At 75.2% G+C, this 57,671-nt stretch carries 50 protein-coding genes and 1 riboswitch (2 of these 51 only partly in view); of the genes, 11 read left to right on the top strand and 39 right to left on the bottom strand.

Annotation, left to right across the window (positions count from 1 at the left end; all coding sequences use genetic code 11):
* The 3 genes from HL663_RS11415 to HL663_RS19150 form a co-directional block, all read left to right on the top strand.
* Positions 1-1,226: the 3' end of a glycosyltransferase gene (locus tag HL663_RS11415; RefSeq protein WP_173028496.1), read on the top strand. 1,702 nt of this gene lie to the left of the window's left edge; 1,226 of the gene's 2,928 nt are visible here — the last part of the coding sequence; the start codon falls outside the window, past its left edge; the stop codon is at positions 1,224-1,226.
* 58 nt (positions 1,227-1,284) lie between these two features.
* Positions 1,285-1,752 (top strand): hypothetical protein, encoded by a 468-nt coding sequence (locus HL663_RS11410; RefSeq protein WP_173028495.1) that lies wholly within the window; start codon positions 1,285-1,287, stop codon positions 1,750-1,752.
* Positions 1,753-1,963: 211 nt separating this feature from the next.
* Positions 1,964-3,133, top strand: coding sequence for a hypothetical protein (locus tag HL663_RS19150; protein ID WP_216842551.1), 1,170 nt, complete (start codon positions 1,964-1,966; stop codon positions 3,131-3,133).
* Here the strand turns inward: HL663_RS19150 and mobA are convergent, their stop codons facing one another.
* From mobA to HL663_RS11385, 4 genes are read right to left on the bottom strand one after another with little or no spacing between them, the layout of a single operon-like run.
* Positions 3,134-3,721 (bottom strand): molybdenum cofactor guanylyltransferase, encoded by a 588-nt coding sequence (gene mobA / locus HL663_RS11400; RefSeq protein WP_173028494.1) that lies wholly within the window; start codon positions 3,719-3,721, stop codon positions 3,134-3,136.
* Complete coding sequence (locus HL663_RS11395) at positions 3,718-4,614, bottom strand: cation diffusion facilitator family transporter (RefSeq protein ID WP_173028493.1); 897 nt, start codon at positions 4,612-4,614, stop codon at positions 3,718-3,720. Before HL663_RS11395 ends, mobA begins: the two co-directional genes overlap by 4 nt.
* Entirely contained in the window at positions 4,611-4,913 is a 303-nt protein-coding gene (locus tag HL663_RS11390; protein WP_353654099.1) for an ArsR/SmtB family transcription factor, read from the bottom strand. The genes HL663_RS11395 and HL663_RS11390 overlap by 4 nt, the downstream gene beginning before the upstream one ends.
* Before the next feature lie 60 nt (positions 4,914-4,973).
* Positions 4,974-5,744, bottom strand: a complete 771-nt coding sequence (locus HL663_RS11385; protein WP_173028492.1) for a thioesterase family protein — start codon at positions 5,742-5,744, stop codon at positions 4,974-4,976.
* A gap of 156 nt (positions 5,745-5,900) precedes the next feature.
* Here HL663_RS11385 and HL663_RS11380 point away from each other — a divergent pair, with 156 nt between their 5' ends.
* Positions 5,901-6,473, top strand: a complete 573-nt coding sequence (locus HL663_RS11380; RefSeq protein WP_173028491.1) for a dihydrofolate reductase family protein — start codon at positions 5,901-5,903, stop codon at positions 6,471-6,473.
* 36 nt (positions 6,474-6,509) lie between these two features.
* Positions 6,510-7,139 (top strand): class II aldolase/adducin family protein, encoded by a 630-nt coding sequence (locus HL663_RS11375; protein ID WP_173028490.1) that lies wholly within the window; start codon positions 6,510-6,512, stop codon positions 7,137-7,139.
* A gap of 33 nt (positions 7,140-7,172) precedes the next feature.
* Here the strand turns inward: HL663_RS11375 and HL663_RS11370 are convergent, their stop codons facing one another.
* The 3 genes from HL663_RS11370 to mtnA are packed head-to-tail and all read right to left on the bottom strand — an operon-like array spanning position 7,173 to position 9,726.
* Positions 7,173-7,946: a hypothetical protein gene (locus HL663_RS11370; protein ID WP_173028489.1), complete on the bottom strand. Its 774-nt coding sequence runs from the start codon at positions 7,944-7,946 to the stop codon at positions 7,173-7,175.
* The gene (locus tag HL663_RS11365; protein WP_173028488.1) at positions 7,943-8,632 is read right to left on the bottom strand and encodes a winged helix-turn-helix domain-containing protein; all 690 of its coding nucleotides are present in this window, start codon (positions 8,630-8,632) and stop codon (positions 7,943-7,945) included. The genes HL663_RS11370 and HL663_RS11365 overlap by 4 nt, the downstream gene beginning before the upstream one ends.
* 59 nt (positions 8,633-8,691) lie before the next feature.
* A complete protein-coding gene (mtnA, locus tag HL663_RS11360; RefSeq protein WP_173028487.1) occupies positions 8,692-9,726 on the bottom strand; it encodes an S-methyl-5-thioribose-1-phosphate isomerase in 1,035 nt (344 codons plus the stop codon).
* Between the two features lie 73 nt (positions 9,727-9,799).
* Between mtnA and HL663_RS11355 the strand changes: the two genes are divergently transcribed.
* Both HL663_RS11355 and HL663_RS11350 read left to right on the top strand, forming a co-directional pair.
* Positions 9,800-11,638 carry a Type 1 glutamine amidotransferase-like domain-containing protein gene (locus HL663_RS11355; protein WP_173028486.1) on the top strand — a complete coding sequence of 613 codons (1,839 nt, stop codon included), beginning with the start codon at positions 9,800-9,802 and terminating at the stop codon, positions 11,636-11,638.
* Positions 11,639-11,811: 173 nt separating this feature from the next.
* Entirely contained in the window at positions 11,812-12,672 is an 861-nt protein-coding gene (locus HL663_RS11350; RefSeq protein WP_173028485.1) for a universal stress protein, read from the top strand.
* On the opposite strand, the gene HL663_RS11345 is transcribed toward HL663_RS11350, so the two are convergent.
* The 24 genes from HL663_RS11345 to mraZ all read right to left on the bottom strand — a co-directional run bounded on the left by HL663_RS11345 (position 12,662) and on the right by mraZ (position 42,728).
* Entirely contained in the window at positions 12,662-14,785 is a 2,124-nt protein-coding gene (locus tag HL663_RS11345) for a S9 family peptidase (RefSeq protein WP_173028484.1), read from the bottom strand. The two genes, HL663_RS11350 and HL663_RS11345, sit on opposite strands and share 11 nt — an antisense overlap.
* A 73-nt stretch (positions 14,786-14,858) precedes the next feature.
* Entirely contained in the window at positions 14,859-16,667 is a 1,809-nt protein-coding gene (locus tag HL663_RS11340; protein WP_173028483.1) for a bifunctional metallophosphatase/5'-nucleotidase, read from the bottom strand.
* 157 nt (positions 16,668-16,824) lie between these two features.
* Positions 16,825-20,445, bottom strand: coding sequence for a DNA polymerase III subunit alpha (gene dnaE / locus HL663_RS11335; RefSeq protein WP_173028482.1), 3,621 nt, complete (start codon positions 20,443-20,445; stop codon positions 16,825-16,827).
* Positions 20,446-20,524: 79 nt separating this feature from the next.
* Positions 20,525-21,448, bottom strand: a complete 924-nt coding sequence (locus tag HL663_RS11330) for an RluA family pseudouridine synthase (protein WP_173028481.1) — start codon at positions 21,446-21,448, stop codon at positions 20,525-20,527.
* Positions 21,441-22,022 carry a signal peptidase II gene (lspA, locus tag HL663_RS11325; protein ID WP_173028480.1) on the bottom strand — a complete coding sequence of 194 codons (582 nt, stop codon included), beginning with the start codon at positions 22,020-22,022 and terminating at the stop codon, positions 21,441-21,443. Before lspA ends, HL663_RS11330 begins: the two co-directional genes overlap by 8 nt.
* Positions 21,995-22,849 carry a TraR/DksA family transcriptional regulator gene (locus tag HL663_RS11320; protein WP_173028479.1) on the bottom strand — a complete coding sequence of 285 codons (855 nt, stop codon included), beginning with the start codon at positions 22,847-22,849 and terminating at the stop codon, positions 21,995-21,997. Before HL663_RS11320 ends, lspA begins: the two co-directional genes overlap by 28 nt.
* Before the next feature lie 172 nt (positions 22,850-23,021).
* Entirely contained in the window at positions 23,022-24,548 is a 1,527-nt protein-coding gene (locus HL663_RS11315) for a DivIVA domain-containing protein (protein WP_173028478.1), read from the bottom strand.
* A 144-nt stretch (positions 24,549-24,692) separates the two neighbouring features.
* Positions 24,693-24,983, bottom strand: a complete 291-nt coding sequence (locus tag HL663_RS11310; protein WP_173028477.1) for a YggT family protein — start codon at positions 24,981-24,983, stop codon at positions 24,693-24,695.
* A 49-nt stretch (positions 24,984-25,032) separates the two neighbouring features.
* Positions 25,033-25,518: a cell division protein SepF gene (locus HL663_RS11305; protein ID WP_173028476.1), complete on the bottom strand. Its 486-nt coding sequence runs from the start codon at positions 25,516-25,518 to the stop codon at positions 25,033-25,035.
* A gap of 56 nt (positions 25,519-25,574) precedes the next feature.
* Positions 25,575-26,276, bottom strand: coding sequence for a YggS family pyridoxal phosphate-dependent enzyme (locus tag HL663_RS11300; protein WP_173028475.1), 702 nt, complete (start codon positions 26,274-26,276; stop codon positions 25,575-25,577).
* Positions 26,273-26,977 carry a purine nucleoside phosphorylase YfiH/LACC1 family protein gene (locus HL663_RS11295; protein ID WP_173030132.1) on the bottom strand — a complete coding sequence of 235 codons (705 nt, stop codon included), beginning with the start codon at positions 26,975-26,977 and terminating at the stop codon, positions 26,273-26,275. The genes HL663_RS11300 and HL663_RS11295 overlap by 4 nt, the downstream gene beginning before the upstream one ends.
* A 29-nt stretch (positions 26,978-27,006) precedes the next feature.
* Entirely contained in the window at positions 27,007-28,266 is a 1,260-nt protein-coding gene (gene ftsZ / locus HL663_RS11290; RefSeq protein WP_173028474.1) for a cell division protein FtsZ, read from the bottom strand.
* Positions 28,267-28,498: 232 nt separating this feature from the next.
* The gene (locus tag HL663_RS11285) at positions 28,499-29,254 is read right to left on the bottom strand and encodes a cell division protein FtsQ/DivIB (RefSeq protein WP_173028473.1); all 756 of its coding nucleotides are present in this window, start codon (positions 29,252-29,254) and stop codon (positions 28,499-28,501) included.
* Positions 29,251-30,708, bottom strand: coding sequence for a UDP-N-acetylmuramate--L-alanine ligase (gene murC, locus HL663_RS11280; RefSeq protein ID WP_173028472.1), 1,458 nt, complete (start codon positions 30,706-30,708; stop codon positions 29,251-29,253). The genes HL663_RS11285 and murC overlap by 4 nt, the downstream gene beginning before the upstream one ends.
* 2 nt (positions 30,709-30,710) lie before the next feature.
* Positions 30,711-31,802, bottom strand: a complete 1,092-nt coding sequence (gene murG, locus HL663_RS11275; RefSeq protein WP_173028471.1) for an undecaprenyldiphospho-muramoylpentapeptide beta-N-acetylglucosaminyltransferase — start codon at positions 31,800-31,802, stop codon at positions 30,711-30,713.
* Positions 31,799-33,061, bottom strand: a complete 1,263-nt coding sequence (ftsW, locus tag HL663_RS11270; RefSeq protein WP_173028470.1) for a putative lipid II flippase FtsW — start codon at positions 33,059-33,061, stop codon at positions 31,799-31,801. The genes murG and ftsW overlap by 4 nt, the downstream gene beginning before the upstream one ends.
* Positions 33,062-33,064: 3 nt before the next feature.
* A complete protein-coding gene (gene murD / locus HL663_RS11265; RefSeq protein WP_173028469.1) occupies positions 33,065-34,555 on the bottom strand; it encodes a UDP-N-acetylmuramoyl-L-alanine--D-glutamate ligase in 1,491 nt (496 codons plus the stop codon).
* A complete protein-coding gene (gene mraY / locus HL663_RS11260) occupies positions 34,552-35,634 on the bottom strand; it encodes a phospho-N-acetylmuramoyl-pentapeptide-transferase (RefSeq protein WP_173028468.1) in 1,083 nt (360 codons plus the stop codon). Before mraY ends, murD begins: the two co-directional genes overlap by 4 nt.
* Positions 35,631-37,034, bottom strand: coding sequence for a UDP-N-acetylmuramoyl-tripeptide--D-alanyl-D-alanine ligase (locus HL663_RS11255; RefSeq protein WP_173028467.1), 1,404 nt, complete (start codon positions 37,032-37,034; stop codon positions 35,631-35,633). The genes mraY and HL663_RS11255 overlap by 4 nt, the downstream gene beginning before the upstream one ends.
* A complete protein-coding gene (locus tag HL663_RS11250; protein WP_173028466.1) occupies positions 37,031-38,572 on the bottom strand; it encodes a UDP-N-acetylmuramoyl-L-alanyl-D-glutamate--2,6-diaminopimelate ligase in 1,542 nt (513 codons plus the stop codon). Before HL663_RS11250 ends, HL663_RS11255 begins: the two co-directional genes overlap by 4 nt.
* 10 nt (positions 38,573-38,582) lie before the next feature.
* Complete coding sequence (locus HL663_RS11245) at positions 38,583-40,388, bottom strand: peptidoglycan D,D-transpeptidase FtsI family protein (RefSeq protein ID WP_173028465.1); 1,806 nt, start codon at positions 40,386-40,388, stop codon at positions 38,583-38,585.
* A gap of 257 nt (positions 40,389-40,645) precedes the next feature.
* Positions 40,646-41,122, bottom strand: coding sequence for a cell division protein FtsL (gene ftsL / locus HL663_RS11240; RefSeq protein ID WP_173028464.1), 477 nt, complete (start codon positions 41,120-41,122; stop codon positions 40,646-40,648).
* The gene (gene rsmH, locus HL663_RS11235; protein WP_173028463.1) at positions 41,119-42,099 is read right to left on the bottom strand and encodes a 16S rRNA (cytosine(1402)-N(4))-methyltransferase RsmH; all 981 of its coding nucleotides are present in this window, start codon (positions 42,097-42,099) and stop codon (positions 41,119-41,121) included. The genes ftsL and rsmH overlap by 4 nt, the downstream gene beginning before the upstream one ends.
* Before the next feature lie 185 nt (positions 42,100-42,284).
* Entirely contained in the window at positions 42,285-42,728 is a 444-nt protein-coding gene (gene mraZ / locus HL663_RS11230) for a division/cell wall cluster transcriptional repressor MraZ (RefSeq protein ID WP_286175562.1), read from the bottom strand.
* A 418-nt stretch (positions 42,729-43,146) separates the two neighbouring features.
* Here mraZ and HL663_RS11225 point away from each other — a divergent pair, with 418 nt between their 5' ends.
* From HL663_RS11225 to HL663_RS11215, 3 genes are read left to right on the top strand one after another with little or no spacing between them, the layout of a single operon-like run.
* Entirely contained in the window at positions 43,147-44,151 is a 1,005-nt protein-coding gene (locus tag HL663_RS11225) for an AAA family ATPase (protein ID WP_286175560.1), read from the top strand.
* Between the two features lie 2 nt (positions 44,152-44,153).
* The gene (locus HL663_RS11220) at positions 44,154-45,413 is read left to right on the top strand and encodes a DUF58 domain-containing protein (protein ID WP_173028460.1); all 1,260 of its coding nucleotides are present in this window, start codon (positions 44,154-44,156) and stop codon (positions 45,411-45,413) included.
* Positions 45,410-47,731 carry a transglutaminase TgpA family protein gene (locus HL663_RS11215; RefSeq protein WP_173028459.1) on the top strand — a complete coding sequence of 774 codons (2,322 nt, stop codon included), beginning with the start codon at positions 45,410-45,412 and terminating at the stop codon, positions 47,729-47,731. Before HL663_RS11220 ends, HL663_RS11215 begins: the two co-directional genes overlap by 4 nt.
* Before the next feature lie 87 nt (positions 47,732-47,818).
* Here HL663_RS11215 and HL663_RS11210 read toward each other — a convergent pair whose 3' ends face one another.
* From HL663_RS11210 to HL663_RS11185, 6 genes are all read right to left on the bottom strand, one after another.
* Entirely contained in the window at positions 47,819-49,327 is a 1,509-nt protein-coding gene (locus tag HL663_RS11210; RefSeq protein WP_173028458.1) for an RNA polymerase sigma factor, read from the bottom strand.
* Positions 49,328-49,570: 243 nt separating this feature from the next.
* The gene (locus tag HL663_RS11205) at positions 49,571-49,960 is read right to left on the bottom strand and encodes a universal stress protein (RefSeq protein WP_173028457.1); all 390 of its coding nucleotides are present in this window, start codon (positions 49,958-49,960) and stop codon (positions 49,571-49,573) included.
* 29 nt (positions 49,961-49,989) lie between these two features.
* Positions 49,990-51,147 carry a homoserine O-acetyltransferase MetX gene (metX, locus tag HL663_RS11200; RefSeq protein WP_173028456.1) on the bottom strand — a complete coding sequence of 386 codons (1,158 nt, stop codon included), beginning with the start codon at positions 51,145-51,147 and terminating at the stop codon, positions 49,990-49,992.
* 16 nt (positions 51,148-51,163) lie between these two features.
* A riboswitch (SAM riboswitch) is annotated at positions 51,164-51,275 on the bottom strand.
* A 124-nt stretch (positions 51,276-51,399) separates the two neighbouring features.
* Positions 51,400-52,506 (bottom strand): DUF4192 domain-containing protein, encoded by a 1,107-nt coding sequence (locus tag HL663_RS11195; RefSeq protein WP_173028455.1) that lies wholly within the window; start codon positions 52,504-52,506, stop codon positions 51,400-51,402.
* A 127-nt stretch (positions 52,507-52,633) separates the two neighbouring features.
* The gene (locus tag HL663_RS11190) at positions 52,634-53,005 is read right to left on the bottom strand and encodes a YkvA family protein (RefSeq protein WP_173028454.1); all 372 of its coding nucleotides are present in this window, start codon (positions 53,003-53,005) and stop codon (positions 52,634-52,636) included.
* 28 nt (positions 53,006-53,033) lie between these two features.
* Positions 53,034-53,771: an EcsC family protein gene (locus tag HL663_RS11185; RefSeq protein ID WP_286175559.1), complete on the bottom strand. Its 738-nt coding sequence runs from the start codon at positions 53,769-53,771 to the stop codon at positions 53,034-53,036.
* A gap of 139 nt (positions 53,772-53,910) precedes the next feature.
* Here HL663_RS11185 and HL663_RS11180 point away from each other — a divergent pair, with 139 nt between their 5' ends.
* Positions 53,911-55,602, top strand: a complete 1,692-nt coding sequence (locus tag HL663_RS11180) for a DNA polymerase (RefSeq protein ID WP_173028453.1) — start codon at positions 53,911-53,913, stop codon at positions 55,600-55,602.
* Positions 55,603-55,621: 19 nt separating this feature from the next.
* Here the strand turns inward: HL663_RS11180 and HL663_RS11175 are convergent, their stop codons facing one another.
* Positions 55,622-56,548 carry a proteasome assembly chaperone family protein gene (locus HL663_RS11175; RefSeq protein ID WP_173030130.1) on the bottom strand — a complete coding sequence of 309 codons (927 nt, stop codon included), beginning with the start codon at positions 56,546-56,548 and terminating at the stop codon, positions 55,622-55,624.
* 85 nt (positions 56,549-56,633) lie between these two features.
* Positions 56,634-57,671, bottom strand: partial view of an ATP-dependent RNA helicase HrpA gene (gene hrpA / locus HL663_RS11170; protein WP_173028452.1) — the final stretch only. It continues 2,808 nt past the right edge of the window; 1,038 of the gene's 3,846 nt are visible here — the last part of the coding sequence; its start codon lies off the right edge, out of view; its stop codon occupies positions 56,634-56,636.

The following is a 57,671-nucleotide window of genomic DNA, read 5'->3' as shown; positions in this document are numbered from 1 at the left end:
TGCCGTCGCACCGCGACCTCCACCCGCGCCAGGTCGTCCGGACCACGCAGGAGCCCGGCGTCTGCCTCATCGACCTCGACGACGCGGCGCTGGCCCCCCGGGGCCTGGACGTGGGCAACATGGTCGCGCACCTGCGCCGCGAGGTCGTCGTCGGACGGCGCGCCGACCCCGTGGGCGAGGCGGCCGTCGACGCGTTCCTCGAGGGCTACGGTGACGTGCCGGCCGACCTGCTGTCGTGGGAGCGGCTGGCCCTCGCGCGCCTCGCCGGGCTCGCCGAGAGCCGGCACGGTGCGCCGCAGGAGCGCGACGCCCTCCTCCGCCTCCTCGCCGACCGCCCTCTGCCGCAGCGCACCCGGGCCGCCGGCGGCCTCGTCCCGACCGGCCACGCGGACCGTCCGGTCCGGATGGCCGTCGACGACCGCACCGGTCGTCCGGTCGTCGTCAAGACCTACCTCGGCACCGACGGCTCCCGCGTGCACGACGACATGCTCGCCCTGTGGGCATCGCCCTTCGGCGCCTCGTCACCGCCGCGGATGCCCGAGCCGCTCGCCTTCGACGCCGCGTCCGGGGACCTCGTGATGGCCCGCGTCCCCGGCGTCGCCCTCGCCGTGCGCGGGTCCGTCGGCGACTCCGTCCGGCGCGGGGCGGAGGCCGGCGCGCTGCTCGCCGCGCTGCACGGCAGCGGCGCGGGCCTGCACCGCGTGCGCGACCGGCGGGCCCTCGTGCGCTCGGCGCGGCGCAAGGCCGCGTCGCTCGGCCCGGGCGAGGGCGCCCGCGTCCGCGCGGCCTTCGACGTCGCCGTCGAGACGATCGAGCGGCGCTGGGTGGGCACCTCCACCGGCGACCTCGTGCCCAGCCACGGGGACTTCTCGCCGCGCAACGTCCACGCGACCGTCGGCCACCTCGCGCTCATCGACCTCGACCGGCTCCAGCTCGCCGAGCGCGAGCGGGACCTCGCGTACTGGTGCGCCTGGCTGTGGGTCACCGGCGGCGGGAGCGCGCCGCTCTTCGCCGGGCCGGCGCGCTCCTTCCTCGACGGCTACGTCGCCGGCGGCGGAGACACCCCGCGCCAGGACGCACTGGAGGTCCACGCGGCGCTCGCCCTCGTGCGGATCGCCCACGGCTGGACCTCGATGCGCGAGGACGACTCCGCTCGCGTCGACCTGCTCACGACCGCGACCGTCCTCGCCGGGAGCTGTCGGCCCACGAGCGCCGCCGGACGATGAGCGCTCCCGCCCGCCACCCGGCGAAGCTCCTCGGCGCACCGACGTCCTGTCGTCGACCGTGACGCCGCCCGGGGCCGTCGGCTTCGACTACTTCGCCGCCGCCGACGACCTCGCGGCGGCCGCCCTCGGCCTCTCGTGGGACCCCGCGCGCCGGCGGCGGCCGCCGCGCCCGGTCTTCGGCACGACCATCGACCCGGTGGTCCGCTGCGCCCAGCTCGAGGAGCTCCTGACCGGACGCCCCCACCGGGAGGTCGTCGCCGACCCCCGCAGCGCCCGGGCGCTGGACCCCGCGGGCGACCCGGCCGTCCTCGTCGTCACCGTGACCTGCGGGCTGCAGGCCGCGCTCGCCGTCGCCACGGCCCCGGACCTGCAGCACGCCGCCGCCGTGTGGGCGCGCACGACGGGCAGCGACGCGGACTCGGCAACCACGCGGAGGGACCGGACCTCCCTCCACGGGCTCGCCCGCCTCGCGCGCGCGTCCCTCGCCGACGAGCTCCTGCTCTACTGCCGCCCCCGTCCGCGCTGACGGTCCCATCCTGAGAAGGCGCGACGCGCTGAGCAGGCGCTCAGCGCGTGGACCCCGTCGCGCTCTCAGGTCGGTTTTGGCGGGCCCGGAACGGCCGGGCTAGGGTCTCGCCCCGTTGTGTCCGGTGCAGGGACCGGCACGACCGCGGGGGGAGACCGCACGACCGACGCTCGTCGCACGACGTGACGAGCCCCACCCCTGGAGCTCTGCCTTGCCCCACCGCACGACCTCGCTCACGCACGTCCTCGCCACGGCCGTCGCCGCGACGCTGGCCGCCGGCATCACCACCGCGGCCCCCGCCTCGGCCGCCCAGACCCCCTCGGTCGGCACCGCCGGCGGAGGAGCCACCAGCTCCCCGGCGGCCGCCCCCGCGGCACCCGCCGCCGCACCCGCACCGACCGCGGCGCCCGCCCCGGCCGCCGCCCGGGCCCCGAAGTCGAACTACGGCGGCCTCTACGGCTCCACCGCCGCCGACCGCACGCGGCGGGGCGTCGACCAGCAGTGGCTCAAGGTCCGCTGGGCCGACCTCGAGCCGCGCGAGGGCGTCTACGACCTCTCCCGCGTCACCCGGCTGCTGGCGTCCGACCCGCACCTCGTGGTGCGGCTCCACGTCCAGGGCGGGCAGTTCGCCCCCGAGTGGCTCAAGAAGGCCGCCGGCAGCGTGCGGGTCACCAACGCCAAGGACGCCGTCGGCGCCTCGGTGGGCCGGTACTGGACGCCCCGCTACCGCGCCGCCTACGCGCGGTTCGTCGCCGCCCTCGGGGCGCAGCTCGACAGCCACCCGCGCGTCGCCTCCGTCAACATGTTCGGCACCTCGCTCGTCTACGACGAGCCGTGGATCACCGGCGGCCCCGCCTCCGGTGCCGCGCTCCACCGCGCGGGGCTGGGCAGGGACGAGGTCGTCGCCAGCCAGGATGCCGGTCTCGCCGCGACGGTCAGGGCCTTCCCGCACACCGTCGTCGAGATGCCCCTGCACGGCCAGTTCACCTACCCGGTCGCGGGCGGCCAGAAGGGCAGCTGGGTGCAGGGCCGCAGCCTCGCCAACGCGTGGGACGCGCAGTACGGCGACCGCGTCGTCTTCACCGACTACGGCTGGGGCGCCGGCGACTGGACCGCCGCCGCGAGCAGCCTGAGCACCGCGCCGAACCTGTACTCCTGGATGCACCGGCGCGCCGACCTCGGACGCCCGATCGCCTTCCAGGCGACCCTCGCCCCCGGGACCCGGGCCGGCAGCACGCGGCCGACGGCGGCGGTCGCCCTGGCCGCCTCGCAGGAGGCCGCCCGCATGGGCGCCCGGTGGTTCGAGCACCACAGCTGGGGCTACCTGACGGTGGCCCAGGCCCGGACCGTCGACGCGGCGCTCACCGCGAACGTCGGGTGATCAGCCCTCGCTGACGTCGGCCTCCGCGCGGGCCAGGGCCTGCGGCGTGTCCACGTCGCGGGCCGCGCCCGCGCCGACCCGGACCACGACGTGCCCGGCGCCGAGCAGTGCCATCGCCCGGCCCCCGTGGCCCGTCCCGAGCTCGAGCCCCTCCAGCGCGGGTCTGCGGTAGGCCGCGAGCAGCGGAGTGACGCGTCCGCTGTCGTCCTCCGCAGCGGCCGCACCGACGGTGGCGTCGGCGTGCAACGCCGCGACGAGCGCCGGCAGGGCCGGTCCCCCGGCGGGCATGTCACCGGCCAGGACCGCGACGACCTCACCGGAGCACGCACGCAGCCCGGCGAGGACGGCGGCGAGCGGCCCTCCGCCGACCGGGTCCTCGCGCACCCAGGTCGCCCCCGTACGTCGGAGGGGACGGACGGGGCCGACGACGACCACCGGCCAGCCGGCCGGGATGCCGGCCACGGCGCGTTCGAGCACGCTGCTGCCGGCGAGCGGTGCGTCGAGCTTGTCCGTGCCGAAGCGCCGGGACAGGCCGCCCGCGAGAACCACCACCGGGACCGCGGCGGCCGGGTCCGTCCCGGGCGTCACCAGTCGGCCCCGTGGCAGCCGGCGGCGCCGGTGGACTCGACCTGCACCGTCGCGTGCGCGATCCCGAACCGCTCGCGCAGCACCGTCGCGGCCCGCTCGAGCACCGGCCCGCCGTCGGCGTCGCTCACGAGGTGCGCGGTGGCGACGTCCATCCCGGAGGTGAGGGTCCAGAGGTGGAGGTCGTGCACCTCGACGACACCGTCGACCTCCTCGAGCGCCACCCGGACGGCCTCGGGGTCGACCCCGGCCGGGGCGTGCTGGCCGAGCACGGCCAGCACCTCGCGGCCGAGGTGCACCGCCCGGACGAGGACGAAGACACCGATGGCGAGGGCGACCACCGTGTCCCACAGGGGGTTACCCGTGGCACCGACGACGAGCGCGGCGGCGATGACGCCCACCGACCCGGCGGCGTCGGCGAGCACCTCGAGGTAGGCGCCCCGGACGTTGAGGCTCTCGGCCGCCCCACCGCGCAGGAGGGCGAGCGAGACGAGGTTGACGAGCAGGCCGACCCCGCCGACGACGACCATCGTCCCGGAGGCGACCTCGGGCTCGGCCCCGAGCCGGCGCAGGGCCTCGACGACGACGTAGACGGACACCCCGACCATGACGAGCACCGCGAAGCCCGACGCGAAGACCTCGGCGCGGTACGAGCCGTAGGTGCGGCGCCCGGTCGTGTCCGGGCGGGTCGCGACGCGGGTGGCGACGAGCGCCGCGCCGAGCGTCACGACGTCGGCGGCCATGTGCCCGGCGTCCGACAGCAGGGCCAGCGACCCGGACGCGAGGCCGGCGAGGAGCTCGACGACGAAGAACACGGCGACGAGGCCGAACGCGACGGCCAGGCGCCAGCGGTGCCGGCCGCCGGCGTGCGCGCCGTGGCCGTGCGAGCCGCTCACCGCGACGCCGCCGTCGGGGCCCCGTGCCGGGCGTGGTCGCGCGCGACCCCGAGGAGGGTGCGCACGTGCTCGTCGGAGAGGGAGTAGTGGACGTGCCGGCCGTCCCGGCGGCCGACGACGACCCCCGAGGCGCGCAGCAGGCGCAGCGCCTGGCTGGCCGTCGACTCCGCCGTGCCGGTCGCCCCCGCGAGGTCGTGCACGCACAGCTCGCCCGCGTCGTGCAGGGCCAGCAGCAGCCGCACCCGGGTGGGGTCACCGAGCAGCCGGAAGGCCCGGGCCATCTCGTCGGTCTCGTCCACGTCGCTCCTGACACCTGATCATCTGCTCAGATGTCATGATGCCACGCCGCGGCGCGGCGGTCAGCGCGGGCGCACCGTCACGCACTGCGCCAGCGAGCCGAGCGGACCGGCCGCGTCGTGGAGCCGGCTGCTCGTCAGCCCGATGCCGTTGTCGCCGAACGTGATCGAGGCATCCACGCCGAGCCACTCCCCCACGGGCTCACGCAGCAGGTGGGCGGTGAGGTCGATGTTCGGGAAGTGCACCTCGCGCGGGTCGGCCCGCACCGTCATCCCGTTGGCGATGTCGAGCAGCCCGGCGACGCGCGCCGTGGGGCCGACCGCCTCGTCCTCGACGAGCGGGACCGGGGTCCGCACCCAGAACCAGCCGCGCCCCGGCTCCTCGAGGTGCCGGCGCACCTCGACCCCGCCGATGAAGCCGCCGGGCCAGGTCTGCCCCGGCGACCACGGCTCGAGCTCGTCGGGCCCCGGGATGGAGGGCAGGGCGGTGCCGGCGAACGCCGCGGTGTCGCGCGGCGCCATCAGCCAGGCCCGGAGCAGGGCGACCGGCCGGCCGGCGTGCGAGAGCGTCGCCTCGACGAGCTCGATGGTCCGCCCCGGCCGCACGACGCGGACCTCCGTCGTCACCTCGGCGACCGGCACGGTCCCGAGGATGTCGTAGCAGAGGCGGGCGAGGACGAGCCCGTCGTCGCGGCGGGCGTCCCGGTCGCGCTCGACGACGTGGGCGAGCAGGCCGAGGGCGGGCGCGATGTGCTGCTCGTCCTCGCGCCACGCGCCGCCGGTGTGCTCGCTCGCGCGGAAGGTGTGCTCGTCCAGCCGGTGGAAGTACGCCACGCCGTCGTCCTCTCGTCGTCGGGTCCCGACGACCCTACGCACCACCGGCGGCCACCGGGGCGCGCGCAACCCGGGTGCGCCGCACCGACGCCCTCGCGTACGGTCGACGGCGGCCGTCCCGGCCCCTCTCCTCCGCCCCCGACACCCAGGAGCACCGTGCGCCGCCTCGTCTACTACGTCGCGACCTCCCTCGACGGCTTCATCGCCGACCCCGCCGGTGACGCCTCGGCCTTCCCGGTCGAGCCCGACACCCTCGCCGCCCTCTTCGCGGAGTACCCCGAGACCTGCCCGACGCACGTGCGCGCCGCCCTGGGGGTCGACGCCCCGGCCCGGCACTTCGACACCGTCGTCATGGGTCGCACGACCCACCAGCCGGCGCTCGACGCCGGCCTGACGAGCGCCTACCCGCACCTGCGCCAGTACGTCGTCACCCGGCGCGAGGACCTGCCCGAGGACCCGACCGTCACAGTCGTCCACGACGACCCGGCGGGCCTCGTCCGCTCGCTCAAGGCGGAGGAGGGCGGGCTCGACGTCTGGCTGTGCGGCGGCGGCGACCTCGCCGGCCAGGTGATGGACGAGGTCGACGAGCTGCACCTCAAGGTCAACCCGGTCCTGCTCGGGGAGGGCGTCCCGCTCGTGCGGGGGGCGACCGACCCCGCGGCGTGGCGGCTCGCGAGCAGCACCCCGCTCCCCCACGGGGTCCTGCTCACCCGCTACGTGCGCGCCTGAGCCGGGCCGCCCGGCGGCGTGCGCGATGATCTCCCCGTGACCCCGACCCGCGAGGACCTCCTCGAGCAGCTCGTCGACACCGGACGCCACGTCGTGGAGCGCGGCCTGGTCCAGGCGTCGGGGGGCAACCTCTCGGCCCGGGTCCCGGGCACCGACGCCTTCCTCGTGACGGGCACCGGGACGTGGCTGGACCGGCTGCGCCCGGAGGACTTCGCGGAGCTCTCGCTCGCGGGCGAGCACCGGGGCGGCGCCGAGCGCCCGTCGGTCGAGTGGAAGCTGCACGCCCGCACCTACGCCGTGCGCGAGGACGTCGGTGCGATCGTCCACCTGCACCCGCAGCACGTCCTGCTCGTCGACCTGCTCGGGGCGCCGATCCGCTTCACGACGCTCGACCACCAGTACTACCTCGGCTCGAACGGCCGGGTGCCCTTCCTGCCCTCGGGCACCGAGGAGCTCGCGCAGGCGGCGGCCGAGGCGGCCCGCGACCACGACGCCGTCGTCCTCGCGCACCACGGCTGCTCGACGCTCGGCGACACCGTGCCGATGGCGCTGCGCCGCGCGCTCAACCTCGAGGAGGCGGCGGCGATGACCTACCGGCTGCTCGTCGCCGGCGACACCAGCGCCGACTTCCCGGCCGAGTACCGCGGCCGCATCATCGACGTCTGAGCCGCCCCGACCCGGCCTCGGCAAGGGGGGGCGTCAGCGGGCGAGGACGAGGGCGCCGAGGGCCAGCAGCCAGGAGACGAAGGACCCGACGAGGAAGTACTCGGTGACCTCGTCGATGCCGACGCCGTCGACGGACTCGCGCTCCGAGCGCTTGCTCTGCAGCTCGGGGAAGCGGATGAGCCCCTTGGCCGCGATGACGAGCCCGGCCGCGCCGAGCTGGCCGGCGAGGCCGAGGCCGACGATGAGGACGCGCTCCATCGGCCCGAGCAGGCGCCCGCCGCGCAGCTGCTCGGAGGCGTCCGGGCCGGAGAGCGGGACGGCGTGGTTGCTCGGCCGGGCCGCGCCGATCGCGACGAGGACGAGGCGCACGACGACGTTGCCGGTCGCGAGGTTGGCCAGCAGCAGGCCCGCGACGAGGAGGACCTGCCCGGGGCCGACCCCGTCGAGCACCCCGGGCAGCCGGGCCCAGCCGAGCCACGCGGCGAGCGGGCCACCCACCTCCCCGGCCCACCCCGAGAGGCCGACGAGCCACACCGCGCCGCCGGCCAGCGAGGCGAGGGCGGCGACGTGGCCCGTGCCGGTCGTCAGCGACTGCTGCGACCAGCGCAGCCAGAGCAGGAGCGCGACGAGGGAGGCCGCGAGGACGACGACGTCGAGCGGCGTCCACAGCCCGCCGAGCACCGCGGCGCCGACGACCCCCAGCACCCCGGCGAGCCGGGCGCGGACCTCGGCGGACGGGTGCGCCCCGCCACCGCGCACGAGGTCGGCCAGCCCGACCCCGACGAGCCAGACCCCCAGCCAGGTCATGGCAGCACCCGCAGGAGCTCGTGCGCGGCGAGGACGGCGCCGATCCCGTCGCCGCGGACCCGCTGCGAGACCGCGGACGCGCTGACGCCCTCGCGGGTCGCGAGCTCGGCCTGGGTCGTCTCGGGGTCCATCAGTCCTCGCAGCAGTCGTAGCGATCGGTCCGACAGGGAGCCAACCAGATGGTCCCGACACAGCAGCGCCGCCGTGACGGCCGCCTCGGGGCCGGTGGCGTCGAGGCCGGCGTCGCGGACCAGGCCGTCGGCCTCGGCGTCGACCGTCCGCACCCCCGTGCGCAGCCAGCGCGTCGCCGGCCGGGCGGCCATCTGCTCGACGGCCTCGACGGCGGCGCGGGCCGCCCACCAGCCGGGCCCGTCCTCGAGCCCCCGGGCGGGGTCGATGTCGGCCACCGGCCCCCGGCCGATCCCGACCCGGACGTCGGCCTCGGGCAGGAGGGCGAGCCGGACCCGCAGCGCGGCGTCGAGCGCCTCGCCGAGGGTCGCGTAGGTGCCCTGGAACTCGTCGCCGACGGTCGTGCGCAGCCCGGACACGGACGGGCGCCGCTCCTCGGTCGCCGCGAGCGCCGCCTCGAGGGTCGCCTGGAGCCGTCGCCGGTCCGCGGCCCCGCGCGAGGCGACGAGGTCCCCGATGAGGACGCAGGGTGAAGCCGTGGACTTCAGATCAACCATCTGAAGATCATACCTTCATCGAGCCGATCTGAAGCCCGGACCTTCACCCCGGGCGTCGGTCAGCCGTCGAGGCGCTCCCCCGCGGCCGGCTCGACGACGCCGCGCTCGGTCGCGACGGCCGAGACGAGCCGCGCGGGCGTCACGTCGAAGGCCGGGTTGAAGCCGGGCGTCCCCTCGGGGGCCACGCGCACGCCGGTGAACGTCGTGACCTCCTCACCGGGCCGCTCCTCGATCTCGATCGCCGAGCCGTCGTCCATCGAGAGGTCGACGGTCGACCACGGCGCCGCGACGAGCAGCGGGATGCCCGCCTCCCGGCAGGCCAGGGCGACGCCGAGGGTGCCGACCTTGTTCGCGACGTCGCCGTTCGCGGTGATCCGGTCGGCGCCCACGACGGCGCAGTCGACGAGACCGCGCACGATCGTCGACGCGGCGGCGCCGTCGGCCTGCACGGCGTGCGGGATGCCCTCGGCCGCGAGCTCCCACGCGGTGAGGCGGGCGCCCTGGAGGAGCGGGCGCGTCTCGTCGGCGTAGACGAACTCGACCAGGCCGCGCGCGTCGAGCTCGCGGACCACGCCGAGGGCGGTGCCCCACGCCGACGTCGCGAGGACCCCCGCGTTGCAGTGGGTGAGGACCCGCAGCCGCTCCTTGCCGGTGCGCTCGAGCAGCCAGTCGGCGCCGAGGCGCGACAGCTCGCGGTTGGCCGCCTCGTCCTCGGTCGCCACCCGCAGCGCCGCCTCGAGCACGGCGGCGCGGCCCTGCGCCATGAGCGGCCGCACGGTGTCGACCCCCCAGGCGAGGTTGACCGCCGTCGGGCGCGCGTCGCGGACCCGGTCGACCTCGTGCTGCAGCCGCTCCTCGTCCCAGCCCAGGTCGGCGGCGGCGTCCATCGCGACGACGACCCCGAGCGCGCCGGTCACCCCGAGCGCGGGCGCACCGCGCACCGCGAGGCGGGAGATGGCGTCGACGAGGGTGTCGACGTCCTCGACGACCAGGTGCTCGGTGACGGTCGGCAGGAGGGTCTGGTCGAGGAGGCGCAGGGCGCCGCGGCCGTCACGGCCGGCGGCGGCATCCCACTCGAGGGCGAGGAGGCTCATGCCCCGACCCTAGGCCCCGCTCCCGACGGTTCCCGAACCCCCGCTCGTCGGGCCCCGCCGCTAGCGTGCGCCCATGGCCAGCCACCGCGCCCGGCACGTCCTCGGCGCCGCCCTCGTGACCACCGCCCTCCTCGCCCCGCTCGGGGCCACGACCGCGAGCGCCCGGTCGGGGGCGCACCCACCGGCGGGCGCCGGCCGGGCCGCCGACGTGCTCGTCCCGATCGGCGGCGGCTACGAGACCGACACGCTCGAGGCCTTCGCGCGCACCGCCGCCGCCCGCGCCTCGGGGCCGACGGTCGACCTCGTCGTCGTGCCGTCCGCGTACGGCGACGCCCCGGAGGACCGCGCCGAGAACCTCGAGCTCGCCGGCGAGCGGGCCGAGCAGCTGCGCGCCGCGTGCGAGGACGCCGTGCCGTCGCGCTTCACCGGGTGCACCGCGCGCCTGGCCGTCCTCCTCACCCGCGCCGACGCGCTCGACCCCGCGAACGCCGCCGCGCTCGCCGACCCCGCGACCGACGGCATCTACGTCCTCGGCGGCGACCAGGGCCTCGCGATGCAGGTGCTCGCCGCGAGCCCGGCCGAGCGGGCCGTCAGCGCCGCGACCCGGCGGGGCGTCGTCCTCGGCGGCACGAGCGCCGGCGCGGCCGTCGAGTCGCGCTCGATGATCAACGGCTACGTCGGCGACCTCGGGCCGGCCGAGGGCCTGCGCCGGGGGTCGACCCTCGTGTGGTGGGGCGACGACGCCGACCTCGAGCGCGGGCTCGACACCGGCTCGACGCGGGCCATCTACGACCAGCACTTCCACCAGCGCGGCCGGCTCGGCCGGACCCTCTCGACGATCGCGACGGCCGACGAGCACTTCCGCGGCGCGAGCCCGGTCGGGGTCGGCGTCGACTACGGCACCGGGGTGCGCGCCACCGACGACCGGATGCTCTCCGGGGTCTTCGGGCAGGGCTCGGTCTCGGTCGTCGACCTCGAGACGCTCGGCACGACCCACACGTGGGGCGGCCCGCAGCACACGCTCTCGGCCCGGCGGGTCCTCACGCACCTGATGACCGAGGGGCAGACCTACGACCTGTCCACCCGCACCCTGACCCGCCTCGGCCACGTCGTCGCGCCGCCGCGCGCCACCCCGTGGCGGGCGCCCGCGGCTCCCGGGCGCGGCACCCTCGTCGTCGGTGGCGGGGTCCTCGGCTCCCCCGTCGTCGCCGACGTCGTCGAGCGGGCCCGCGCGGTCCGCTCCGACGACCGGGCGCGGCTCGTCGTCCTCGCCCTCGGCCCGGACGCCGCCGCCCTCGGGCAGCGCTACGCCGACGCCGCGCGCGACGCCGGCTGGACCGGCGCCGTGCGCGTCGTCACCCGCGCCACGCTGCGGGCCGACTCCCTGCGCGGCGCCACGGCCGCCTTCCTCGTCGGCGACGACCCGAGCACGCTCGGCGCCGACCTCTCCGGGCCGCGGGTCCGGGCCGCCGTCACCGACGCCGTGCGCCGGGCCCCGGTCGTCCTCACCGACGGCGCGGTCTCGGCCGCCGTCGGCGAGCGCTGGTCGCCCGTCGCCCGCCCGAGCGACGACGAGCTCGAGGACGCCGGCATCGCGGCCTTCCGCACCGGTGACGCGCGCTGGCGCACCGGGCTCGGCCTCGTGCGCGCGACGGTCGTGCCGCACCTCGCCGCCGACAACCGCTGGGGCCGCCTGTACGGGTCGGTCGCGGTCGACCGGGGCGCCCCCGTGCTCGGCGTCCTCGACGGGTCCGCGGTCGTCCTCGAGCGCGGGTCGGCCTCCGTCAGCGGCGAGTCCGTCGTCGTCGCGGACGGTGACGAGGCCCGCACGTGGACCTCGGCCAACGGGTCGATCGGGGCGGCGAACGTCGTCCTCGACGTCTTCTCCGACGGGCAGCGGCTGCGTCGCTGACCCCGGCACCCACCCGGCCGCGGCCCGGCGCGCGAGGACGTGACATCCGTCCTTGTGCCCGGGCCGCGCCGGTGGGACCGTCGGAGGTGGAGGCCCACCGCCTCCCTCGACGACGGACCCTCCGACCGGTCGCAGCCCGCCGCCGGGTGTGCTGCACGGGAAGGACGAAGTCGATGAACCAGGCCCGGGTCGTCGTCGGGATCGACGGGTCTCCGCTCGCGGAGGCCGCGGTTGTCCAGGCCGCCCACTTCGCGAGCACGCGCGGGATGACCCTGCACGTGCTCCACGCCTTCGCCCCCGACCTGCCGATGCTCGGCTTCGGGGCCCTCGCGGACCGCTCGGTCGTCACCGACCACGGCCGCCGCCTCCTCGACGTGGCCGTGGCCCGCGCGCACGCCGCGCACCCCGACCTCACCGTCACCTCCGCCCTGCACGACGGCTACGCGAGCACCTCGCTCGTCGCGTCGTCGCAGACCGCCGCGCTCGTCGTCGTGGGCGTCGCCGGCAACGGGCTGCTCAGCCGCGCCGGCCTCGGCGCCGTCTCGATGCAGGTGCTGACGCACGCCCGCTGTCCCGTGCTCGTCGTCGGCCACCCGACGTCGACCGCGCCGGTCCCGGGCGGCCGCGTCGTCGTCGGGTTCGACGGCTCCGAGGCCGCGTGCGGCGCCCTGCGCACGGGCGTGCGCGAGGCGGGCGTCCTCGGCGGCACCGTCGACGCGGTCCACGCCTGGCAGGCGCGCGGCGCCGGTGACCCGACCCTCGCCGACGCCTCGAGCTGGGAGGACTACGTCGCCGGGGTCGAGCAGATGGTCGAGCGCGAGACCGAGGCCCTGCGCCCGGAGCACCCCGACGCGAAGGTCGAGGTGCACGTCGTGCGCGACGAGCCCGTCCACGCCCTCGCCGCGAGCAGCGAGGGCGCGAGCCTCGTCGTCGTCGGCGCCCGGGGACGCGGCGGCTTCGAGGGCCTGCGCGTCGGGTCGACGGCGATGCGCCTGGTGTCGCGCAGCGAGTGCCCGGTGCTGGTCAGTCGCTGAGGCGCTCGGTGGCCCCGAGGCGGTCGAGGACGAACGCCCACTCCCACGCGATCTGCTCCCACGCGGCGTAGCGGCCCGAGCGGCCGCCGTGCCCCGCCGAGAGCTCGGTCCGCAGCAGGACCGGGTGCGTGGTGGGGTCGTTGGTCACGGTCTCGCGCAGCCGCGCCACCCACTTGGCCGGCTCGGTGACGTAGACCCGCGTGTCGTGCAGGCTCGTCGTCGCGAGGATCGCCGGGTAGGCCTCCGGGCGGATGTTCTCGTACGGCGTGTACGCCCGCATCACCGCGTACACCTCGGGGTCCTCGAGCGGGTTGCCCCACTCCTCCCACTCCCCCACCGTCAGGGGCAGCTCGGGCTGGAGGATGGTGGTCAGCGCGTCGACGAAGGGCACCGCCGCGTGGGCGACGCGGAAGCGTCCGGGCGCGGCGTTGACGACGGCGCCGACGAGCAGCCCGCCCGCGGACCCGCCCTCGAGCCCCAGCCGGTCCGGCGCCACCCAGCCCGACGAGACGAGGTGCTCGGCGGCGGCGACGGTGTCGGAGAAGGTGTTCGGCTTGGCCAGCAGCTTGCCCTCGTCGTACCAGCGGCGGCCCATCTCGCCGCCGCCGCGCACGTGGGCGACGGCGAAGACGACGCCTCGGTCGAGCAGCCCGAGCCGCGCGACGGAGAAGTACGGGTCGGACGAGATCTCGTAGGCGCCGTAGGCCCCGAGCAGCCCGGGGTTGGTGCCGTCGGCGACCACGCCACGGCGGCGCACGACCGAGACGGGCACCTGCGTGCCGTCCGGCGCGCTCGCCCACTCGCGCGACTCCTCGTAGTCGGCCGCGTCGAAGCCGCCGAGCACGGGCTGGCGCTTGAGCTCGGTGCGCTCCCCGGTCGCGAGGTCGACGTCGAGGACGGTGCGCGGGGTGGTCCACGACTCGACGACGACCTGCACGGAGGTCTGGTCGGCCTCCGGGTTGTCGCCGAGGCCGATCGAGTGCACGGCGGTGCCGACCTCGACGTCCCACGGCGTCCCGTGGCCGGAGACCGACGTGACGTCGCGCGGCAGGACGCGCACCGCGGTCAGCCCGCCGGTGCGCAGCGACAGCACGGTCGCGGCGTCGAAGGCGTCCACCCCGACGAACCGCTCGCCGTCGCCGGAGGACAGCAGCGGCACCCACTGCTCGTGGCTCGTCGCGTCGAGCGGCGCCCACGCGAGGTCGGAGTCCGGGTCGTCGGCGTTGTGGACGACGAGCAGCCGGTCGTCGGCCGGCTCGACGTCGTACTCGACCCCGTCGCGCCGCGGCGCGACGACGCGCCACTCGCCCTCGGGGTCGTCCGAGGGCAGCATCCACACCTCGGAGGTGGTCTTGGAGCCCAGGCCGAGGAGCAGCCAGCGCTCGTCGCGGCTGCTGCTGACGCCCATCCAGAAGCGCTCGTCGCCCTCCTCGTGGACGAGGACGTCGTCGGCGGGGTCGGAGCCGACCCGGTGGCGCCACAGCTGGTGCGGGCGCCAGGCGTCGTCGACGCGCGTGTAGAAGACGAACGACCCGTCGCGGCTCAGCTCGACCCCGTACCCGATGCCGGTCAGGGCGTCGTCGAGGACGCGGCCGGAGGCGACCTCGCGGACCACGAGGTCGAAGCGCTCGTCGCCGGCGGTGTCGGTGGCGAAGGCGAGCAGCCGGTGGTCGGCGCTGACGGTCAGGGCGCCGAGCGAGAAGAACTCCGAGTCACCGGCCTCGACGTTGCCGTCGAGCACGACCTCCTCGCCGGGCAGGGCGGCGCCCTCGGGGTCGGGGCGCGGGTCGCCGTCCGCGCGCGGCACCCGCACGTGGATGGCGTACTGCTTGCCCTCCGCGGTGCGCGAGAAGTACCACCAGGGCCCGCTCGCGACGGGCACCGACAGGTCGTCCTCCTTGACCCGGCCGCGGATCTCCTCGAAGAGCGTCGTGCGCAGCGGCGCGAGGTGCTCGGTCATCGCCTCGGCGTAGGCGTTCTCGGCCTCGAGGTGGGTGCGCAGCTCGGGGTCCTCGAGGTCGCGCATCCACCAGTACGGGTCGGCCACCCGGTCCCCGTGGTGCTCGCGGACGTGCTCGCGGCGCGGGGCGGTGGGCGGGGTGGGGCTCGGCATGGCGTCACCCTAGCCACGGACGCGGCGAGGGCCGCACCCCGGTGGGGATGCGGCCCTCGTCGGTGCCTCGCGGTCAGAGACCGGAGACGCGGTCCGCCGGGGCGGTGAGGTTCGGGGTGGCCCCGAGGTAGTCGACGAGGTTGGCCAGGTCCTCCTTGCCGCCGAGGACGTTCTTCCCCGCGGAGAACGCGGTGAAGGAGTCACCCCCGTTGGCGAGGAAGTTGATGGTCGCGACGCGGTAGGTGGCGTTCATGTCCATCGGGGTGCCGTTGAGGGTCATCGACCCCGGCACGACCCGGCTGCCGGCCGGCTGGGTGGCGTCCCACGCGTAGGAGAACCCGTCCGAGACGCCGAGCCCGAGCGCGTCACGACCACCGGGGCGGCCGGGGACGTACTGCTGCTCGAGGACGGCCTCCAGCTCGGCCCCGGTGAGGTCGAGCGTCGTGAGGATGTTGCCGAACGGCGCGACGTCGTAGGCCTCGGCGTAGGTGATCTGGCCGGTGCCCTCGGCGTACTTCGGCGCGAGGAGGAAGCTGGCGCGCACGCCGCCGACGTTCATCAGCGCGAGCTGCGCGCCGCCGTTGGCCGGGGCCTTGGTGCCGAAGAGGATCGCGTCGGCGACGACGTCGGCCATCGGGGTCTCGATGCCGCGGTTGCCGCTGGAGTCACCCGTGATGTCCTGGGCGTTGCTGCCGACGACCTGCGCGGCGAGCGGGCCCGAGAGGGCCTTCCACTTGTCGATGATCGCCGTCTGCGTGGCGTCCTTCGCGAACGCGGTGCGGCTCACGAGGTGGTTGACCGAGGTCGACTTCTTGCGGTCGACCTCGCCGGTGCGGCGGTCGATGACGAGGTTGGTCTCGGAGACGACCTGGCCGTAGGACGCGGCGCTGGTGACCAGGCGCGGGTTGCCCTTCGGGTCCGGGATCGAGCAGGTGTAGGGCTGGTGGGTGTGCCCGGTGATGATGGCGTCGACGTCGGCCGTCATCGTCTTCGCGATCGTCGCGATCGGGTCGGAGATGCCGACGCACTGCTGGTAGGTGCCGGTCTGGACGCCGCCCTCGTGCAGCAGGACGACGATCGAGTTGACGCCCTTCTTGCGCAGCTCACGGGCCTGCTTGTTCGCGGTCTCGACCTCGTCCTTGAAGTCGACGTTCGCGACGCCGGCCGGGTCGACGAGGCTCGGGGTGCCCTCGAGGGTCATGCCGATGAAGCCGACCTTGACGCCGTTGACCTTCTTGACGGACGTCGCCGGCAGGAGCGTGCGCTCCTTCTCGTGGTGGTGGTGGCCCTTGCCCTTCGCGGCGGCCTGCTGCTTGAGGACGACGTTGGCGGCCAGCCACTGGAAGTCGGCGCCCGCGTAGGGCTGCTGCGGGAAGTAGCAGCCGTCCGTCGGGTGGCAGCCGCCCTTCTGCATGCGCAGGAGCTCGGTCGTGCCCTCGTCGAACTCGTGGTTGCCGACGCTGCTCACGTCGAGCTTCATCGCGTTGAGCGACTCGACCGACGGCTCGTCGTGGAAGAGCCCGGAGAGGAAGGTCGAGCCACCGATGAGGTCACCCGCGGCGACGGTCAGGGAGCTGCCCTTCGGGGCCTTGGCACGCAGGGTGGAGAGCGCGCTCGAGAGGTACTCGGCGCCGCCGACGGGGGTCTGGCTCGGGTCGAGGGTCTTGCTCAGCGGCGGGTCGGTCGCCTCGAGGTGACCGTGGTAGTCGTTGAACGAGAGCAGCTGCACCGTCGTCGTCGCCGGGGGCTTCGGGTGGTGGTGGCCGCGGCCGGGGTGGTCGTCGTGGCCGCCGGCCTGCGCCACCGGGGCGCCGGCAGCGAGCGTCGCGAGGGCCGCGGCGGCGACACCCGCACCGAGGACACGTCGTCGGGTCGATCTCATCGTGGGGGTTCTCCTGGGTTCTCCTGGCGGGCCACCCCCTGTCCGGGCGGCCGCACGGGGTAGACCCTAGGAGAAACTTCGCCGTCCGGCACCCCCTGGCGGGCATCGGATCCACGGTGTCGCCGACCGTTCACCGCACGGTCGACGGCGCCGGCCCTCAGGAGAGGCAGCGCGGCCCGAGGAGGACCTTGAGGTCGCCGAAGAGGGCGCCGTCGGCCGAGACCCGGTAGGCCGGGTCGAGCCGGATCTCGACGGTGCGCCCGGGCTTGACGAGCTTGAGGTGGACCTCGGTCGTGCCCGGGTGGTTGGTGAGGACCCCCTTGAGCTCCTCGATCCGCTGCGGGGTCGCCCGGACGGTCTCCATCGTCACGACGACCGGGCCGCGTGGGCCCTCGCTCACGTCGGGCAGGGTGAGCTCCTGGGCGTAGATCGAGACCGAGTCGTCGCGCTTGTTGAGCTTGCCGCGCACGACGGCGATCTGGTCCTGCTGGAGCATCCCCGCCACCGTCATGTAGGCGCTCGGGAAGAAGAGGCACTCGATCGAGCCGGCGAGGTCCTCGAGGGTCGCGATGGCCCAGAGGTCGCCCTTCTTGGTCCGCTTGATCTGCAGGCCGGTGATGAGGCCGGCGATCGTCACCATCGCGCCCTCGGGCCGGCCCGCGTCGTCGCCGGTCAGGGCGGCGATCTGGGTGTCGGCGTGGGCCGAGAGGACGTGCTCGACCCCGAAGAGCGGGTGGTCGGAGACGTAGAGGCCGAGCATCTCGCGCTCGAAGGAGAGCAGCGTCTGCTTGTCCCACTCGACCCCGGGCACCGGCGCGAGGCCCATCATGTCGCCGCCGCCCCCGCCGGAGCCCGCGTCGTCGGCGAAGGCCCCGAAGAGGCTGTCCTGGCCGATGGCCTCCTGGCGCTTGACCGCGACGAACGCGTCGACGTACTCCTCGTGGATGCGCAGCAGGCCCATCCGGGTCTCGGCCAGGCCGTCGAACGCGCCGCCCTTGATGAGCGACTCGATGGTGCGCTTGTTGCAGACGACCGCCGGCACCTTGGACATGAAGTCGCGGAAGGAGGTGAAGCGGCCCTTCTCCTCGCGGGCGGTGATGATCGCCTCGACGACGTTGTGGCCGACGTTGCGGATGGCGTGCAGGCCAAAGCGGATGTCGGTGCCGACCGCGGCGAACGGCCCGACGGAGTCGTTGACGTCCGGCGGCAGGACCTTGATGCCCATCCGGCGGCACTCGCCGAGGTAGAGGGCCGACTTGTCCTTGTCGTCGCCGACGCTCGTGAGCAGCGCGGCCATGTACTCGGCCGGGTAGTTGGCCTTGAGGTAGGCCGTCCAGTACGAGACGAGGCCGTAGGCGGCGGTGTGCGCCTTGTTGAACGCGTAGTCGGAGAAGGGGACGAGGACGCCCCACAGGGCCGCGACCGAGGCCTCGGTGAAGCCCTTGGCCTTCATGCCCTCGGAGAAGGGCACGTACTCCTTGTCGAGGACCTCCTTCTTCTTCTTGCCCATCGCGCGCCGGAGGAGGTCGGCGGTGCCGAGGGTGTACCCGGCGAGCTGCTGGGCGATCTCCATGACCTGCTCCTGGTAGATCACCAGGCCGTAGGTCGTGCCGAGGATGGGCTCGAGCGCCGCGACCATCTCGGGCTGCAGCTTGCCCTTGAGCTGCGGGTCGAGCGGGATGAGCTCCTGCTTGCCGTTCTTGCGCAGCGCGAAGTTGGTGTGCGCGTTGACGCCCATCGGGCCCGGCCGATAGAGCGCGAGCGCCGCCGAGATGTCCTCGAAGTTGTCCGGCTGCATGAGCTTGAGCAGCGTGCGCATGCCGCCGCCGTCGAGCTGGAAGACCCCGAGGGTGTCGCCGCGACCGAGGAGGTCGTAGGTCGCCTTGTCGGTCATGTCCTTGGACAGCGCGTCGAGGTCGATCTCCTCGCCGCGGTTGGCGCGCACGTTGATGATCGCGTCGTCGAGGATCGTCAGGTTGCGCAGCCCGAGGAAGTCCATCTTGACCAGGCCGAGCGACTCGCAGCTCGGGTAGTCGAACTGGGTGATGACCTGCCCGTCCTGCAGGCGCCGCATGATCGGGATGACGTCGATGAGCGGCTCGCTGCTCATGATGACGCCGGCCGCGTGGACGCCCCACTGCCGCTTGAGCCCCTCGAGGCCCTTCGCGGTCTCGACGACCTCCTGGAGGTGCTGCTCCTGGGCGACGAGGTCGCGGAACTCCTTGCCCTCGCCGTAGCGCGGGTGGCTCGGGTCGTAGATGCCCGAGAGCGGCACGCCCTTGCCCATGACGTCCGGCGGCATCGCCTTGGTCAGCTGCTCGCCGACGGCGAACGGGTGGCCCATGACGCGGGCGGAGTCCTTGACCGCCTGCTTGGCCTTGATCGTGCCGTAGGTGACGATCTGCGCGACGCGCTCGGCGCCGTACTTCTCGGTGACGTAGCGGATGACCTCGCCGCGCCGGCGCTCGTCGAAGTCGACGTCGAAGTCGGGCATCGACGCGCGCTCGGGGTTGAGGAAGCGCTCGAAGATCAGGCCGTGCGGGACGGGGTCGAGGTCGGTGATCTTCATCGCGTAGGCGCACATCGAGCCGGCACCGGAGCCACGGCCGGGGCCGACCCGGATCCCGTTCTCCTTGGCCCAGGTGATGAAGTCGGCGACGACGAGGAAGTAGCCCGGGTAGCCCTTGGAGACGATGACCTCGGCCTCGTAGTCCGCCTGCTTCTGGGCGTACTCGGGGATGCCGCCGGGGAAGCGCTCGTGCAGGCCCTTCTGGACCTCCTTGACGAACCAGCTCGTCTCGTTCTCGCCGGGCGGGCAGGGGAAGCGCGGCATGAACCGGCCCTCGCCCTCGGTGAACGAGATGTCGCACATCTCGGCGATGAGGAGGGTGTTGTCGCAGGCCTCGGGCAGCTCGCGCCAGGTGTGGCGCATCTCGGCCGGGCTCTTGAGGTAGAAGTCGTCGGCGTCGAACTTGAAGCGGCCCGGGTCCATCATCGTCGAGCCGGACTGCACGCACAGGAGGGCGCCGTGGGCCTTGGCGTCCTCGGGGCTCGTGTAGTGCAGGTCGTTGGTGGCGACGAGGGGCAGGTCGAGCTCGCGCGCGATGCGCAGGAGGTCCTGCTGGACGCGGCGCTCGATGTCGAGGCCGTGGTCCATCAGCTCGCAGAAGTAGTTCTCGCGGCCGAAGATGTCGCGGAAGTCGGCGGCCGCCTGCTTCGCGAGGTCGTACTGGCCCAGGCGGATGCGGGTCTGGATCTCGCCGGAGGGGCACCCCGTCGTCGCGATGAGGCCCTGGCCGTACTGGTCGAGCAGCTCGCGGTCGACCCGCGGCCACTTCGCGTAGACCTGGTCGAGGGAGGCCTGGCTGTCCATCCGGAAGAGGTTGTGCAGGCCGGTGTTGTCGCGGGCCAGCAGCGTCATGTGCGTGTAGGCGCCGGAGCCGGAGACGTCGTCGCCGGGGCGGGTGCGCTCGTCGCCCCACTTGACGCGCGTCTTGTCGGTGCGGTGCGTGCCCGGGGTGACGTAGGCCTCGACGCCGATGATCGGCTTGACCCCCGTGCCCTGGGCCTTCTTCCAGAACTCGTAGGCGCCGAAGACGTAGCCGTGGTCGGTCGTCGCGAGGGCCGGCATCCCCATCTCGGCGGCCCGGGTGAACAGGTCGCCGATGCGGGCCGCCCCGTCGAGCATCGAGTACTCGGTGTGCACGTGCAGGTGCACGAACGAGTCGCCCTTCGAGGACGACGTGGGGCTGGAGGTCGGGGCGGCGGGGATGGACATCGCGGACCATCCTAGGTCGCCCCGGGGACACCCCCGGCGTGTCGGGGTCCGTGTCGGCCGAGACCGGCCCGGACGCCGCTCAGAGCCGGTCCAGCGCCTCCTGGAGGTCGGCCGGGTAGCCGCTCTCGAAGGTGACCCACTCCCCCGACCCGGGGTGCTCGAAGCCGAGCCCGACCGCGTGCAGCCACTGCCGCTCCAGGCCCAGGCGGCGCGCGAGGGTGGGGTCGGCGCCGTACGTCGGGTCCCCGACGCAGGGGTGGCGCACCGCGGCCATGTGGACGCGGATCTGGTGGGTGCGCCCGGTCTCGAGGTGGACCTCGACCAGGCTCGCGTGGCGGAAGGCCTCGAGCAGCTCGTAGTGGGTGACGGCCGGCTTGCCGTTCTCCATGACCGCGAACTTGTACTCGCCGCCGGGGTGCCGGCCGATCGGGGCGTCGATGGTGCCGACGAGCGGGTCCGGGAGGCCCTGGACGAGGGCGTGGTAGGTCTTCTCGACCCGCCGCTCCTTGAACGCCCGCTTGAGGACGCTGTAGCCCCGCTCGCTCTTGCAGACGACCATGAGGCCGCTCGTGCCGACGTCGAGGCGCGAGACGATGCCCTGGCGCTCGCTCGCCCCGCTCGTCGAGATGCGGTAGCCGGCGGCCTTGAGGCCCGCGAGGACGTTGGGGCCGGTCCAGCCGACGCTCGGGTGCGCGGCGACGCCGACGGGCTTGTCGACGACGACGATGTCGTCGTCGTCGTGGACGACCCGCATCCCCGGGACCGGCTCGGCGACGACCTCGAGGGTCGGGCTCACCGGGCCGCTGGGGATCGAGACCTCGAGCATGTCGCCGGCGCTCACCCGGTGGCTCTTGCCGACCGTGCTGGCGTTGACCGCGACGTCGCCGGCCGCCGCGAGGTCGGCGGCCCGGGTGCGGGAGAGGCCGAAGAGGCGGGCGATGGCGGCGTCGACGCGCTCGCCCTCCAGCCCGTCGGGGACGAGGACCGTGCGCTGGTCAGTCATGGGAGGCCTCCGCCGCGTGCTGGCCGACCGGGCCGAGCGGGGTCCCCCGGTAGGCGAGGACCATGACGAGCCCGGCCGCGACGACGATCGCGATGTCCGCGACGTTGCCGACGAACCACCCGAAGTAGTCGATGAAGTCGACGACGTGGCCGCGGCCCGGTCCCGGCTCGCGCACGAGCCGGTCGACGAGGTTGCCGACGGCGCCGCCGAGCAGGAGCCCGAGGGCCACCGCCCACGGCCGGTTGCCGACCCGGCGCACGCCGACGAGCACGAAGCCGAGGATGACGAGCGAGAGGAGCGTGAGCATCCACGTCTTCGTGTCACCGAGCGAGAAGGCCGCCCCGGGGTTGCGGATGAGGTTGAGCCGGATCGCGTCGCCGAGGAGCGCGACCGGCTGCCCCGGGGTGAGGGCCGCGAGGGCCCACACCTTCGTGGCCTGGTCGAGCACGAGGACGACCACCGCGATGGTCAGCAGGAGGGCGCGCAGCCTGCTGCGTCGCTCGCTCCGGGGCTCGGAGGGATGGGTCGGGGTGGCGTCGGCCGCCGTCAGCGGCGCTCCTGCTTCGTCTTGCATGGCATGCACAGGGTCGCACGAGGAGCGGCCTGGAGCCGCATCTTGCCGATCGGGTTGCCGCAGGACTCGCACGTCCCGTAGGTGCCGTCGGCGAGGCGCTCGAGGGCGTGCTCGGTCTGCTCGAGCATCTCGCGGGCGTTGTTGGCCAGCGAGATCTCCTGCTCGCGCTCGTAGGTCTTGGCGCCGGCGTCGGCCTGGTCGTCGCCCGCACCGTCGCCCGAGTCGCGCATGAGGTGGACGAGGTCGGAGGCGGCGTGCGCGATCTCGGTGCGCAGCTGCTCGGCGTCGTGCTCGAGCTCGCGGCGCACCTCCCGCAGCTCGGCGGCGGTCCACGGGCTCTCGTCGCCGCGGACGGGCAGCGAGGCCGCGGTGGTGGCCTTCTTGGCGACCTTCCTGGCGGGCGCGGCCTGCGTGGCGGGAGCCTTCTTCGCCGGCGTGGCCTTCTTCGCCGACGCAGCCTTGGTCGCCGCAGCCTTCTTGGCGGGCGCGGCCTTCGTCGCCGGAGCCTTCTTCGCCGCAGCCTTCTTCGCGGGAGCCTTATTGTCGGGCGCGGCCTTCGTCGCCGGAGCCTTCTTCGCCGGGGCCTTGGTCGCGGGCGCCTTCTTGGCCGGCGCCGCCTTCTTCACGCCCGCCGCCTTCTTCGCGGGCGCGGCCTTCTTCGCGGGTGCGGCCTTCTTCGCGGGTGCGGCCTTCTTCGTGGTCTTCGTCGCCGTCTTCTCCGCCGGCGCGGCGGCTCCTCCCGCCCCGCGCGTCACCGCCTTGCGAGCGGCTCCGGCCGCCCTCGAGGTCGTCTGCTTCGCGGCGGACAGGGCCCGCTTCACCACCATGGGCACAGCCTTTTCGGGGACGGGGTGGGCCCTGGCGGCCCGCCCGGTGCGAGGAGGATACGGGCTGCGGCCGCGCGGCGGGGGGCCGAAACGCCGGGGCGGGCCGTGCGTTCCCCGGACGCGGCGAGGGGCCCGGGATCGCTCCCGGGCCCCTCGTGCGCTGACGGCTGCGTCAGGCCTGCTGCTCCTGCGGCTGCTCTGCCGGTGCCTCGTCGTCGTCGGTGGCGACGTTCTTGAGGTCGGCGAGCTGCCCCTGGATGTAGTCGTGCAGACGGGCGCGGTAGTCGCGCTCGAAGCTGCGCAGCGACTCGATCTTGCGCTCGAGGAGGTTCCGCTCGCGACCGAGCTCCTCGAGGATCGAGGCCTTCTTCTGCTGCGCCTCGGCGACCATGCCCGTCGAGCGCTCGCGCGCCTCGGTGAGCATCTCGTCACGCTGGGTCGTCGCGGTGCCGATCATCTCGTCACGCTGCGCCGTGGCCGTCGACACGAGCTCGTCGTGCTGCGCCTGGCCGGTCGAGACCAGCTCGTCGTGCTGCGCCTGGCCGCTCGACACGAGCTCGTCGTGGCGGGCCTGCCCGGTCGTGACGAGCTCCTCGTTGCGGGCCTGGCCCGTCGAGATGAGCTCGTCGTGCTGGCGCTGTGCGGAGCCGACCAGCTCGTCGTGCTGGCGCTGACCCTCCGACACCAGCTCGTCGCGCTTGGACTCACCGGCCGCGACGTGCTCGTCGTGCAGGCGCTGCGCGAGGGCGATGACGCCCGCGGCGCTGGCACCGCCACCGGCGCCGGCGAGGGCGGCGGCACCGACCCCGGCGTCACCCTGCGGCTGGGCGGGCTGCTCGCTCGCCCGCTGCTCGGCGGCCTCGGCGCGCTCGGCGGCCTGCTGGGCCTGCTGCTCGGCCTCGGCGGCGCGTCGCTCGGCCTCCGCGAGGCGCTCCTCGAGGGCGGCGGCGCGCTCGTCGGCCTCGCGGCGGGACTCCTCGAGGCGGGTCGTGAGGACCGACACCTGCTCGTCGACGGCGTCGCCCTGCTCCTGGCGGGTCGCGGCGAGGGCGGCGGCGTGGTCGTCGCGCTCGGCGGTGACCCCGCTCAGCTGGCCCTCGAGCTCCTGGACGCGCTCCTCGAGGGAGGCGGCGTGGCGCTCGGTCTGTGCGGCCTGGTTCTGGAACTCGCCGGCGCGGCGCTCGGCGTCGGCGACGCGGGCGTCGACGTCGCCGCTCTCGCCGCGCAGGGCCTCGATCTCGGCGTCGCGCTGCGCGAGGAGCTGCTCGAGCTCCGCGGTGCGCTCGGACATCTGCTTGAGCTGGCCGCGCAGGTCCTCGAGCTGGCCCTGGGCCTCGGCGAGGCGGGAGTCGCCGTCGCCGGCGTTCGCGTGCAGCTCCTCGAGCTGGGTGGCGAGGTCGCTGCGGGCGCCCTCGAGCTCGGAGACGCGGGCGGCGAGGGTCGCGTTCTTGGAGCGCAGCTCCTCGGTCTCGCGGGAGGAGTCGGCGTCCGGGCGCGCCAGCGCGGCGGTGGGGGCCATCCCCCGGCCCTCGCGGCTCGCGGAGAGCTCGCCGCGCAGGTCCTCGGACTCCTTGGACATCCGACGCATCTCGGCGACGATGTCGTCGAGGAAGTCGTCGACCTCGCGCTCGTCGTAGCCCCGACGGAACTGGGTCTGGGTGAACGTCTTGTTGAGGACGTCCTCGGGCGTGAGAGCCATGCACAACTCCTGGTGGCCGGGTGGGGGACACGGTCCGGGCGCACGGGAGCACGACGTGCTGGGCTCCGGGCGTCCGCAGGCCAGCCTAGACGATCACGGGACGCACGAGACCTGCGCGGCCTGCGGGGCGCGGGCCCCGGGGACTCAGGCCGCGAGGCCCTCGAGGATGCGCTGGAGGATGATGACGCCGATGAAGAGCACCATGAACGAGAGGTCGACCGACACCGCGCCCAGGCGCAGCGGGGGGATGACCTTGCGCAGCGCCCGCAGCGGCGGCTCGGTCAGCGTGTAGACCGGCTCGGCCACGAGGAGGACCGGCCCCCGGGGCCGCCACTCGCGCGCGAGGATGCGGATCCAGTCGAAGACCACCCGCCCGATGAGCACGACGAGGTAGAGGAACACCACGAAGGCGAGGACGGCGAAGACGGCACCCATGGCTCGAGTGTGACCGATGGACCTGAGCGTCCCGCGCGGGGGTCGCTCGTCAGCTCTGGTTGAAGACCGTGCGGCCGGCGAGCGCCTGCCCGTCCTCCGCGAGGACCTCGACGGTCTCGGGCGAGAGGAGGAACACCTTCGAGGTGACGCGCTCGATCGAGCCGTGCAGGCCGAAGACGAGGCCGGCGGCGAAGTCGACGAGGCGCTTGGCGTCCGCGTCGCCCATGTCGGTGAGGTTCATGATGACGGGGACGCCGTCACGGAAGCTCTCGCCGATCGTCTTGGCCTCGTTGTAGGTACGCGGGTGGATCGTCGTGATCCGCGAGACGCTGGCGGCCTCGTGCGTGCGCACGACCTCGGCCACGGGACGGCGGGTGGGGAGAGGGGTCACCTCGGCTCCTCGGTGCTCGGCGCGGTCGTGACCGTGGTCGTCGGCCTCCGGCTCGTCGTAGCCGTCGTAGAGGTCGTCGTCGTAGCGGCCCTGGTCCTCGGCGAGGCCCAGGTAGACCATCGTCTTGCGCAGCGCGCCAGCCATCCAGTGCTCCTCGGTCGTCGGTCCTGCGGGTCAGGGCCGTTGCGTCGTCCCCGAAGTTACCGGTGGGACTGGCGAGAACCGAGGATTGCCGAGCCGACACGCAGGAGTGTCGCGCCCTCGGCGACCGCGTCCTCGAGGTCGCCGCTCATCCCCGCCGAGAGCCACGTCGCGTCGGGATGGTCCGCGCGGACCTGCTCGGCGAGCGAGCGCAGCCGGGCGAACGCCGGACGGGGCGCCTGCCCGAGCGGCGCCACGGCCATGAGGCCGCGCAGCCGCAGGTGCTCGAGGCCGCCGACGACGTCGGCCAGCTCCCGCACCTGCTCCGGGGCCGCTCCCCCGCGCTCCCCGGCGGCGTCGAGCCCGACCTGGACGAGGACGTCGAGGACGCGGCCCTCGCGCGCGGCCGCCCGGTCGAGGGCGCCGGCGAGCCTCGCCCGGTCGAGGGAGTGCACGACGTCGGCGTAGCGCGCGACCGACCCCGCCTTGTTGGACTGCAGCTGCCCGACGAAGTGGACGGTGAGGCGGTCGCGGTGGGCGAGCTCCCCGACCTTGGCCGAGGCCTCCTGGTCGCGGTTCTCGCCGATGTGGCGCACCCCGAGGTCGGTCAGCACGTCGACGTCCGAGGCGGGGAAGAACTTCGTCACCGCGACGAGGGTGACGGGGTCGGTGCGGCCTGCCGCGGCGAGGGCGGCGTCGACGCGCGCCCGGACGGCGGCCAGGCGCGCGGCGAGCTCCTCGCGCCGCTGCGGCGTGCTCATCGCGACCTCGCGACGACGCCGGCGAAGCGCCCGGTCGTGCCCGACCCGCGGTAGGAGTAGAGGTCCTCCCGCTCGCGGGTGCAGCCGGGCACCCACGTGACGGGGACGCCGAGGTCGCCCAGCTGGGCGACGACGCCGGCGGCGACGTCGAGCGCCGGGGTGCCCGTCCACGACACGGTCGCGCTGACGGGGACGACGCGGGCGGCGTCCTCGCGCATCGCGGCGGGGACCTCGTAGCAGCGGCCGCAGACCGAGGGCCCGACGACGGCGTCGAGGGAGACGGCCCCGAGGTCGCGCATCGCGGCGACGGCGGCGGGCACGACCCCGGCGAGCATCCCGGGGCGACCGGCGTGGACCGCGGCGACGACGCCCTCGGGGCTCGCGAGGAGGACGGGGACGCAGTCGGCGACGAGGACGGCGAGGGCGAGGTCGGGCGAGGTCGTGACGAGCGCGTCGCAGCGGGGGGCGACGTCGGGCACCGACTCGACGACCGCGACCTCGGCGCCGTGGCACTGGTCCATCCAGGCGAGCGGCCGACCGACCGCGCCGGCGAGCCGGCGCCGGTTCTCGCGGACGTCGGGCTCGGCGTCGCCGACGTGCAGCCCGAGGTTGAGGCCGGACCACGGTCCACGGCTCACCCCGCCCGGGCGGCCGGTCAGGGCGCGCCACGCCGCGGGGGCGGAGTCCTCCCAGAGGAGCACCCCGCCCCCGTCGGGCGTCGACGTCGTCACTACTTGAGGAAGTCCGGGACGTCGAGGTCGTCGTTCTCGTCGAACGTCACGGTGCGCGGCGGCTGCTGGCGCACCGGCTCGGCCGGGGTCGACTCGCGCTCGGTGCGGACCGGGGACTCGTCCTGCGCCGGCTGGGCGGGCGCGGGCGGCGCGACCGGCGCCGGCTGGTGCTGGACGGGGGCCGCGACCGGCGGGACGTGGACCGGCGCAGGCGGGGCCTGGACGGGAGCGGCCGCGGGCGCCGGTGCCGGTGCCGCCGCGGGGCGGCCCTGGATGGTCCCGAGCGCGCGGTCGTCGGCGCGGCGCACCGGGGCGCCGCCGTCGAACCCGGCGGCGATGACGGTGACCCGCACCTCGTCGCCGAGGGCGTCGTCGATGACCGCACCGAAGATGATGTTCGCCTCGGGGTGCGCGGCCTCCTGGACCAGGCGCGCGGCCTCGTTGATCTCGAAGAGGCCGAGGTCGCTGCCGCCCTGGATCGACAGGAGCACCCCGTGCGCGCCGTCGATGCTCGCCTCGAGCAGCGGGCTGGAGATCGCGAGCTCGGCGGCCTGGACGGCACGGTCCTCGCCGCGGGCCGAGCCGATGCCCATGAGCGCGGAGCCCGCCCCCTGCATGACCGACTTGACGTCGGCGAAGTCGAGGTTGATCAGGCCCGGCGTCGTGATGAGGTCGGTGATGCCCTGGACACCCGAGAGGAGCACCTGGTCGGCGCTGCGGAACGCGTCGAGCATCGAGACGCCGCGGTCGCTGATCGAGAGCAGGCGGTCGTTCGGGATGACGATGAGGGTGTCGACCTCCTCGCGCAGCGCGGCGATGCCGTTCTCGGCCTGGTTCGCCCGACGGCGACCCTCGAAGGTGAACGGGCGCGTCACGACACCGATCGTCAGGGCGCCGAGGCCCCGGGCGATCCGGGCGACGACGGGGGCGCCACCGGTGCCGGTGCCACCACCCTCGCCGGCGGTGACGAAGACCATGTCGGCCCCCTTGAGGACCTCCTCGATCTCCTCGGCGTGGTCCTCGGCGGCCTTCTTGCCGACCTCGGGATCGGCGCCGGCGCCGAGGCCCCGGGTCAGCTCGCGGCCGACGTCGAGCTTGACGTCGGCGTCGGACATCAGCAGGGCCTGCGCATCGGTGTTGACGGCGATGAACTCGACACCCTTGAGGCCGACCTCGATCATCCGGTTGATGGCGTTGACACCGCCTCCGCCGATGCCGACGACCTTGATGACGGCGAGGTAGTTCTGGGGTGCTGCCACGGGAATCGGCCTTCCACTTCAGGTCACAGGCGTGTGTGCGACCGGTCAAACCCTCGATCTGAGGTAGAGGGTTACAGTTCGGTCACGTTGTCGATGGGGGTGACGCTACGTCGCGCCGCCGGGGTCCTGCACCCTCCCGGTGGGCGTGTCGCGACATCGCGTCGGGCAAATCCTGTCACGCCTCTCAGACGCCGCCCCACCCGCCCCACCCGTCCCTGTGGACGCAGTGGCCTCAGCGGGTGACGGGGGTGTCCGGCGCGCTGACGTCGACCGTCCGCGCCGAGGTCGTGAGCAGCGCCCGCAGGACGCGGATCTTCAGCTCGGCCCCGTCCTCGCCGCCCCACACGACGGTCTTGCCGCGCAGCGTGAAGGTCACGAGGTCGGCGCTGCTCACGGTCACCGACCGCACGTCGTCGGCGAGGTCCTCCGGCAGGTCGCGCAGGAGGGCGAGCGCCGCCTGGAGGGCCTCGGGGGTCATCGCGCGCGACCCGGTGGCGGTGACGACGGGGACGCCCTTCGGGGCCTTGGACACCCGACCGAAGGTCACCCCCGTGGCGTCCACGACCTCCAGTCGACCTTGAGGGTTCTTGACGACGATGGAGGGCACCCGCGGCACGACGTCGACGACGAGGGTGCGCGGCCAGGACCGCCGCACCGAGACCTCGGCCACGGTGACCCGCTCGCGCACGGCCGTCTCGACGGCCGCGGTGTCGACGCGCACGAGCGGGGTGCCGGGGGCCACCCGGACGAGGTCCGAGACGGCCTGCGCCTCCTCCCCCGTCACGCCGACGACCTCGACGTCGTGGACGCCGAGCACGCCGGTCCAGCCGACGACCCAGCCGGTGCCGCCGACGAGGGCCAGCGCGAGCAGGAGCGAGAGGCCGCGCAGCCACGGGCGACGACGGCGGGCGAGCGCACGCTCGCGGAAGCGGGAGGCGGACGACTCGAGGCCGCGGGGCCCCGGACGACGGGTCGCGGTGTGGCTCATGCCTGCTCCTCCGTGCCGGCGCGCAGGGCGGCGAGCAGCGGGTCGCCGAGACGGGTGACGTCGCCGGCGCCCACCGTGAGGACGAGGTCGCCCGGCCCGGCGGCCGCGGCGAGCAGGGCCACCGCGCGCTCGGGCCCGACGCCGACGTCGACGCGGCGCACGCCCGGCAGGTCGACGAGGGGGTCGCCGATCAGGGCCGACGTGACCCCGGGCAGGGGGGCCTCGCGGGCGCCGTAGACGTCGAGGAGCACGACGTGGTCGGCGGGCGCGAGGGCCTGCGCGAACTCCCGGGCGAAGTCGCGGGTGCGGCTGTAGAGGTGGGGCTGGAAGACGACGAGCACCCGGCCGCGCCCGGCCCGGGCGACCACGCCGGCCGCCGTCCCGACGACGGCGGCGACCTTGGCCGGGTTGTGCGCGTAGTCGTCGACGACGGTCACTCCCCCGACCTCGCCGCGCACCTCGAACCGGCGCCGGGCCCCGGTGAAGCCCGCGAGCCCCTCGACGACGGCGTCGGCGTCGGCGCCGAGCCCGTCGACCGCGGCGGTGAGGGCGGCGACGGCGTCGAGGACGTTGTGCAGCCCGGGGACGCTCAGCGCGAGGGTCAGCTCGCGGCCGGCGTGCCGCACGAGCGACGTGGTCCCGAGCCCGTCGGCGGCCACCGAGAGCACGCGGACGTCGGCGTCGGCGTGCTCGCCGTAGGTGAGGACGCGGTGCCCCTGCCCCCGGTGCGCCAGCGCGAGCGCGAGGGCGCCGGGGTCGTCGTGGCAGGTCAGGAGCAGCCCGCCGTCGCGGACCGTCCCCGCGAAGACGCCGTAGGCCTCGGTGACGGCCTCGGCGGTGCCGTAGAAGTCGAGGTGGTCGGGCTGGACGCTCGTGACGACCGCGACCTCGGGGCGGTAGACGACGAAGCTGCCGTCGCTCTCGTCGGCCTCGACGACGAACGCGTCGCCGGCTCCGACCGCCGCGTTGGTGCCGAGCTGGGCGATCTCGCCGCCGCTGGCGTACGAGGGGTCGGCCCCGGCGTGCACGAGCGCGGCGGTGAGCATCGAGGTCGTCGTCGTCTTGCCGTTGGCGCCGGCGACCGCGACGACCCGGGTCCCGGCGGTGACGGCGGCCAGCGCCTGCGACCGGTGGAGCACCCGCAGGCCGCGCGCCCGTGCGGCGGCGAGCTCGGGGTTGTCCTCGCGGATCGCCGAGGAGACGACGACGGTGTCGACACCGTCGAGGTGCGCCGGGTCGTGGCCGACCCAGACGGTGGCCCCGGCCGCACGCAGGGCGTCGAGCACCGGCGAGTCCGCGGCGTCGGAGCCGCTGACCGTGACGCCCCGCTGGAGCAGCAGGCGCGCGACGGCCGACATCCCCGCGCCGCCGATGGCGACCAGGTGGACGACGCCGAGGTCGCCCCAGGCCGGGACGGCGGCCCCGAGGTCGAAGCGCTCGTTGGTGACGGGCACGCTCAGCGCCTCCCGGCGGCGCGGACGACGAGGTCGGCGAGCAGCTCGTCGCCGCCGCGCTCCCCCACCGACGCCGCGGCCGCGGCCATGGCGGCCACGCGGCCGGCGTCGGTGACGAGCGGGACGACGGTGGAGCGCACCCACGCCGGGTCGACGGCGGCGTCCTCGACGACGACGCCGCCCCCGGCCTCGACGACGTGCGCGGCGTTGAGCCGCTGCTCGCCGTTGCCGACCGGCAGCGGGACGTAGAGCGCGGGCAGCCCGACGGCGGTCAGCTCGCAGACGGTGTTGGCCCCCGCCCGGGCGACGACGAGGTCGGCCGCGGCGTAGGCGAGGTCCATCCGGTCGCAGTACGGCAGGACGACGTAGGGGGCGCCGGGGACGGGCCCGGGGTCGAACTCCTTGCCGGTGCCGGTGACGTGCAGCACCTGGACCCCGGCGGCGGACAGCTCGTGCACCGCGCCGGCGAAGGCGGCGTTGAGGCGCGCGGCGCCGAGGGAGCCACCGGTGACGAGGAGGGTCGGTGCGTCGGTGAGCCCGAACCGCTCCCGGGCCTCGGCGCGGTGGGCGGCGCGGTCGAGCGTCGCGATCTCGTGCCGCAGCGGCATCCCGGTGACGGTCGCCCCGGGCAGGGCCGTGCCGGGGAAGGTGACGCCCACCTCCGCGGCGATGCGCGCGCCGAGGCGGTTGGCCAGCCCCGGGCGCGCGTTCTGCTCGTGGACGACGACCGGCACCCGGCGGCGGCGGGCGGCGAGGTAGGCCGGCGAGGCCACGAAGCCCCCGAAGCCGACGACGACCTCGGCACCGGTCGACTCGATGGCCGCCTCGGCCGCGGCGACCGCGCGGCGCAGGTTGCCGGGCAGGCGAAGGACGGCCGCGCTCGGCCGCCGCGGGAACGGCACGCGCGGCACCTCGAGCATCGGGTAGCCGCGCTCGGGGACCAGCCGCGCCTCGAGGCCCTGCGCGGTGCCGAGGGCGGTGACCCGGACGTCGGGGTCGCGTCGGCGCAGGCAGTCGGCCAGGGCGAGGAGCGGGGAGACGTGGCCGGCCGTGCCGCCACCGGCGAGGAGGACCGAGCCGGGGACGCCGCTCACGAGCCGCTCCGGCGCCCGCGCACCGCGCCGGACACGACGGCCAGCGAGCGGCGCAGCGACGACGGCCGCGCCGAGAGCGCCTCGCGGCAGCCCGGCTCGTGGCGGGCGAAGGACAGGAGGATGCCGAGCGCCCCCATCGTCGTGATGAGCGAGGAGCCACCGGAGGAGACGAGCGGCAGCGGCACGCCGATGACCGGCAGGAGGCCGATGACGGCGCCGATGTTGACGAGCGCCTGGACGATGATCCACGTCATGACGCCGGCGGTGACGACGCGGACGAAGAAGTCCTCGGAGCGGCTGACGAGCCGGTAGCAGGCGAAGGCGAAGCCCGCGAAGAGCAGGAGCACCGCGAGGGTGCCGGGCAGGCCGAGCTCCTCGCCGATGATCGCGAAGATGAAGTCGTTGTGGGCCTCCGACAGCAGGCCCCACTTCTCTCGGCTCTGGCCGAGCCCGAGGCCGAGCCAGCCGCCGTCGGCGAGGGCGTAGCGGCCGTGGATGGACTGGCGCGCGACACCCCACTCGTCGGTGTCGCGGCCGAGCCAGACGTCGAAGCGGCCGAGCCGGTTGGGGCTCGTGAGGACGAACGCGACGACGGCCCCGAGGAACGGGACGCCGGCGATGACGAACCACTTGACCGGGATCCCCGCGGCGAAGAGCACGCCGGCGACGACGGCGCCGAGGATGAGGACGGTGCCGAGGTCGTGCCCGAGGGCGACCGTGCCGACGCCGAGCGCGGCGAGCGGGACGAGATAGGGCACGAGGACGTGCCCGAGCTCGCGCAGGTGCCGGCGCTTCTTGGCCAGGACCGCGCCACCGGCGAGGGCCAGACCGACCTTGATGGCCTCGGAGGGCTGGATGCTGATCGGGCCGATGAACACCCAGTTGCGGTTGCCCTGGAAGCCACCGCGCCCGAGCGGGGTGAAGACGAGCAGCTGCAGGGCGATGGCCGCGAGCAGCACCGGGACGGCGAGCCGGCGCCAGGTGCGGGACGGGATGCGCGAGGCGAGCGCGAGGGCGACCACGCCGATCGTCGCGTAGACGGCCTGCGTGGCGAAGATCGCGTAGGCGGAGCCGTCGGTGTCGAGGGCGGTGATGGCGCTGGCCGACAGGACCATGATGAGCCCGAAGACGACGAGGGCGCCGGTGAGGAAGAGGAGCAGGTAGTACGTGGTGACCGGCGAGTCGAAGCGGTCGACCCAGGCCTGCACGCGCGAGGTGCCGCGCGCGGTCTGCCGGGCCGGTGCGGTGGCGGACGACACGGGCTACCCCTCGCCGGTGAGCCGCCGCACCGCCGCAGTGAAGGCGTCGCCGCGCGCACCGTAGTTCGCGAACATGTCCATCGACGCCGCGGCCGGTGCGAGCAGCACGACGTCGCCCGGGTGGGCGAGGTCGAGGGCGTGCTCCACCACGGTGTCCATGGCTCCAGTGTCGGTTTGCGCCACGTCGACGACGGGGACATCCGGGGCGTGTCGGGCGAGCGCCTCGGAAATGGCCGAACGGTCACGCCCGATGAGGACGACACCGCGCAGCCGGCCGGCGACGGCGGCGACGAGGCCGTCGACGTCGGCGCCCTTGAGCAGCCCGCCGGCGACCCAGACGACGTGCTCGAACGCGGCCAGGCTCGCCTGCGCCGCATGCGGGTTCGTGGCCTTGGAGTCGTCGACCCAGCGCACGTCGCGGACGACGCCGAGGTCGGCGATGCGGTGCGGCTCGGGCACGAAGTCGCGCAGCCCCTGGCGCACGGCCGACGGCGGCACGCCGTGGGCCCGGGCCAGCGCGGCGGCGGCGAGGGCGTTGGCGACGAGGTGCGGCGCCGGCATCGGCGCGTCCGGGCCGGCTCGCAGGTCCTCCAGCGTCCCGAGCTCGGCGGCCGAGGTGCGGCGCTCCGCGACGAACGCGCGGTCGGCGAGCACGTCCTCGACGAGGCCGAGCTCGGACAGGCCGGGCGTCCCGAGGCGGAAGCCGACGGCGCGGCAGCCCTCCTGGACGTCGGCGTCCTCGACGAGGTGCATCGTCCGCTCGTCGTCGGCGTTGTAGACGCACGCGACCTCGGTGTTGGCGTAGACCTTGCCCTTGGCGGCGGCGTACTCCTCGAGGGAGCCGTGCCAGTCGACGTGGTCGGGCGCGATGTTGAGGCAGACCGAGGCCTCGGGGGCGATGGAGTCCGACCAGTGCAGCTGGAAGCTCGAGAGCTCGACGGCGATGGCGTCGTAGGGCTGCGGGTCCATGACGGCCTCGAGGATCGGCGTGCCGACGTTGCCGGCGCTGCACGCGCGCAGACCGGCGGCGCGCAGCATCGCGGTGAGCATCTGCACGGTCGTCGTCTTGCCGTTCGTGCCGGTCACCGTGAGCCACGGCGCGGCGCCCTCGCGCGGGCGCATCCGCCAGGCGAGCTCGACCTCGCCCCACACCGGGAGCCCCGCGGCGGCCGCGGCGGCGAGCAGCGGCTGGTCGGGGCGCCAGCCCGGCGAGGTGACGACGAGGTCGAGCGGCTCGGCGGGCAGCGTGGTGACGGCGTCCTCGCCGTAGGCCAGGGACGCCCCGAGGATGTCGAGGATGCGCGCGCGCTCCGACATCGCCGAGCCGTCGTCGGGCGCGTGGCCGTCGACGACGAGGACCTGCGCCCCGCGCTCCAGCAGCGCGTCGGCGGCCGCGAAGCCCGACACCCCGAGGCCCGCGACGAGCACGCGCAGCCCGGCCCAGTCGGCCTCGCGGTGGGTCAGCGCGTCCGTGCGGGCGGACCCGGTGCTCATCCGGCCCCCACGACCCACTCGGCGTAGAACAGCCCGAGCCCGAGCGCGACGAACAGGCCCGCGACGATCCAGAACCGGATGACGATCGTGACCTCCTGCCAGCCGAGGAGCTCGAAGTGGTGCTGCAGGGGGGCCATCTTGAACACCCGTTTACCCGTCGTCTTGAACGAGGCGACCTGGATGATGACCGAGAGGGTGATGGTGACGAAGAGGCCGCCGAGGACGACGACGAGCAGCTCGGTGCGGGTGAGGATGGCCAGCCCCGCGAGGCCGCCGCCGAGGGCGAGGGAGCCGGTGTCGCCCATGAAGATCTTGGCGGGCGCGGCGTTCCACCAGAGGAAGCCGAAGCACGCGCCCATCCCGCAGGCGGCGACGATCGCGAGGTCGTGCGGGTCGCGGACCTCGTAGCACTTGGTGCCGGGGTTCCACTGGCAGTTCTGGTTGAACTGCCAGATGCCGATGAGGACGTAGGACGCGAAGACCATGACCGAGGCGCCCGTGGCGAGGCCGTCGAGGCCGTCGGTGAGGTTCACCCCGTTGGAGGTGCCCGCGACGATGACGTTGGCCCAGATGACGAAGAGGATGACGCCGAGCACCGTGCCGGCGAAGGCGAGGTTGACCGGGGTGTCACGGACGAACGAGATGGCCGTCGAGGCCGGGGTGCGGAAGGAGCTGTTGGGGAACTGCAGCGCGAGCACCGCGAAGACCACCGCGACGAGGGTCTGGCCGGCGAGCTTCTGTCCTGAGCGCAGGCCGAGGCTGCGCTGCTTGCTGATCTTGATGTAGTCGTCGAGGAAGCCGACGAGGCCCATCCCCGCCATGAGGAAGAGCACGAGCAGGCCGCTGACCGAGGGCACCTGGCCGGTGACGAGGTGCGCGACGGCGTAGGCCGCGAGCGAGGACAGGACGATGACCGCGCCGCCCATCGTCGGCGTGCCGCGCTTGGTGTGGTGCGAGGTGGGCCCGTCGTCGCGGATGAACTGCCCGTAGCCCTTCTTCACGAGGAAGCGGATGAAGGTCGGCGTCCCGAAGAGGGCCAGCACGAGGGAGACCACGGCGGCGATGAGGACGGCCTTCACGGGTGCTGCTCCTGGGGGGTCGCGAGCGAGTCTCCGAGCAACCGTAGCCCGGCGTCGCGGCTCGACTTGAACAGGGCCACGTCGCCCGCGCGCAGCTCGGCGCGCAGCAGCGCCTCGGCCTCGGCGGCGTCGGCGACGGTCCGCACGCGGGTGCTGCCGCCGGCCGCGGTGGCGCCCTCGGCGAGCGGCGCGGCGGCCGCCCCGACGACGAGCAGCTCGTCGACGTCGTGGGCGACGGCGTCGGCGCCGACCTCGGCGTGGAGGGCGTCGGACTCGGGACCGAGCTCGAGCATCGTGCCGAGCACGGCCCAGGTGCGCCGGCCCTCCCCCATCCGCCGCAGCGCCTCGAGGGCGGCGTGCATCGAGTCGGGGTTGGCGTTGTAGGCGTCGTTGACGAGGGTGACGCCGTCGGGGCGCTCGGTCACCTCCATCCTCCAGCGGCTGACCGGCCGGGCCGCGCCGAGGGCGGCGACGACGTCGGGCAGGGCGAGGCCGAGCTCGAGGGCGACGGCGAGGACGGACAGGGCGTTGCCGACGTGGTGGCGCCCGACGAGGCCGAGGGCGACCTCGGCGGTGCCGGCGGGGGTGTGCACGGTGAAGGACGGCCGGCCCCCGGCGTCGAGGACGACGTCGGTGGCGCGCACGTGCGCGTCGTCGGCCTCGCCGACGAGGACGACCCGGGCCCCGGTGACCGACGCCATGGCCCGCACGGCAGGGTCGTCGGCGTTGAGGACGGCCACGCCGTCGGCGGGCACGGCCGCGGGCAGCTCGGACTTGGCGCGCGCGATGGCCTCGCGGGAGCCGAACTCGCCGACGTGCGCGGTGCCGACGTTGAGGACGACGCCGATGCGCGGCGGGGCCATCCGGGCGAGGTAGGCGATGTGCCCGACCCCGCGGGCCCCCATCTCGACGACGAGGAAGCGGGTGTCGGGGGCGACGCGGCAGACGGTCAGCGGCACGCCGACCTCGGAGTTGTACGAGCCGACGGGCGCGACCGTCGGGCCGGCCGTCGCGAGGACGCTGCCGAGCAGGTCCTTGGTGCTCGTCTTGCCCGAGCTGCCCGTGATGCCGACGACGGCGAGGTGCGGGGAGCGGTCGACGACGGCGCGGGCCAGGGCGGCGAAGGCCTCCTGCGTGTCGTCGACGACGACGCACGGCAGGCCCTCGAGCGGCCGGGTGGTCAGCGCGGCGACGCAGCCGGCGGCGAGCGCGGCCGGCGCGAAGTCGTGGCCGTCGGCGTGCTCGCCGACCCGCGCGACGTACAGACCGCCGGGGGCGGCCTCGCGCGAGTCGGTGACGACCGGGCCGTCGACGAGGAGCGTCACCGCGTCGGCCTCGGTGACCCCGGCGAGCCGCCCGGTGGTCAGCGCGACGACCTCGGCGAGGGGGATCGGGATCACGGCGCCACCACCGGTGCGGCCAGGCGCAGCGCCTCGCGCAGCTCGTCGCGGTCGTCGAAGGGGTGGACCTCTCCCCCGACGTCCTGGCCGGTCTCGTGACCCTTGCCGACGACGGCCACGGTCGCGGCCCCGCCCTCGGCGGCGACGGCGGCGACGGCCTCGCGGATGGCCCGCCGGCGGTCCCCGACCTCGACGACGCGGACCTCGCGCCCCTGCCCGCGCACGGCCTCGACGCCCTCGAGCACCGCGGCGCGGATCGCCGCCGGGTCCTCCGAGCGCGGGTTGTCGTCGGTGACGACGACGAGGTCGGCGGCCTGCGCGGCGGCGGCGCCCATCGCGTGGCGCTTGTCGCGGTCGCGGTCGCCGCCGGCGCCGGTGACGCAGACGAGGGTCCCCGGGGTCGTCGGGCGCAGGGCCCGCAGCGCGGCGGCGATGGCGTCGGGGGTGTGGGCGTAGTCGACGACCGCGCGCGGCAGGTCGGCGGCGCCGTCGAGGGAGACGCGCTCCATCCGGCCGGGCACGTGGGGGTCGGCGAGGACGGCCTCGCCGGCGCGCTCGGGGGCCTCGCCCGCGAGGACGAGGGCGGCCGCGGCCATCGCCGTGTTGGTCACGTTGAAGTCGCCGGGCAGTGCGGAGCGCAGGGCGAGGTCGACGCCGTCGGGGCCGGTGAGCCGGAAGGACGCCGGGTCGCCCGCGTCGGGGTGGACGGTCCAGTCGGCGCCGGAGCCGGTCGCCAGCGACTGGGCGGGCACGCCCGCCTCGGCGAGCAGCCGTGCGCCCCAGGCGTCGTCGACGCAGACGAGCGCGCGACGCGAGCGCTCGGGGGTGAAAAGCGACGCCTTGGCGGCGAAGTAGTCGTCCATGTCGTGGTGGAAGTCGAGGTGGTCCTGGCTGAGGTTGGTGAAGAGCGCCACGTCGTAGACGACGCCGTCGACCCGGTGCTGGGCGAGGGCATGGCTGCTCACCTCCATGACGCAGGTGTCGAGGCCGCGCTCGGCCATCACCGCGAGGAGGGCGTGGAGGTCGGGCGCCTCCGGGGTGGTGCGGACGCTGCCGACCCGCTCGTCGCCGATGCGCGTCTCGACCGTGCCGATGAGCCCGACCTCGTGCCCGAGCGCGGTGAGCGCCGAGTGCACGAGGTACGCGGTCGTCGTCTTGCCGTTGGTGCCGGTGATGCCGACGAGGCGCAGCGCCAGGTCCTCGGTGCCGTAGGCCCGGGCCGCGAGGGTGCCGAGGACGGCGCGCGGCTCGGGCACGAGCACGACCGGGAGGTCGACGCCCGCCGCGGCCAGCCGCTCGCGCCCCGCGTCGTCGGTGAGGACGGCGACCGCGCCCGCCGCGGCGACCTGCGGGCCGAAGTCGGCGCCGTGGGCGCGCGAGCCGGGCAGGGCCGCGTAGAGGTCCCCCGGCCGCACGGCGCGCGAGTCGAGGGTGACCCCCGTGACGACGGGGTCGGAGGTGGGCGCCGGCGCACCGACGAGGGTGGCGAGCTCGTGGAGCGGGGTACGGCGCGGCGAGGACGGCCGGGGGGAAAGCATCCGGACGACCCTACCGCTTCGGCTGGGACTTGCCGTCACGCAGCACGTCGGGGTCCGACAGCGCCTCCTTCGGGTCCACCTCGAGGGTCAGGTGCTGCGCCTTGCGGCCCGTCGGGGGGATCTTCAGCTCCTGGAGGGCGTAGGTCATGACGTCCTTGAAGACCGGCCCCGCGACGTAGCCGCCGAAGAAGGGGTAGGTCGGCTTCTGGACGATGACGGCGACGACGACCTGCGGGTCGTCGGCCGGCGCGTAGCCGATGAAGCTCGCGGTCTTGCCGCGGTACTTGCCGACCTTGTCGTCGTAGAACTCGGCGGTGCCCGTCTTCCCGGCGATCCGGTAGCCCGGGATGGTCGCCTCCTCGGCGGTGCCGTCGGGGCTGACGACGCCCTCGAGCATCTTGCTCACGTCGTCCGCCGTCTTCTGCGAGACGACCCGCGTGCCCTTGGCGTCCGGCATCGTCGTCGTCGTGCCGTCCGCCTCGGTCACGCTGTCGACGAGGCGCGGCGCGACGCGCACCCCGCCGTTGGCGATGGTCTGGAACACCGACGCGGCCTGGATGGCGGTCACCGAGATGCCCTGGCCGAAGGCGACGGTCGCGCGCTGCGTGCCGCTCCACGTCGAGGACTTCGGCAGGAGGCCGGCGGACTCGCCGGGGTACCCGACGCCCGAGCGCGAGCCCAGGCCGAACTTGTGGAAGTAGCGCTCCAGCGTCGACGGCTTGAGCGTCTCGGACACGAGGATCGTCCCGATGTTGCTCGACTCCGCCAGGGTGCCCGCGACCGTCCGGTACTGCGTCGGGTGCTCGTGGGAGTCCTTGAAGCGCTGGTCGAAGCGGGGCAGACGGTTGGGGATGACGACCGGCGTCGACGGCGTGACCGTCTTCTCCTCGAGGGCCGCGGCCATCGTCATGATCTTCGCGGTCGAGCCGGGCTCGAAGACGTCCGAGAACGCCTTGTTGTCCAGCTGCGCGCCCTTCTTGCCCACGTCGGTGTCGGGGTCGAACGTCGGGTAGGACGCGACGCTCAGGAGGTCGCCGCTGCGCGCGTCCATGATGACGACGGTGCCGGCGGTGGCCTTGGTCTCCTTGATCCGCTGCGCGAGGGCGTTCTGCGCGTACCACTGGAGGGAGGAGTTGACGGTCAGGTGCACGTCGCGGCCGTCGACGGCCGGGGTGGTGCTCGACGCGGCGGCCGGGATGGCGGTGCCGTCGCGGCCCTGCTCGTAGGTCGTCTTGCCGGGGGTGCCCTCGAGGTCCTTGTCGACCATGAGCTCGACGCCACCGCCGGGGGTGCCGTCGTCGGTGACGTAGCCGACGAGCGCGGCGGTCGTCGTGCCCTGCGGGTAGGTGCGCTCGGAGCGGGTCTCGCGGCGGTCGCGCAGGATCCCGGGGATGCCGAGCTGGGAGATCTTGTTCCAGCTGAGCGGGCTGACGTCCTTGCTGAGGATGCGGTAGCGGCTCGTGCCGGTCAGCTGCGTCACGAGCTCGCTCACCGGCGTGCCGAGGAGCGGCGCGAGCTGCTCGGCCGCGCGCTGGACCGCCTCCCCCGCCGTCGCGGGGTCGCAGACGTTCTTCTTCGTGCCGTAGGTGCACACGACGGTCTGGTCGACGGTGACGACCTCCCGGACGACGCTCGAGGCGAGGACGGTGCCGTCGGAGGCGAGGATCTGCCCGCGCATCGCGGGGATGATCTGCGCGGTGACGCGCTTGCTCTCGGCCTCGGCCGCGACCGCGCGGGCGTCCAGGCCCTGGATGCGCACGAGCTGGGCGCCGAAGACCGACAGGACGAAGATCGTCGCGACCGTGAGGGCCCGCATCCGCCGGCGCGTGCTCGGGCCCGGGTCGGGCGTCGTGCGGCGGGTCGGGGGACGTCGCCCTCCCCCGCCGGAGACGCCGGAGGGACGGCGGGGCGCCGGTCGGGGCTTCTCACCCTGGCGGGGCGCGGGTCGCGCGCCCTGGCGCGGCGCGGGGCGGGAGCCCTGGCGGGCCGCCGGCCGGGCGGGCGCGCGGCGGGGCCGGGCGGCGGGCGGAGGGGTCTTCGGCGGAGTCACGAGAGGCGGGTCCTCGCGGGTCGTCAGCGGCTGGTGGGGGTCGAGGACGCCGAGGGCCGGGCGCCCGAGGACGACTCGGTCACCACGCTAAACGTCTCGTCCTTGGTCGCCTTCCGCGCCACGCCGACGACCTTGCCGTCGCTCAGGCGCAGGAAGGCCGGCGACTCGGCGGGCACCATCCCGAGCGAGCGGGCCTCGCGGGCGAGCGGCCCCGGGCCCGACACCGCGTCGAGCGCGTGGCGCAGGTCGTCCTGGTTGTCGGCGAGCGCGTCGGAGCGCTGCTGGAGGTCGCGCATCGTGAACGAGCCCTTGGCCATCGCCGTGTTGAGGAGGAGCACGCCGACGAACCCCGCGACGACGAGGGAGATGCACGCCGCGAGGAAGACACCGCTGCCGGCCGCGACCGGAGGCGCCACGACCCGCAGTCGCCGCGGGGCCGGCGCGCTCGCCCGCCGAGGGACCGGGCGGACCTGGGTGCGGGCCGTTGCCTGCTGGCTCATGCGGGGGCTCCGTTCGGGGAGAGGCGTTCTGCGGCCCGGAGGCGGACCGAGGCGGATCGGGGGTTGGACTGCAGCTCGGCGTCGGAGGCGGTCTCCGCGCCCCGGGTCAGCAGGCGCAGGTAGGCGGCGTGCTCGGGCAGCTCGACGGGCATCCCGGCGGGGGTGCGGCTGCGCGCGCCCTCCGCGAAGGCCTGCTTCGTGATGCGGTCCTCGAGCGAGTGGTAGGACTCGACGACGATCCGGCCGCCGGGGGCGAGCACCCCGATGCCGGCGCGGACCGCCCGCTCCCACACCTCGAGCTCGGCGTTGACCTCGATGCGCAGCGCCTGGAAGGTGCGCTTGGCCGGGTGGCCGCCGGTGCGCTGCGAGGCCGCCGGCACCGCGGCCCGCAGGACCTCGACGAGCCGGGCGGAGGTCGTGAAGGGCTCCTTCTCGCGCTCGCGCAGGATCGCCGAGGCGATCCGGCCGGCGAAGCGCTCCTCGCCGTAGGTCTTGAGGACCCGCGCGAGGTCGCCGTGGCCGTAGGTGTTGAGGACGTCGGCGGCGGTCATCCCCCGCGTCTGGTCCATCCGCATGTCCAGCGGCGCGTCGTGCCGGTAGGCGAAGCCGCGGTCGGCCTCGTCGAGCTGGAAGGAGGAGACGCCGAGGTCGAAGAGCAGCCCGTCGGCGGCGCCGTCGGCGTGCTCGGCGAGGACCTCCGCGACGTCGTCGTAGACGGCGTGCACGGCGGTGAAGCGGTCGCCGAAGGGCGCGAGCCGCTCGGTGGCCAGGGCGATGGCCTCGGGGTCGCGGTCGAGGCCGACGACCCGGGCCTGCGGGCAGCGGGTGAGGATCGCCTCGGTGTGCCCGCCCATGCCGAGCGTGGCGTCGACGCAGACCGCGCCCGGGCGCCGGAGCGCGGGCTCGAGGAGGTCGACGCAGCGCTCGAGGAGCACGGGGACGTGGCGGGCGCCGGCGTCGCCTCGGCTGCTGGTCATCTCACTCCTTCGCGGGTCTCGCTGGGCGGGGCGGGTCGTGGTGCGCGTCGACCCGGCGGCTGGTCCCCATCCGATCCGCGCCCGGCGCGGGGGAAGTCGCGTCGGGTGTCGGGTCGGCTGGAGGCCGGCGGTCGGGTCGGGCTGCGGGTGGGGGGTGCGTGGTCGGTCGGGGGTCGCGGTGGTCTCTACAGGCCCGGGACGACCTCCTCGGTGCCGGCGGAGTAGTCGGAGTAGGCGGGCATGACGGCCTCGAGGTAGGCCTCCCAGCGGGAGGTGTCCCAGACCTCGAGGCGGGAGCCGTTGCCGATGACCGTGCAGTCCTTGTCGAGCCCGGCGTAGGTGCGCAGGGCGGCCGGGACGGTGACGCGGCCCTGCTTGTCCGGGGTGTCGGGGTGGGCGCTGGCGCGGAAGACGCGGATGAAGTCGCGCACACCCTTGGCCGAGCCGGAGACCGACTGCATCTCCTGCGAGATCCGGTGGAACTCGCTCGTCGGGAAGACGTAGAGGCAACCCTCCTGGCCGCGGGTCACGACGAGGCCGTCGGCGAGGGCGCCGCGGAAGCGGGCCGGGAGGAAGAGCCGGCCCTTCTCGTCGAGCTTGGGCGTGTGGGTACCGAGGAACTCGTCCACCACGCCACCTCCTCGACCCGACGGGGGCTCCCTCTCCCTCCGTGTTCCTCCACTTTACTCCACCAATGCTCCACCTGGGCGGTCATTCGGGCCGTCCGAACGGCCGATCTTCATAAAGTCACAGGTCAGAGGCGGTGGAGCGAAGTGGGGAAGATTCCGCAACCGGAGCGTGAGCACGGTCGGACCGGCGGTGTCCTCCCCCTCGGGAGCCCGCCGAGCCGCACGGTGGGGGGCGGTGGAGGCCTGCCGGTGGAGGGCGGTGGGGAGGCCGGGTGGAGGACGGTGGGGACGAGACGGCCGGGCACCCGGCGTGCGCGAACCCGTCCCCCGGCGCCCGCCCTGTTGCACGATGAGGGCACCACCGGCGGCCCTCGGTCGTTGGACGCACTCAGCAGGAGCCGACGAGAGGACCACCGGCGTGAGCGACGTCGAGCACGACCCCCACCCGAGCACCGAGGCGAGCGCCCGGGGCGCCTCCCTCGACCAGGTGCTCCAGGTATCCAGCCGGCTCGCCGGCGCCATGAACTCGGTCATCGAGGGCAAGCAGGCCGTCGTGCGCACCGCCGTCACGGTGCTGCTCGCGGAGGGCCACCTGCTCGTCGAGGACGTGCCGGGCGTCGGCAAGACGCTCCTGGCCAAGACCCTGGCCCGCTGCATCGACGCCCCGGTGCGCCGCGTGCAGTTCACCCCCGACCTGCTGCCGAGCGACATCACCGGCGTCTCGGTCTACAACCAGGACGTCCGCGACTTCGAGTTCCGGCCCGGCGCGATCTTCGCCAACGTCGTCGTCGGCGACGAGATCAACCGCGCCTCCCCCAAGACGCAGTCGGCGCTGCTGGAGTCGATGGAGGAGGGCCAGGTCACCGTCGACGGCACGACGTACACGCTGCCGCGCCCCTTCATCGTCATGGCGACGCAGAACCCGATCGAGATGGAGGGCACCTACCCGCTCCCCGAGGCGCAGCGCGACCGCTTCATGGCGCGCATCTCGATGGGCTACCCGTCGCCCCGCTCCGAGCTCGAGATGCTCGACCTGCACGGGTCCGGCTCGCCGCTGGACGCGCTGCGCCCGGTCACCGACGCCGCGACGGTCCAGGCGATGGTCGAGGCCGTGCGGCAGGTGCACGCCTCCCCCGCCGTCAAGCAGTACATCGTCGACCTCGTCGGGGCCACCCGCTCCTCGAGCGCGCTGCGGCTCGGCGCCTCCCCGCGCGCCACGCTGCACCTGCTGCGGGCCTCCCGCGCGCACGCCGCCCTCGCCGGCCGCGACCACGTCCTGCCCGACGACGTCCAGCAGGTCACGGTGCCCGTGCTCGCCCACCGCCTCATCCCCACCGGCGAGACCCAGATGGCCCGCCGCTCCACCGCCGACGTCCTCACCGACCTCCTCCAGCGGGTGCGCGTGCCCGCCCCCACCCGCTGACCGTGGACCTCCTGCGGCGCACCCTCACCACCCGGGGAGCCTCCTTCCTCGGGTGCGGCATCGTGCTCGTGGCCGCCGGCGTGCTGCTCGGCCAGCACGACGTGACGCGCATCGGCGTGCTGCTCCTCGCGCTGACCGCCGGCTCGCTCGTCCTCGTGCGGCGCCACGGGCTGCGGCTCGACGTCAGCCGCACGGTCGAGCCCGCCCGCGTCTCCATCGACCAGCGCTCGGTCGTCACGCTGCGCGTGCGCAACCTCGAGGCCTCCCCCACCCCGGTGCTCATGGCCGAGGAGGGCATCGACTACGCGCTCGGCGACCGGCCGCGCTTCGTCGTCGCCGCGATGCGCGGCGGCACGACCCAGGAGGTCCAGTACAGCGTCCGGTCGCACACCCGCGGCGTGCACCACCTCGGCCCGCTGCGGGTGCGGGTGCGCGACCCCTTCGGCCTCACCCTGCGCACCGCCGCCGTCAGCGGCCACGCCGAGGTCGTCGTGCTCCCCCGCGTGCTGCCCCTGAGCGCCGGGCGCTCGCTCGGGCGCGGCATCGGCAGCGAGGGCTCGATCCCCCACATGGTCGCCCTGCACGGTGAGGACGACCAGACCATCCGCGAGTACCGCGACGGTGACGACCTGCGGCGGATCCACTGGCCCGCGACCGCCCGGACCGGCGAGCTGATGGTCCGTCAGGAGGACCGTCCGGCCAAGCGGCGCGCGGTGCTCCTCCTGGACTCCCGCGCCGTGGGGCACGGCGGATCCGGTCGCTCGGGGTCCCTCGAGTGGGCGGTCACGCTCACCGCGTCCGTCCTCGTCCACCTCGTCGACGGCGCCCACGCCGTCCACCTGCTGACCTCCGACACCGGCGACGACACCGGGGTCCGCCACGACGACTCCGTCGACGGCGGTCTCGACGCGCTCGCCCGCGTCGAGCCGGGGCCCGAGGACGCGACGCGCGCGCTGCTGCACGCGGCGAGCGGCCTCACCGGGCAGGGCGGGCTCGTCGTCTACGTCGGGGGTCCGCTCTCGGACGACGACGCCCACACCCTCGCGGCGCTGCGCCAGCCCGGCTCGACCGGTGTCGCCCTCGTCGTCGACCCGACCCGCTTCGGCCGCTCCCCCGGCGGCGAGCACCCCGAGGGCGCCGCGGCCGCGACGGTCGCCACCCTCCGGGCCTCCGGCTGGCTCTGCGCGCCCGCGGACGCCGGGACGGGGCCCGCCGAGGCCTGGAGCGGCGTCGTCTCGAGCACCCTGGCTGGGGCCCGATGACCCGCGCCAAGCCGCTCGAGACCCTCCTCGTCGCCCTGACGGCGATGGCGGTGACGCTGCCCCTCACCGACCTCTTCGCCCCGGCCGGCGCCTGGCTGCGCCCGAGCCTCGTCGTCGTCGCCCTCGTCGCGCTGGCCGGCGCGGGCCTGCGGGCCCTCACCACGGTCCGGCCGCTCGTCGTCGCCGGGCAGGTGCTCGTGCTCACCGAAGCGGTCGCCCTCCTGCACGGGCAGGGCCACCTGTGGCGCGGCGTCGTCCCCACCCCCGAGACCGGCACGGCCCTCGGCCTGCTCCTCGACCAGGCCTACGGCACCGTCACCGCCTACTCGGCCCCCGCGCCCTCCGACCGCGGCGTGGTGCTCGCCATCGGCCTCCTCGTCGGCCTCGCCGCGCTCGTGACCGACGCGATCGCCGTCACCTACCGCAACCCGGCGCTGGCCGGCATCCCGCTGCTCGCCGCCTTCCTCGCCGCGGCGACCAACACCTACACCGGTCTCGCCGCCTGGTACGTCCTGCCGCCGGCCGTCCTCTGGCTGGCGCTCGTCGGGCGCCAGGGGGTGCGGACCCTGCGGGCCTGGGGCGGGCTGGCCGCCGAGGGGCACCGCGACGCCGACCCGGGGGGCTCCTTCGCCACGACCGGGCGGGTCGTCGGCGCCCTCGCCCTCGCGGCCGCCGTCGTCGTGCCGGCGCTCGTGCCGCACCTGCCGACGACGTTCATCGCCGACGGCCTCGCGCGCGGCGACGGGGGCGGCAACGGCGGCGCGGTGCGGCTCTCGACGAGCATCGACATCGCCCGCGACCTCGCGGACCGCTCGACCGACCCGGTCATCACCTACCGGACCTCGGCCGACGAGCCCGAGCCGCTGCGGGTCGGCCTGCTCGACACCTACCGCCGCGGGCGCTGGGTCGCCACCGACGACCCCGCCTACGTCCCGCCGGACGGGCAGCTGCCGGGCTCGGCCGCCGCCCCCGACGTCAAGCGGACGACCGAGCGCATCGAAGTGCTCTCCTCCTCCGTCGCTCCCCCGCAGGTGGCGCTGCCGGCCAACCCGCTCGGCGCCCCCTTCGCCCCGGGCACGTGGCAGGTCACCGGCGGCGGCGTCGTCGAGGTCACCCAGGCCGTGCCCGAGTACACGGTCGAGTACACGAAGCTCGCGCCGGAGCCGGAGCAGTTCGGCGCGACCGTCCCGGACGCCGCGCCGAACCCCGAGGACCTCGTCGTCGACCCGCGGGCGCAGTCCCGGGTGCGCGAGGTGCTCGCGCAGGTGACCGACGAGGGCGACAGCCCCCTCGAGGTCGCGACCGGCATCCAGGACTACCTGCGCGGCCCGGACTTCACCTACTCCGAGGACCTCGCCGACGACGCCGCCGAGGGCGCGGCCGCCGAGGAGCCGCTCGTGCGCTTCCTGGAGACCAAGCGCGGCTACTGCGTCCAGTTCTCGAGCGCGATGATCATGATGGCCCGCGAGAGCGGCATCCCCGCCCGGATGGCCGTCGGCTTCCTGCCCGGCGCCCCGGACGGCGGCGAGCGGGTCGTGCGCGTCAACGACGCCCACGCCTGGCCCGAGCTGTGGTTCCCCGAGCTCGGCTGGGTGCGCTTCGAGCCGACCCCCGGCGTGCGCAGCGGCCTGCCCCCGACGTGGACGCGCGACCGGACCGACGCGACGAGCAGCGCGGCGCCCTCCGCCTCGGCCAGCGCCTCGAGCAGCCCGTCCGCCTCGGCCGGCCCATCGCGCGACGTCACCGCCGAGGACCCCCAGGACACCGGCACCACCGGCTCGACGACCGGACCGCTCGACCTCCTGAGCCGCCACCTCACGAGCGTCCTCGTCGTCCTCGGCCTGCTCCTCGCCGCCGCCCTCCTGCCGCTGGGGGCGTGGTGGTCGCGACGGCGGGCCCGCGCACGCGCCCGCGACGACGCCGAGCGGGTCGAGGCCGAGTGGCAGTCGCTGCTCCTGCGCCTCGGCGACGTCGGCCTCGTGCCGACGGACGGCGCCACCCCGCGCCAGGCCAGCGGCCAGCTGGGCCGCGCCGCGTACCTGACCCCGGAGGAGGACGCCGCCCTCGACCGGGTCGTCGACGCCCTCGAGCGGGCGCGCTACGCCCGGCCCGGCGCGCAGCTGCCCGACGTCACCGCGGACGCGCGCACCGTCTGGCGCGCGGCCGTCGGTCGGCGCCGGCGCGGCGACCGGCTGCGGGCGCTGCTCCTGCCCGCCGAGGGCCGTCGCCAGTGGGCGTCGCTCCTGCGCCTGCCGGGGCGCCGCCGCGACGACGCGCTCGCGTCCGAGCGCGAGGACGAGCGCACCCCGGTCGGCTGAGGCCGGCCCGGGCCCCCTCCCCCGCGCACGACGGCGGGGCCGCCTCCCGGGTGGGAGGCGGCCCCGTCGTCGGTGGTGCGCAGGACCTCAGTCGAGGTAGTCGCGCAGCGCTTGGCTGCGGCTCGGGTGGCGCAGCTTGCTCATCGTCTTGGACTCGATCTGGCGGATCCGCTCGCGGGTGACGCCGTAGACCTTGCCGATCTCGTCGAGGGTCTTCGGCTGGCCGTCGGTCAGGCCGAAGCGCATCGAGACGACGCCCGCCTCCCGCTCGGAGAGGGTGTCGAGGACGCTGTGCAGCTGCTCCTGGAGGAGGGTGAAGCTCACGGCGTCGGCCGGGACGACCGCCTCGGAGTCCTCGATGAGGTCACCGAACTCGCTGTCGCCGTCCTCGCCGAGCGGGGTGTGCAGCGAGATGGGCTCGCGACCGTACTTCTGGACCTCGACGACCTTCTCGGGCGTCATGTCCAGCTCCTTGGCCAGCTCCTCCGGGGTGGGCTCGCGCCCGAGGTCCTGGAGCATCTGGCGCTGGACGCGGGCCAGCTTGTTGATGACCTCGACCATGTGCACCGGGATGCGGATGGTGCGCGCCTGGTCGGCCATCGCGCGGGTGATCGCCTGGCGGATCCACCACGTCGCGTAGGTCGAGAACTTGTAGCCCTTGGTGTAGTCGAACTTCTCGACCGCACGGATGAGGCCGAGGTTGCCCTCCTGGATGAGGTCGAGGAAGAGCATCCCGCGACCGGTGTAGCGCTTGGCGAGGCTGACGACGAGGCGCAGGTTGGCCTCGAGGAGGTGGTTCTTGGCCTTCTTGCCGTCCTGGGCGATCCACCAGAGCTCGCGCTTGAGCTTCATGTCGATCTTCGCGCCGGAGTTCAGCTGCTCCTCGGCGAACAGGCCGGCCTCGATGCGCTTGGCGAGCTCGACCTCCTGCTCGGCGTTGAGGAGGGCGACCTTGCCGATCTGCTTGAGGTAGTCCTTGACCGGGTCGGCCGTGGCGCCGGCGGTGACGACCTGCTGCGCCGGGGCGTCCTCGTCGTCGTTGGTCATGACGAAGCCGGCGTCCTCGGTCTCGCCCTCGGGCTTCTTCGCCGCGGTGTCGCCGCTCTCCTCGTCCTCGGCTGCGAGGTCCTCCTCGAGGTCGACGGCGGCGTCCTCCGCCGGGGCCGCGGTCTTGGCGGCCGTCTTCTTCGCGGGGGCGGCCTTCTTCGCGGGGCCCGCGGCCGCAGCGGTGGCGGCCTTGCGGGTCGTCGTGGCGGCGGCGGTCTTCTTGGCGGCGGCCTCGGACGGGGCGGCCTTCTTCGCCGCGGGCTTCGCGGCGGCCTTCTTCGTCGTCGCGGTCGTCGCCTTCTTGGCGGTGCGGGTCGCGGCCGCGGCGACACCGGCGGTGTCGTCGTGGCGGACCTCGATGCCCTGGTCGCCGAGCGCGCGCAGGACGACCCGGCCGCGGGCCGGGGTCACGTCGGCGGCGCGCATCGCCTCGGCGACCTGCGTTCCGCTCACCGACCCGTTGGTCCGCCCCGCACGCACGAGGTTCTGGAGGGCCTCGTGGGAGAACTCAGGGGGGAGGGTGCTCGGTTCGGAGGGCTTCGAGGACACAGGCGACACCGACTACCTTTCGTCGCGGAGAACCGCGGGACCGGGACGCGAAGGTCGCGGTGCTGCGGTGGTGAGGGTCCGGGGAGTGGCGCTCCGGCTGATCGGTTCGACCCCATCCGGCCCGGTGCGCTCTACCATTATAACTTTGCCGGGCGCGAACCCCCACATCCACCCGTGCCGCGAGGGCACGAGCCAGCGTCGCAGCCGCCCTGGGGGCGCTGCGGCACAGCGGAACCGGGTGGGTCAGCCCTTGACGGCGAGCACTGCGCACGGCGCGTCGAGCAGGATGCGCTGCGCGTTGGAGCCGAGGATCAGCTTGCCGACGGGCGTGCGCCGGCGCAGGCCGATGACGATGAGGTCGGCGTCGGTCTCGTTCGCGACGGCGATGAGGTCCTCCGCGGGCTCGTTGCCCCGGACGAGCTGACGCACCTCCATCTCGGCGCCGGCGGCCTTCATCTCGTCGGTGGCGCGGCGCAGCTCCTCCTCCGCGGAGCGCGCGGTCTCGTCGTCGAGGCCCCCCCGGTGGGAGTTGATGACGACGAGTCGGCTCCCCCGGCCCTTCGCCTCCTCGACCGCGCGAGCCAGAGCGGCCCGCCCCTCCTTCGTCGGGACGAAGCCAACGACGATCGTCACGATGTCCTCCTCGGCGCTGCTGCGGTCAGTCAGTCGACCGTACCGCAGGCCGCGTCGGGTTCCGTGCCAAGCACGGCGCGGATGAGCGCCCCGACCTGCGCGACCTCGGTGAGGAACCCGTCGTGCCCCGCCTCGGACTCGATGGTGCTCGAGCCGGTGCCCGGACGGGCCCGGACGATCTCGTCGGACAGCCGCACGGGGTAGAGGCGGTCGGTACTGACGCCGGCGACGTGGAGCAGTCCCGGGTAGGCGCGCAGCGCGGCGGCCACCCCGCCACGACCCCGGCCCACGTCGTGGCTGTTCATCGCCTCGGACAGGACGACGTAGCTGTTGGCGTCGAAGCGGCGTGCGAGCTTGGTCGCGTGGTGGTCGAGGTAGCTCTCGACGTCGTAGCGCCCGCCCCCGCCGAGCGGGTCCTCCCCCGCCCGCGGGCGCCGGCCGAAGCGGGCGTCGAGCTCGCTCTCGTGGCGGTAGGTCGTGTGCGCGATGCGCCGGGCGATGCCGAGCCCGGTGACCGGCGAGCGGCCGGTGTCGTAGTAGTCGCCGTCCTGGTAGTCCGGGTCGTGGCGGATCGCGAGCAGCTGCGGCTGGCACCAGGCCACCTGGTCGGCGGTGGACGCGGCGGTCGAGGCGAGGACGAGCGCCCGCCGCACCCGGGTCGGCGCGGAGGCCGCCCACTCCAGGGCCCGCATCCCGCCCATCGACCCGCCGAGCACGAGCGCCCAGGCGTCGATGCCGAGGTGGTCGGCGAGCGCCACCTCGGCGGCGACCTGGTCGCGGATCGTGACGAACGGGAAGCGCCCGCCCCACGGCCGTCCGTCCGGCGCGGCCGACGACGGACCGGTGCTCCCCTGGCACCCCCCGACGACGTTGGCCGCGACGACGAACCAGCGGTCGGTGTCGAGCGGGGCCCCGGGCCCGACGAGCCCGGGCCACCAGCCCTCCGTCGGGTGCCCGGGCCCGGCCGGCCCGACGACGTGGCTGTCACCGGTCAGGGCGTGCTCGACGAGCACGGCGTTGTCGCCGCTCGGCGAGAGGGTGCCCCACGTCTCGTACGCGAGGGTCACCCCCGGCAGGACGCCCCCGCGCTCGAGCGGGAGGTCGCCGACCGACGCGAAGCGGCGGTCGCCGACGGGGTCGCCGGGACGCCAGACGGCTCCGGTCGACCGGGTCGGGGTGGCGGTCATCGATGGGGCTCCTCGGCACTCGCGCTTGCCGCGGGGGCTGGACCGCGGCCGGGTCATCACCCGGGGCACCCCACCGCGTGGAGGGTTGCCGCCCAGCAAACCGGGGTTTGGCGCTGGGACTCATGACCTGCCCCGATGGTACCGGGTACCGGCGTCCGCCACCGGCGCTCGTCCGCTCCTCGAACGGTCCGGCCCGACCCCTCGTCGTCACCCGCTCGTCCCGCTCGTCCCGCTCGTTTCCCTCGTCCTCGCTCATCCGGCACGCCCCAGCCGCTGCACGCCGGGCACCGGCCGGCCGGGGCGCAGCCCGTGCTCGACGACCCGGCCGAGCAGCTGCGCGAGGCGGTAGCCCGGCTCGACCCGCAGCGCCCGCTCGAGGGCGGCCCGCGCCACGGCGCCGTCCCCGACCTGCCACGCCAGCTGCGCCGCCGTCGTGCACACCGCGGCGACGTCGTCCGGCCGGTCGTCGGGGACCGACCGGGCGAGCGCCAGGAGGCGCTCGAGCAGCGCGTGGCGGCCCTCGGCCCCCCGCCCCGGGTGCCGCCACGACCCCATGCCGGCCCACCGCGGCACGTGCCGCTCGAGCAGCGCGACCACCACCGCGTCCAGCTCCGAGCGCGGCACCACCCCGGGCGCGACCCAGGCGATGAGGGCGTCGCGCAGCGCGATGTCGCGCAGCCCCTCGACCGCCCGGGCGAGCACCTCGGGGGGCGCCTCGGGCCGCCCCCGCTCCCCGGCGACCGGGGGCGCCAGCACGGCCGCCCAGGCCCGCACGGCCTCCCGCCGGACGCGGGTGCTGCCGCGGCGGGAGCGACGGTCGCCGGCCGGCAGCGACAGCCACGCCCCCACCTCGGTGGCCCGCCCGGCCTCGGGCTCGACGAGCCCGTCGACCGCCGCGCGGTCCGGCAGCGGGGCGTGCCCGAGGGCGACGAGCTCGGCGACGGCCGGCACGGCCTCCGACGCGGGCACCGGGACGCCCTCCGGCGGGCAGCACGTGCGCTCGCACACCGGGGAGTAGCGCCGCCCGGCCCGGACGACCGACACCTCCAGCACCTCGGCGCCGTGCGACTCGACGGCCTCGAGCAGCGCGAGGAGGAGGGGGTCGGCCTCGTGCGCCTCGTCCTCGTAGCCGACGAGGAGGACCGGGCCGTCCACCTCGCGGCGCAGCGGCCCCATGACCGCCTCGACCGTGTCCGGCACGTGGTCCGGCGGTGGGAGGTCGACGCGCGCGACGAAGTGCACGCGGCGCGCGCGGTCGAGGGCGACCACGACGACGCTGCGCGCCGGGTGGTAGCCGAGCTGGTAGGGCAGGACGGCGAGGAGCTCGTCGGGCCCGTGGACGGTCGTGGCATCGCTCATGCGGCCACGCTGCCCGGCGCGACCGGCCCCCGGTAGACGCGGCGGACGATCTGTGGACGACGAGGCGCGCACCCGTCACCTGTGGACGACGGACCCTCCCGCTCGGGCGGGACCGGGCCCGCCGACCTCAGCCGACGACGTCGCCGGGGACCGTCTGCGGGCCGCGCCCGTGCTCGCGCTCCCACTCGAGGAACTTCTCGGTCTCCTCGACGAGGGTCGTCGCGACCCAGCCGAGGACCATCGCGTCGTCGGCGAGGCCGAGCACGCCGAGGACGGCCTCGGGCAGCAGGTCGACCGGCGAGACGACGTAGGCCGCCCCGGCGGCGACGAGGCCGAGCTTGCCCATCGAGGTGCCGGTGTACTCACCGGAGCGGATGGCGGCCACCATCCGCGGGACGGCGACGGCACGGTCGCCGAGCGAGGGGCCGCCGGCCTTCGTGGCGAGCCGGATGGCGCGCCCGAGGGCGCCGACGTAGGCGAGGCTGCGGGCTCTGGCCATGGGGGTTCCTCCTGGGGTTCGCGGCGGGTCAGGCGGGGCCGAGGTGCCCGGCGACGGCCGGGAACTCGCGCTTGGCGTCGACGGCGAGACGGCGGAGCAGGATGACGTCGACGCCCGCGCCGACGACGCCGCCGACGACCGGGACGCCCCGGCCGAAGCGCGAGAGCACGCCCTTGCCGGAGCTCGCGACCAGCTTGAAGAAGACGCCCTTCTTGACGACCATCGCGGCCGGCCCGGGCAGCCGCTGGGCGGCGAGGTTGGCGAACCCGCCGACCGGGGCGGCGACCCCGGCCTTGGCGAGGAGGTCGTCGGCGTCGGCGCCGGCGAGGGTGAGCAGGACGGCGGCCCGGACCTGCGGCTGCGCGATGTCGTGGCCGCGGACGCGGGCGATGGCGGCGGTCATCCGCGTGGCGAGCGCGTAGTACGCGACGACGTTGGCGGGCAGGGCGATCGGCAGGGTGACGAAGCCGCCGAGGCCGGTGAGGAAGCCCTCGGCACCGGCGAGGCGCAGGTGCGAGCGGACGATGCCGTCGACGGCCTTCTCGACGTCGCCTCCGGCCGATCGCAGCGCGGCGTCGGCGATCTTCGCGGCGGGGTCGAAGGGGCCACGGCCGTCGATGCCGACGTCGAGGATCTGGTCGACCACGCGCACGGCCTGGCGGCCCACGACGCCGTCGTCGGCCTTCGGGTCGGTGGCGCGCTCGAGCGCGGAGCGGGTGTCGCTCACGGCGTCCTTGGTGGTGCGGCCTCGGTCGAGCAGTCCCACGCGTGGTCCTCCTGGTGCCCCGGGGCGGCCCGTCGGGTCCGCGCGTGTCCGGCTCCGGCCATCCTGCCACGCAGCCCCCTGACCTGCGGCGGCCCGGTCCGCGTCATCGGCGACGGTGGCGAGCCGTACGCTCGGCGCCATGCTGACGGGCGAGGTGGCGGTGCTCGTCGCGGGCACCGGGGGGCGCACGGTCGCCGTCCTCCACCGCGACCGGGTCGTCACCGTCCCCGCGGCCGAGGCGCCCGCGCTCGTCGCCCGGCTCGAGGCCGAGCACCACCCGCGCTGGGTCTGGTGGTCGGCCCGCGAGGCCGCCGGCGCCGTCGTCGGCGCGCGCGTGCACCTGGCCCGGGCCTGGGACCTCGCCGAGGCCCACCGGCTGCTGCACGGCAGGTGGGACGCCCCGCCCGCCCTCGTCTGGGCCGCCGCGCACGGGCTGCCGGCCGGCTCGGTGCCGGCTCCCCCCGGCGACGACCTCTTCGACCTCGTCGGCGCCGCCGACCTCCCGCCGGACGACGTCCTCGTCGACCACGCCGGGCACCTGCGCGGCGACCACGTGCGCTGGCTCGAGGACCCCGGCCACCTCGCGGCGTGGGCCCGGGCCGCGCTCGACGCCGCACGGCGCCAGCTCGAGCAGATGGGGGCCGCCTCGGCGCGGCTGCCCGCGACGACCGCCTCGGAGTCCGCCGCCGCGCTGCTCTGCCTCGAGCTCGAGCGCGACGGCCTCCCCCTCGACCGCGCGACGACCGAGGCCCTCGTCGCCGACGCGGTCGGCCCCCGCACCGTCGGGGACGCCGACGGCGTGGCCGCCCGCCGCGCCCGCGACGCGACGGTCCTGCGCCACGTGCCGGGGCGCGAGGGCACCGACCTGCGCAACCCGGTCGCGGTCAAGGAGATGCTGGCCGCCGTCGGAGTCGACGTACCGACCACCCGCAAGTGGGTGCTCGAGGCCTACCGCGAGGTCCACCCCGTCGTCGGGGCGCTGCTCGACTGGCGGCGCGACGAGCGCATCGCCACGACCTACGGCTACCGCTGGCTCGACACCCACGTCGGCGCCGACGACCGCCTGCGCGGCCGGTGGACCGCCTGCGACGGCGCGGCCGGCCGGATGACCGCCGAGAACGGCCTGCACAACCTCCCCGCCGCGCTGCGGCCCGGGGTCGCCGCCCACCCCGGCCACGTCCTCGTCCGGGCCGACCTCGGGCAGGTCGAGCCGCGCGTCCTCGCGGTCGTCAGCGGCGACGCCACCTTCGCCGCCGCCACCCGGGCCGACGACCTCTACGCCCCGGTGGCGCAGCGGCTGGGGTCCGAGCGCGCCGTCGCGAAGATCGCGGTGCTCGCGGCGATGTACGGGCAGCGCAGCGGCGCGGCCGGCGAGGCGCTCAAGGGCCTCGAGGCCGCCTACCCCGTGGCGATGGGGATGCTCGACCGCGCCTACGAGGCCGGGCGGCGGGCGGCGCCGCTGCGGACGTACGGCGGCCGGCTCGTGCCCACCGCGCGCTTCGTCGCGGGGCGCCCGCCGGGCGTCGACCCCCAGGTCGACGCCGCCCGGGGTCGCTTCGCGCGCAACGCCGTCATCCAGGGCTCGGCCGCCGAGCTCTTCAAGGCGTGGGCGGCCACCGTGCGCGCCTCGGTCCGCGACCTCGGGGCCTCGGTCGTCCTCTGCCTCCACGACGAGCTGCTGCTCCACGTGCCCGAGGAGGCGGCCGCGGAGGCGTCCCGGCGGGTCGACGACGCGCTGACGGACGCCGCCCGACGGTGGTCGGGCGGCGCGCCGGTGCGGTTCGTCGCCGACACCTCGGTGGTGCGGCGCTGGTCGGAGGCCAAGGACTGACCGGCCCCCGGCGCCGGGGTCAGGCGGTCGGGCCCGGCTGCTCGTCCTCGTCGTCCGAGACCGAGCGCAGGAAGTCCTCGAACTCCGCGCCGAGCTCGTCGGCCGACGGGATCTGCGAGGTCTCCGTGGCGAGCAGGCTCGGCCGCTCCTGGCCCTCGACGAACGCGTCGTACTGCTGCTCCAGGGCCGTGATGACCTGGCGCGCCTCGTCGCTGTTGGCGACCTCGGCGGCGATGGCCTGCTGGTTGACCCGCGCGCGCTCCACGAGCTCGTCGTTGGGGAGGTTGAGGCCGGTCGCGTCGGTGATCGCGTTGAGCGCGGCGAGCGCGCCCTCGGCCCACTCGGCGGTCGCGAGGTAGTGCGGCACGTGGACGGCGAACCCGAGGGCGTCCTCGCCGGCCTCGCCGAGGCGCAGTTCGAGCAGTGCCCCGATGGACGCCGGCACCTGGACGCGGCCGAACGGCGAGCGGGCCTCACCGATGAGCGAGTCGTCGGTGGCGTGCGCGGTCATCCCGACGGGACGCGTGTGCGGCACGCCCATGGGGATGCCGTGCGCCGTGACGACGAGCGAGACGCCGAGCATCGCGCCGAGCTCGCGGATGGCCTCGACGGTGCGCTCCCACTGGTAGTCGGGCTCGGGGCCGGTCAGCAGGTAGTAGGTCTGCCCGTCGCGGTCGGTGAGGCGGTGCAGGAGCATCGACGGGTCGTCGTACTCGAGCCAGCGGCTGGTGTCGAAGACCATCATCGGGCGGCGCCCGCGGTAGTCGAGGAGCTGGTCGACGTCGAAGGAGGCGACGACCTCGGGGTCGCCGGTCTCGAGCAGGTGCGAGCCGAGGGTCTCCTGGACCTGCCCGGCGTCGACGAAGCCGCCGAGCAGCACGAGGAGGACGCCCGGGCGCGGGGCGTCGACGGCGGTCTCGAGGCGGTACAGGGCGGACGGGTCCATCACGGGAGAAGCCTTTCACGGTGGTGCGTCGTGAGGGTGGAACGTCCCGGCGGGGCGACGGATTCCCCCGCCGGCCCGCCGTCGGTCACCCGTCGACGGCCGCGATGGCGCGCCGCACGCGCTTGTCCGAGACCGAGCCCTTCGTGCCGAGGCTCTGCGCGAAGAGGCTGACCCTCAGCTCCTCCACCATCCAGCCGATGTCGGCGACCTCGGGGGCCGCGCGACGGGCCGGGGGCAGGGACTCGAGGAGGTCCGCGTAGGCGGTCTCGACCGCGTCGACCTGCTCCTGGAGGACCGGCTCGCGCGGGTTGCCGGCGGCCCGCTCGAGCCGGTGCTGGGCCGCGCGCAGGTAGCGCTGGAGGTCGGCGAGGCGGGCGACGCCGGTGGCGGCGACGAAGCCCGGCCGGACCAGGCCGTCGAGCTGCGCCCGGACGTCCGCCCGCGCAGCGCGCGTCGAGGCCGCGGCGCTGCCCGCCGCGACCGCGTCGAGGGTGCGCCGGACCTGCGCGGCGAGCACGAGCACCGGCTCGACGGCCTCGACGACGGCGAGGACCCGGGTCGCGGCGTGGGTCCGCACGGCCGCGAGCGCCGCCTCGAAGGCCTCGGGGCTGCGGACCGGCCCGCGCACGTGCTCGGCCACGAGGTCGTCGACGGCGGCGTCGAGGCAGTCCTGGAGCAGGGCCGGCACCGACCCGTGCGGGTTGTCGGCGAGCGCGAGCTTCTGGGCGTTGCCGAGCCGGCCGAGCACGCGCTTCCAGGGGGCCGTGGTGTTGAGGAGCAGCAGGCGGCGCACGCCGGCGCGGTGGGCCGCGGCGGCCGAGCCGGCGTCGGGCAGGACCCGGAGCCCGACCGAGGAGCCCTCGTCGACGAGCGCCGGGAAGCCGACGACGGTCAGCCGGCCGGCCCGCCCCTCGAACGTCTCGGGGATGGTGCCGACGTCCCACGTCGTGAGGCCGGTGCGCTCGATCGAGGCGCCGGCGCGGGCCATCCCCTCGCGCACCGCTCCCCCGGACTGCTCGCGCAGCGCGTCGAGGTCCTTGCCGCTCGCGACGACGCGCCCGCCCTGGCGCTCGACGGAGAAGGTGACGCGCAGGTGGTCGGGCACGCGGGCGAGGTCGAACTC

This window comes from Arthrobacter sp. NEB 688 (genome assembly GCF_013201035.1).
GTDB lineage: Bacteria > Actinomycetota > Actinomycetes > Actinomycetales > Dermatophilaceae > Phycicoccus.
This window is presented reverse-complemented; position numbering and strand designations above follow the sequence as displayed.

Bases quoted from the DNA above. Each gene is read 5' to 3' on its own strand.
- HL663_RS11345 (WP_173028484.1), bottom strand. From the start codon at position 14,785: ATGCCGAGCCCCACCCCGCCCACCGCCCCGCGCCGCGAGCACGTCCGC.
- ftsL (WP_173028464.1), bottom strand. From the start codon at position 41,122: ATGAGCCAGCAGGCAACGGCCCGCACCCAGGTCCGCCCGGTCCCTCGG.
- HL663_RS11300 (WP_173028475.1), bottom strand. From the start codon at position 26,276: ATGAGCACGCCGCAGCGGCGCGAGGAGCTCGCCGCGCGCCTGGCCGCC.
- HL663_RS11190 (WP_173028454.1), bottom strand. From the start codon at position 53,005: ATGGCCAGAGCCCGCAGCCTCGCCTACGTCGGCGCCCTCGGGCGCGCC.
- dnaE (WP_173028482.1), bottom strand. From the start codon at position 20,445: ATGTCCATCCCCGCCGCCCCGACCTCCAGCCCCACGTCGTCCTCGAAG.
- HL663_RS11315 (WP_173028478.1), bottom strand. From the start codon at position 24,548: ATGGCTCTCACGCCCGAGGACGTCCTCAACAAGACGTTCACCCAGACC.
- HL663_RS11180 (WP_173028453.1), top strand. From the start codon at position 53,911: ATGCTGACGGGCGAGGTGGCGGTGCTCGTCGCGGGCACCGGGGGGCGC.
- lspA (WP_173028480.1), bottom strand. From the start codon at position 22,022: ATGCAAGACGAAGCAGGAGCGCCGCTGACGGCGGCCGACGCCACCCCG.
- murD (WP_173028469.1), bottom strand. From the start codon at position 34,555: ATGAGCACCGGGTCCGCCCGCACGGACGCGCTGACCCACCGCGAGGCC.
- HL663_RS11340 (WP_173028483.1), bottom strand. From the start codon at position 16,667: ATGAGATCGACCCGACGACGTGTCCTCGGTGCGGGTGTCGCCGCCGCG.
- HL663_RS11250 (WP_173028466.1), bottom strand. From the start codon at position 38,572: ATGCTTTCCCCCCGGCCGTCCTCGCCGCGCCGTACCCCGCTCCACGAG.
- mtnA (WP_173028487.1), bottom strand. From the start codon at position 9,726: ATGAGCCTCCTCGCCCTCGAGTGGGATGCCGCCGCCGGCCGTGACGGC.
- HL663_RS11245 (WP_173028465.1), bottom strand. From the start codon at position 40,388: ATGCGGGCCCTCACGGTCGCGACGATCTTCGTCCTGTCGGTCTTCGGC.
- HL663_RS11365 (WP_173028488.1), bottom strand. From the start codon at position 8,632: ATGGTTGATCTGAAGTCCACGGCTTCACCCTGCGTCCTCATCGGGGAC.
- HL663_RS11355 (WP_173028486.1), top strand. From the start codon at position 9,800: ATGGCCAGCCACCGCGCCCGGCACGTCCTCGGCGCCGCCCTCGTGACC.
- HL663_RS11330 (WP_173028481.1), bottom strand. From the start codon at position 21,448: ATGACTGACCAGCGCACGGTCCTCGTCCCCGACGGGCTGGAGGGCGAG.
- HL663_RS11305 (WP_173028476.1), bottom strand. From the start codon at position 25,518: ATGGCTGGCGCGCTGCGCAAGACGATGGTCTACCTGGGCCTCGCCGAG.
- HL663_RS11175 (WP_173030130.1), bottom strand. From the start codon at position 56,548: ATGGACCCGTCCGCCCTGTACCGCCTCGAGACCGCCGTCGACGCCCCG.
- HL663_RS11310 (WP_173028477.1), bottom strand. From the start codon at position 24,983: ATGGGTGCCGTCTTCGCCGTCCTCGCCTTCGTGGTGTTCCTCTACCTC.
- HL663_RS11370 (WP_173028489.1), bottom strand. From the start codon at position 7,946: ATGACCTGGCTGGGGGTCTGGCTCGTCGGGGTCGGGCTGGCCGACCTC.
- HL663_RS11285 (WP_173028473.1), bottom strand. From the start codon at position 29,254: ATGAGCCACACCGCGACCCGTCGTCCGGGGCCCCGCGGCCTCGAGTCG.
- metX (WP_173028456.1), bottom strand. From the start codon at position 51,147: ATGACCGCCACCCCGACCCGGTCGACCGGAGCCGTCTGGCGTCCCGGC.
- HL663_RS11320 (WP_173028479.1), bottom strand. From the start codon at position 22,849: ATGGTGGTGAAGCGGGCCCTGTCCGCCGCGAAGCAGACGACCTCGAGG.
- HL663_RS11215 (WP_173028459.1), top strand. From the start codon at position 45,410: ATGACCCGCGCCAAGCCGCTCGAGACCCTCCTCGTCGCCCTGACGGCG.
- rsmH (WP_173028463.1), bottom strand. From the start codon at position 42,099: ATGACCAGCAGCCGAGGCGACGCCGGCGCCCGCCACGTCCCCGTGCTC.
- HL663_RS11350 (WP_173028485.1), top strand. From the start codon at position 11,812: ATGAACCAGGCCCGGGTCGTCGTCGGGATCGACGGGTCTCCGCTCGCG.
- HL663_RS11195 (WP_173028455.1), bottom strand. From the start codon at position 52,506: ATGAGCGATGCCACGACCGTCCACGGGCCCGACGAGCTCCTCGCCGTC.